This window comes from Leifsonia virtsii, assembly GCF_030433675.1.
Classification (GTDB): Bacteria; Actinomycetota; Actinomycetes; order Actinomycetales; family Microbacteriaceae; genus Leifsonia; species Leifsonia virtsii.
On record NZ_JAROCB010000004.1, the window covers coordinates 337,903 to 392,496 of the forward strand.

Genomic DNA, 54,594 nt, shown 5'->3' on the forward strand with positions numbered 1-54,594 from the left:
TCTTCCGCGGGCTGTTCCCGCTCGCGGGCGGCCTGATGCTGCTGGCGGTGTTCTGTTACGGCGTCTACAACTTCGCTCAGCCCGACTGGCTGACCGACGACGCCGGCAAGAACGTGACCATCTTCGGCATTGGCGCGGAGGCGGTGGTCGGCGTCGGAGGGCTGCTCCTGGGGGTTATCCTCCTGGTGATCTGGCGGATCGTCCGGCCGGACTTCTTCCGCGGCCGCACACTGCCGCGGCGCTCCGACGACCTGGTGCTGACCGCGCAGGGCACCGAGGCGGTGTTCGGCCTCCCCGACTCCCGTACCCCCGCGACGGTGATCGCGCCCGACCTGTCCAACCTGCCGCCGGGGCAGCAGGCGCTCAACGCGGAGACGGGGGAGCCGGTTGCCGAGCCCGCGGAGCTGCCGCCGGCCGACACCGAGCTGCCGCGGGACCCGCGGGACTGACCGTCCGGTCGGCGGATCAGGGTGTGGGGACGATGATGCTGCCGTCGTCCGCGCCGCCGACCTGGAGGGTGCCGTCGTTGCGCACGAGCACCGCCCGGCTCCACTGGTCGGGGAACGGGCAGGGGCCTCCGGGCCTGCCGGGGATCCGCACCAGGGCGATGCGTTCGCTGCTCACGGTCGTGCCCGTCGCGTCCGTGATGGTGACGGCGAGGTCGTGTTTCCGGCCGTCGGCGTCGCCCCGCGGCACCACGATCTCGACGGTGTCCGTCGTGCCGTCCTCCCGATCGCAGGTGCCGTCGTAGCAGGCGTGGACGGTGCCCCCAGGATGCGCGTGATGCCAGCCCTGCGCATCCACACCGATGAGCGGCGGTCGCACGGCCGCTCCGGCGCAGAACGGCACGGGCGTGACGCAGCCGGCGAGCAGGATGCCGCTCGCGAGCAGCGCGACCACTGCGATCGCTCCGGTGAGGCGACGACGGGTCAGTCCCAAATGCTCGTCACCCCGGCGGCGAGCTCCCGCAGGCGGCCGCCGTCGAGGACCGCCCGGGTCTCGGGGATGCCCTGCTCCGGCCACTCCAGCACCACCTCCAGGGGACCCTCCGGCGGGAGCGGCCACAGCCAGAGGCCGTCGTAGGAACGGTAGTAGTCCGCAGAGCCCGAGCCGGTCTGGTCGGATTGGGTGAGTGAGCGCAACGGCGGCTCGTCGAAGGGGGAGCCGCCGCCGGGGAAGTCCAGCAGCACCTTCTCGCCGTCGCCCAGCGCGACGCCGTAGCGGAGGCGTCCCGGGTCACCCGGGCCGAGCGGACCGTGGAAGCCCCACTGCTCCAGCTGCCACTCCCGCTGCGTCAGGTCGCCCCGGCGGAAGTGCCGCTCGAGACGGAACTCCACGCCGCTGCGGAACACGCGAGCGCCGGTCAGCACCACGGCGACCCGCGGGGTGACCGCCATCCGCTCGCCGACGGACAGGAACACAGGCAGCTCGTCCTCCGGCGGCCGCCACCACGGCATCTGCTCCGTCGTGGGGAAGCCGCCGCTCTCGTCCGGTGGGGGATCCATGGGGAAGAAGTTCGACATCACGGCACCAGGCCACCACATCCGTCCGGCGCGCCGCAAGGACCGACGTGGCGCGCGAACGGCCCCGGCGCGGGGAGCGCCGGGGCCGTCGTCGTGCGCGAGGGTCAGTGCCCGGAGGCGAGAGCCTGCTCGGCCTGCTGCGCGAGCTGCTGGATGCCGTCGCCGTAGCCGCCCGCGAGCGCGGTGGCCGCGATCTTCTGCACGTCGCCCGTCCGCTCGGCGGCGGGCGCGGACGCCAGCTGACCGAGGTCGGTGCGCAGCGCATCCGGGAGCTTGGCCGCCAGCTGCGCGTCACCGGTCACGTCGACCGCGACCGCGGCGCCGGTGTCGCCCAGCTGCGGCGACGACAGGTCGCCCGAGCGCAGGTCGTCGAGAAGGCCCTTCACCCCGGAGAGGCCGGAGCGGTCGTCCCGTGCATCCTTCAGGTGCGTGGCCAGGTCCTTGATGGCGCTGCCGTACCCGCCGTCGAGTGCCGTGCGGACGATCTTCTTGGCGTCGGCCGTGCGATCCTTCGCCGCCGCCGTTGAGAGCGTCGTGACGTCGCGCTGGAGCGAGTCGGGCAGCAGGGCGAGCAGCGGCTTGTCGGCGATCACACGCTTGGCGAGCGCCTGGGCCTTCGCGCCGTTCAGGTGGCCGGCGAACAGGTCGTGGCCCGCATCCGTCGACACGTGCGCCTGCGCCGTCGCCGACGAGGACGAGCCGGAGCCGGAGGCACCGCCGTCGACCGTCGTCGCGAACGCGCCCTGAGCCCCCACCCCCACCAGGGCGGTCGCCGCGATGAGGGACGCTGCGCCGACGGCCGCCCGCTTGGCGGTGAAGGCGCTGCTCTTCCGAACGGAGGTGTTCTTCGTCTGAATCATGGGATCCTTTCCGTGCCCGCGCTGCGGCCGACCGGTGTGCCGGCCGCATCGGACCGCGGGCTCCGGCGACGATACGGACCCCGTCTGGACCGTTCGTGCGGACACCCTGCGAGGTCCCGAAGGGTGGTTGACCCGCCTCCCGGCGCGGTTTATCGGAGCGGATCCGTCAGGCCGTCCGCGCTCCCATCACCTGGCGGAGCGCCAGGCGCAGCTGCGCCTCGATGCGGCGCGCCTGCTCGCTGCTGACGCCGTCGTTGTCGTTGCGGCGCTCGGAGCCGCCGCAACGCTCGCCGTCGCGGGTGAAGTGGATGGCGAGCCGACCGTCGCCGAGAACCGGCTGCTGCTCGCCGCAGTGTGCGCATTCGGAGAAAGAGAACAGGCCCATGCTCAGACGTTACGCACCGCGTGTTTCCGCACGATTGCGGCGCGGAGACATCTCGATGACGGTTCAGCCCGCGGTCGGCGGGAGCCCGGACGGCTCGGCCGGCTGCGCCGGGCAGGTGGAGAGGATACGCGCGATCGCGTCATGCTCCGGGGGCGTGACCCACAGGCCGTAGACCGCCTTGACGGAGACCTGCCGGGCCACGTACTCGCAGCGGAACGCCTTGTTCGCCGGGAGCCACGTGGCGGCGTCCCCGGCGGACTTGCTCTGGTTGGCAGCGCCGTCCACCGCCAGCAGGTTGAGCGGGTCGTTGGCCAGGCGGACGCGCTGCTCGCGGCTCAACCGCTGCGCGCCGGTGACCCACGCGTTCTGCAGGGGGACCAGGTGGTCGATCTGCACGAGCGCGGAGGTCTTCTCGCCGCGCACGAAGTGGATGGTGCGCCCGGTGTACGGGTCGGCCAGCGTCCCGGAGAGCACGCGGCAGCCGCCCTGCCGGGCGGCGCCCGTGAGGTCGCGGGAGAGGATGTCGTCGCGGGTGTCGCAGCCGTTGCGGTCCACGTCCAGCCACGCCGCCCCGAAGTCCTCCGTGCGCTGGTACCCGGACGCGGGCGCCCTGCCCTTGACCGGCAGCGTCGCGAGCAGCGCGAGGGCCGTGCCGGCCGGGGCCGGAGCGGCGGTGGCGCTCGGAGCGGCGGTGGTGCTCGGGTCGGCCCCGCCGGTCGCGAGCGGGAGATCGCGGAGCGCCGTCGCGGCACCCGCGCAGCCCGTGGTGAGCAGCGAAGCGGCGAGGACGACGGCGGCGGCGAGCGTGCGGCGGGCGGGGGAGCGGCGGGGCGTGTTTCTCATCTGATTCGAAGGTAGCGGGCACGGCCGACACCTTCCGCCAGCCGTTCTAACGATATATCGTTAGATATCGCTGACGATCGGAGGATCATCATGTCCACCTCATTCCCCACCGGCGGCTTCGGCGCCCGCATGGACCCGGACGCCATGTGGCAGGCGTTCGAGCAGCTGCGGTCGACGTTCGAGAAGAAGGTCGGCTCCCGGATGGGACGCGGCGACGTCCGCGCCGCCGTGCTCTCCCTGCTGAGCGAGAAGCCGATGCACGGCTACCAGATCATCCGTGAGATCGAGGAGCGCAGCGGCGGCTCGTGGAAGCCGAGCGCCGGTTCCGTCTACCCGACCCTGCAGCTGCTCGCCGACGAGGGCCTCATCACTGCGGAGGAGTCGAACGGCCGCAAGACCTACGCGCTCACCGAGGAGGGCCGGGAGGTCGCCGCGAGCGAGGGAAGCGCGCCGTGGCTCGACGGCGGCGACACCGCCGACGGCACGGGAAGCCAGCGTCGCACGGCCGGTCCTGGCGCCCTGCCGAAGGCAGGGATGGAGCTGGCGCAGGCGGTCGCGCAGGTGCACCGCACGGGCACGCCCGACCAGGTGCAGGAGGCCGTGGCCGTGCTGGAGGAGGCACGCCGCAAGCTGTACTCGATCCTCGCCCAGGGCTGACCCGGGTGTCGGACCAGGCGCCGGCCGCGACGGGAGCGCCCGCGGCGACGCCGGCGACGCGTGCGCGCTACCGCCGCATCCTGCGCTTCGCCGGCTGGAACCTCACCGTCACCTGGTGGTACGAGCTGTTCCTGCCGCGCATCGGGCTCGCGTCGGTCGCCGCCCGCACCCGATCGCGCCGGATGCGGCGGTTCGCGCAGCGCTTCCACGCTCTCGCGGTCGACCTCGGCGGCCTGATGATCAAGGTCGGGCAGTTCATGTCCTCCCGGCTCGACGTGCTGCCGCCGGAGATCACCAGCGAGCTCGAGGGTCTGCAGGACGAGGTGCCGGCCGTGCCGTTCCCGGCCATCCGGGCGCTCGCGGAGGCCGAGCTCGGGATGCCGCTGGACCGCGCGTTCGCGTCCGTCGACGAGGTGCCGGTGGCCGCGGCCTCCCTCGGGCAGGCCCACCGCGGACGGCTGCTCCCGGAGCTCGCGGCCGACATCGGGCTGGACGCGGTGGTGCTGAAGGTGCAGCGTCCGGGCATCGACGCGATCGTGGACGTCGACCTCGCCGCCCTGCGCCGCGTCGGCCGCTGGCTGAGCCACGTGCGCCTGGTCTCCGACCGGGTCGACGCTCCCGCGCTGGTGGAGGAGTTCGCACGCACCAGCCTGGAGGAGATCGACTACCTGCATGAGGCGGCGAACTCCGAGCGCTTCGCCGAGGAGTTCGACGGCGACGCCCGCGTGGCGGTGCCCGCCGTCGTCTGGGAGCGGACGACCACGCGCGTGCTGACCCTGCAGGACGTGACCGCCATCAAGATCACCGATGCCGACGGGCTGCGCGCCGCCGGCATCGACCCGGCCGAGGTCGCGCCGGTGTTCGCCGAGGTGATGTTCGACCAGCTGTTCACGAACGGGTTCTTCCACGCCGACCCGCACCCCGGCAACATCTTCGTGACGCCGCTGCCCGAGGCGGCGGGGGAGCGGCCGTGGCGGCTCACCTTCGTCGACTTCGGGATGATGGGCGAGGTGCCGCCGGGCACCCGCAGCGGCCTCCGCAAGCTGCTGATCGCGGCGGCGTCCCGGGACGGCAAAGGTCTGGTGGACGCCATCCGCGACGTCGGCGTGCTGCTCCCGACCGCCGACACGGCCGAGCTGGAGCGGGCGATGACCCACCTGTTCGCCCGGTTCGGCGGCATGGGGTTCGCCGAGCTGCGCGAGGTCGACCCGCGCGAGTTCCGGGAGTTCGCCGTCGAGTTCGGCGACGTGGTGCGGTCCCTGCCGTTCCAGCTGCCGGAGAACTTCCTGCTCATCATCCGGGCCATGTCCCTCACCTCCGGCGTGTGCAGCGCGCTCGACCCGTCGTTCAACCTGTGGGACTCGGTCGAGCCGTACGCGGCGCAGCTGCTGCGCGACGAGCGCGGCAACCTCGGGCAGGACATCGCCAAGCAGGCGCTCGACAACCTGACCATCGCGTGGCGGCTGCCGAAGCGGCTGGACGACCTCGTCACGCGCATCGACGACGGCTCGATCGCGGTGAACGCGCCGCGCCTCGAGCAACGGGTCGGCCGGCTCGAGCGGGCGGCACGGCGACTGGTGGCGGGCGTGGTCTTCGGCGGCGTCGTGATCGCCGGGGCGATCATCCACACCACGGACCAGGTGCTCGGGGCGGTGTTCCTCGCCGCCTCGGTCGTGCCGCTGGCGTTCACCGTCTTCACAGGCCGCCGGGGAGGGTGAGCGGAATACCGCCTGGTCCGCCGGTGTTTCACCACACATGGCAACCACCGAGATCACCTCGACCAACCACGACCAGACCGTCGCCGACGGCATCGTGCTGCTCGACTTCTGGGCCGACTGGTGCGGCCCGTGTCACATGTTCGCCCCCGTCTTCGAGAAGGCGTCCGAGAAGCACTCCGACATCACCTTCGGGAAGATCGACACCGAGGCGCAGCAGGCGCTGGCGGCGTCGTACGGCATCCAGTCCATCCCGACGCTGATCGCGTACCGCGACGGCATCCCCCTGTTCTCGCAGGCCGGCGCCCTTCCGGGCGAGGCCGTCGAGGACCTCATCCAGCAGATCCGCGGCCTTGACATGACCGAGGTGCGGAAGCAGTACGAGGAGCTGAAGGCGAAGGCCGAGCGGCAGCAGAGCTGAGCCGAGCGCTCCCTCCGGAAGGCGCGGCCCCGTCGCGAGACGGGTGCCGCGCCTTTCCTGTTCCCGCGATCAGGCGAGGTCGCGCAGGCGCTGCTCCAGCGCCTCGGTCTCGATCGCGAGGAGGTCCTGCGGGCCGATCCGGAGTCGGCGGAGCTGCAGGTTGTAGACCGCCTGCGCGGCGTCGTCGGTGATGTGGAGCAGCTCCGCGATCCGAGCGAGTGCCGCTTGATCGTCGCGCGCGTCGCGGATGGCGTCGACGAGCTCCGGGAAGCGATCGCGCGCCGCGCGGTAGGCATGGAGGATGCGGAGGCGGTCCTCGGTCGCCTGGCGTTCATGGCCCGCGGGCGGCGGCGCCCGATGCGGCGACGGTCGGTGAGCGGCGATGAGCTCGGGGGTCAGCTCGATGCGCAGCGGCTCGGCGGTCGTCAGCCGCAGCGTCGGGGTGAACGCGTGGATGAGGTAGGGCCCAGGTTGCGCGTCCCGCCACTGCGAGGAGTCGATGCGGGCGTGGACGCGCAGGTAGTCGCCCGGATCGAGCGGGAGCGGGCGATCCTGCCCTGATGCCCAGGCGAAGAAGAAGCCGCCGCCGCTCGAGCCGCCGGCGGGGACGAGGGACGCGGTGGCGTAGAAGGAGTCGTCATCCGGGAACCAGCGCTCTGCGCCCTCGTTGACGATGTCGACGGCGAGCGCGTCCACGTCGAGCAGCTCCCGCGTGATCGCCGGCCAGCGGATGGCCAGCCCGGCCCGGCGCTCGGCGACGCTCCGACGGAGCGGCTGCGGGTCGGGCTGGACGGTGACGCGGGCGGGTTCCGTGCCGCTGACGTGCGCGAGGTGCCAGAGGCTGCGAGCAGGGTCGGCGGGGTGGCCGAGCAGGAGCGAACCCTCGCCGGTCGGCGCCTCCGCGAGCACGCGCCAGCCGTCGTCCGGTGTGGCGGGGGGCAGGGTCTCGGTCGGTGCGCCGATCCTCGTCAGGAGCGCTTGAAGCCGCTCGCCGTCGAGCGCGAGTGCCGACCGTTCGACGTCGTACGGTCCGATCTGCGGGGCGGTGTCATCCCTCACGCGGCTCCCCTTCGCCCCCTTGCTCCCCGGTGGACGCGGCATCCCGGATGCCGTGGGCGACCGCGCGGCGGACCGTCCAGTACAGCGCGTACAGGGCGGCCGCGGAGAGCGTCACCGACAGCGCGAGGCTGCTGAGCGGGTCCGATGTCACTGCTCGTCCAGCGCGGTCTCGGTCTCCGGTTCGCGGGCCGCGAGCAGCCGGCCGACGTACGCCATCACGACGGACGCGCCGATCAGTGCGACGCCGAGCGGCGTCAGCAGGTCGCCGACGATGCGGATGACGAGGCTGAGCAGCACCAGGAAGCCCTGGTCGACGCCTGTGGCCGAGCTGGGGTCCGGCATGAGCGAGTAGGAGAGTTGCGGCAGCAGCAATGTCAGCAGCACTCCGGCGAGCGCGAGTCCGATGCCCCACCACAGCACGACCTTCGGTCGCAGCTTCGATTCCATGACGTCCCCCTCCGTCGCAGTTGCAGCCGATCCTAGCGGCCCAGCGGCCCGCGGCGTCTGCTGCGAACGACTCCGTGCCTCCGCTTCGGTCGGAGATTCGGAGCTGGCAGCTTCGGATCTCCGCCGTAAGTCAGCCCGGACGGAGATTCGGATCGATTCGACGCTCAGCGGCGCGGCGCGGTGCGGCGCGTCAGCCGGCGCTGCTCTCGCGGACGACGAGTTCCGGCTGGTAGAGCACGTGGCGGGGCTGCAGCTCGGGGTCCTCCGCCTCCTGCAGCAGGATCTCGACGCCGGTCCGGCCGATCAGGGCGCTCGGCTGGCGCACCGAGGTGAGCGGGACGACGGAGGCGCTGGCGAACTGGATGTCGTCGTAGCCGACCAGGGCGATCTCCTGCGGGATGGCGAGCCGGCCGTTGATGAACAGCGACTGGAGCAGGCCGATCGCGAGCAGGTCGTTGGCGGCGAAGACGGCGTCGGGCCGGTCGGAGACCGGTCGTGAGGCGATGACGGCTCCGGCCGCGCGACCCTCCTGCACGGTGAGGGCTCCCACGTCGACCACCTCGAGCGTGACACCCGGGTGCTTCGCCACCTCCTGCCGCGCGCCGGCGAGGCGGTCGCGCACCTGGCGGATCTCGATCGGTCCGCCGACGTAGGCCAGCCGGCGGCGGCCGGACCCGATGAGGTGGGCCGCTGCGAGCGCACCGCCGGCGACGTCATCCACGGAGACCGAGCTGAAGGAGCTGTCGGTGCTGACCGTGTCCACGAGCACGGCGGAGATGCCGCGGTCGCGCATGCGGCGCAGCCGTGCAGCCGGGTCGCCGACGGGGGAGAGCAGCACTCCGCGCACGCGGAGCTCCTCGAACAGGCTCAGGTAGCCCGCCTCGCGGTCCTTGCGGTCGTTGCTGTTGCCGACGATGACCGAGAACCCGGCGTCGGCCGCAGCGTCCTCGGCCGCGGTGGCCAGGTCGGTGAAGAACGGGTTGCCGCCGCTGAGGGTGATCAGCCCAAGCGCCTGACTGTGGCCGAGGCGCAGCTGGCGGGCGGCCTCGTTGCGCACGTAGGAGAGCTTCTCCATGGCCTGCGTCACGCGTTCCACGGTCTCCGGCGCCACGAGCTCCGGCCGGTTGAGGACGTTGGAGACGGTCCCGACCGACACGCGGGCCAGCGCGGCGACGTCTTTCACGCTTGCCGAGGCCATCCGGTCCCCCTTCCGCTCGAATCCTATGCGATTTCGCCGTTGAATCGACGCAATGACGCGAGTGCGATGTCGGCGAAGTCTATCCACGCCGCCGCGGCGGATGCAACGAGGATTCAAGGGATTGAATCGTTACGAAAAACTTCTTGACGTCATCGCATCCCTGCCCCTATGGTTCGATGAAGCGTTTCAAAACCCGCCGCAACACACACCCGAGGCGAGGCGGCGCTTCAAAATACAAGGAGGTATTTGGATGTTCACTCGGAGGACGGCGACGAGGGTCGCCGCCATTCTCGGCGGGGCCGCGCTGCTCGGTGCAGCGCTCGCCGGCTGCTCGTCCAGCGGTGGCTCCGGCGGATCCACCACGATCTCGCTGCTCGCGGGCGGCAACGACCCCGTGAACACGCAGTTCGCGAACGATCTCGCCAAGGCGTTCCACAAGGCCAACCCCAGCATCACCGTCAAGGTCGAGACCCGCCCGGCCGGCACCGACGGCGACAACCTGATCAAGACGCGCCTCTCCACGGGCGAGATGAACGACGTCTTCCTCTACAACTCGGGCTCGCTCTTCCAGGCGCTGCGCCCGGACTCCCAGCTCCAGCCGCTCACCGACGAGGCCTGGACGAAGGACCTGACCAGCGACTTCAAGAAGACCGTCAGCACCGACAAGGGCCTGTACGGAGCGCCGTGGGGCACCACCTTCGACGGCGGCATCCTCTACAACAAGAAGGTCTACGAGAAGCTCGGCCTCAGCGTCCCGACCACCTGGGACGAGTTCATCAGCAACAGCGAGAAGATCAAGGCCGCAGGCATCGCGCCGGTCATCCAGTCGTACGGCGACACCTGGACCAGCCAGCTGCTCGTCCTCGCCGACTTCGCGAACGTGAGCGCCAAGGACCCGAACTGGGCCAAGGACTACACGGCCAACAAGTCGAACGCGAAGTACGCGAAGGAGCCGGCGCTGGCGGGCTTCACCCACACGCAGGAGATCTTCGACAAGGGGCTGATGAACAAGGACTTCGCGTCCCTGACCAACGTCAACGCCCTGAAGATGCTCGCCACCGGCGAGGGCGCGCAGTACCCGATGCTCTCCGCGGTCATCGGCAACGTCGTCCAGTCGAACCCCGACCAGGTCGATGACATCGGCTACTTCGCCGTGCCGCCGGACTCGGGTGAGCCCCACGCGACGGTGTGGGAGTCGAACGGCGCGTACATCCCGAAGTCGACCACCGGCGACAAGCTGACCGCGGCGAAGAAGCTCGTGGCGTTCATCAACTCGCCCACCGGCTGCGACCTGCAGAACAAGGTCGGCACGCCGGGCGGTCCGTTCGCGACGAGCGCCTGCACCCTTCCGTCCAACGCGCCCGCGCTGGTCAAGGATGTGCTGAAGTACCAGGACGACAAGAAGACCGGCCTGGCGCTGGAGTTCCTGTCGCCGATCAAGGGCCCGAACCTGGAGAAGATCCTGATCCAGGTGGGCTCGGGCATCTCGACCGCGCAGCAGGGCGCCGCCCTGTACGACCAGGATGTGAAGGCTCAGGCCCAGCAGCTGGGCATCAAGGGCTGGTGAGACCCCTCCGGACCGGCGATCCCCCCTCGCCGGTCCGGACGGCCACCCGCCGGACGACCACCGGCGTCCGACCACCACCGGCGGACTGAAGACTCGACGAGGAGCAGACACATGTCGACGGCCACCCCGGCGACCGCAGTGCAAGCGGCCGACATCATCACGGAGGGCAGGAGCCCCGGGCCCGTGAAGCCACGGAAGTCCCGCATCCGATCCGCGTATCCGACGTGGTTCTTCATCCCCGCGATCGCGCTCTACGTCATCTTCTTCGCGATCCCGACGTTCTCCTCGTTCTACTTCTCGCTCACCCGCTGGTCGCTGTTCGACTCGCAGTTCATCGGGTTCGCGAACTACGTGCAGTTCTTCCAGGACCCGCAGCTCTACACGAGCTTCATCCACACCTTCATCTACGCTTTCCTGACCTCGGCGGCGAAGGTGGTGATCGGCTTCCTGCTGGCCCTGCTGCTGACCGGGCCGGTCGTCGGCCGCGGCTACCTCCGGGCCATCGTCTTCTTCCCGGTGCTGCTGTCGACCATCGGCGTCGGCATCCTCTGGAAGTCGCTGCTCGACCCCTTCCACGGGATGGTGAACGCGGTGCTCGGGTTCTTCGGGCTCCCGCAGCCGGGCTGGTTCACCGACCCCAACCTCGCGCTCTACTCCATCGCCGGTGTCGACATCTGGAAGGGCGTCGGCATCGCGACGCTGATCTTCATGGCCGGCATCGTCGCCATCCCGAGCGAGTACTTCGAGGCGGCCCGCATCGACGGCGCCTCCTCGTGGCAGATCCTGCGACGCATCACCATCCCGCTCAGCCGGGGCGCGACCGCGACCGTCATCATCCTGTCGCTGATCGGCGGACTGCGCTCCTTCGACATCATCTGGGCCACCACCGGCGGCGGTCCCGGGTTCACCAGCGACGTGCTCGCGTCGGTCATCTACAAGCAGTACCAGGCCGGTTTCTACGGCCTCTCGACCGCCGGCAACGTCATCCTCTTCCTCGTCGTGACGGTGATCATGGTCCCGCTCTCGTACTTCCTCAACAGAAAGCAGGTGGAGCTGTGAAGCAGGCTCGCATCCGCTCCTGGAGCGTCGGCGTCATCGCCATCCTCGTCTCCGTCGTCGTCTTCCTCGTCCCGCTGGCGTTCATCGTCCTGCAGGCCGCCAAGTCGCCGGACGACGCCTCCACCCTCGCCTTCACCTGGCCGAAGGAGTGGCACTTCTTCGACAACCTCATCGCGGTGCTGGAGAGCAACGACGGCCTGATCTGGCGCGCCTTCCTCAACTCGTTCGTGCTGACCGTCGGGTCGGTCGCCCTCATGGTGATCCTGGCGGCCATGGCCGGGTACGTGCTCGCCCGCAAGCGCAGCAAGTGGGGCCCGGTCGTGAACTTCTTCGTCCTCGCCGGCCTGATCGTGCCGCCCGCCGTGGTCCCGACGATCTGGGTGCTGCAGGGGACCGGGCTGTACAAGACCATCCCGGGCATGATCCTGATCGAGACGACCTTCGGGCTCTCCTTCTGCATCCTCCTCTTCCGGGCGTTCTTCAACACCGTGCCGAAGGAGCTCGACGAGGCCGCGGTGCTCGACGGCGCCGGGAGGGTCCGGCTGTTCTTCCAGGTCATCCTGCCGCTGCTGAGGCCCGTGATCGTGACGGTGATCGTCGTGCAGTCGGTCTTCGTCTTCAACGACTTCCAGGGTCCGCTGTACTTCCTCCCCGGATCGGACAACGCGACCGTGCAGACCACGCTCTACACGTTCTCCGGCCAGAACCTGAGCTTCTACAACCTGCTCTTCATGGACATCCTGCTCATCACCATCCCGCCGCTGGTCGCCTACATCTTCTTCAACCGGCAGATCATCGCGGGAATGACGAGCGGGGCGGTGAAGGGCTGACATGACCATCCACGACGACACGACGACGACCGCACACGAAACAGGAGCGCTTTCACCGATGAACTGGCACGCCCGACTGATCGCACCCGCACAGGAGCTCGACTCGGCGCCGCTGCTGCGCAGGGAGTTCCGCGTCGAGGAGGGCCACGGCGCCCTCACCCGCGCGACCCTCACCCTGACCGCGCAGGGCGTGGTCGAGGCCTGGCTGAACGGCCGGCCGGTGTCGGAGGACCTGCTCACCCCCGGCTGGAGCGCCTACGAGTGGAGGCTGCGCTACGCCAGCTACGACGTCACCGACCTGGTCGACGAGACCAGCGTGCTCGGCATCGCGCTGGGCCGCGGCTGGTTCGGCGGGCGCCTCGGCTGGACCGGCGGCGAAGCCTGGTACGGCGACGGCCTCGGCGCGTTCGCCCAGCTGGAGCTGGAGTTCGCCGACGGCACGACCCAGCTCGTGGTGACGGACGAGGAGTGGACCGCCGGCCCGAGCGAGATCCTCGCCAACGACCTGTACGACGGCGAGACGATCGACGCCCGCCGCCGCGACGACTCGTGGAAGCGGCCCGGGTTCGCGGGCGACGGCTGGGCGGGCGTGCGCACGGTCGAGTTCGACACCTCCCGTCTCACCCCCTATATCGGGCCGGCGGTCACCCGCTGGGCCGCGTTGCCGGTGCAGGAAATCTCCACGTCGCCCTCCGGTGCCACGCTGGTCGACTTCGGGCAGAACCTGGTCGGCTGGATCAAGGTCCGTGTGCAGGGCCCTGCCGGGACCGAGGTCGTCATCCGCCACGCCGAGGTGCTGGAGCACGGCGAGCTGGGCGTGCGGCCGCTGCGCTCGGCGAAGGCGACCGACCGCTACATCCTCTCCGGCGGGGTCGACGAGTTCGAGCCGACCTTCACCTTCCACGGTTTCCGCTACGCCGAAATCACGGGCTGGCCGGGCGAGCTTCGCGCGGAGGACCTGACCGCCGTCGCGATCGGCTCGGAGCTGACCCGCATCGGCGAGTTCCACACCTCCGACCCGCTGCTCAACCAGTTCCACGAGAACGTCGTCTGGGGGATGCGCGGCAACTTCGTCGACGTGCCGACGGACTGCCCGCAGCGCGACGAGCGGCTCGGCTGGACGGGCGACATCGCGGCCTTCGCGCCGACCGCCGCGTTCCTCTACGACGTCGATGCGTTCCTCTCCGACTGGCTGGTCGACCTCGACCTGGAGCAGCGCCACAACGACGGTATCGTCGGCTTCGTCATCCCGGACGTGCTGAAGTACATGCCGCACCCCGCCGACTTCGGGAAGCCCGACAGCACCGCCATCTGGAGCGACGCGGCGGTCTGGGTGCCGTGGGACCTCTACCAGGCGTATGGCGACACCGCCGTGCTGGAGCGCCAGTTCGACTCGATGGCATTGCACGTGCGCCGGGTGAAGTCGCTGCTCTCGCCCTCCGGCGTGTGGGACGGCAACTTCCAGTTCGGCGACTGGCTCGACCCGGACGCCCCGCCGGAGAACCCGGCGAAGGCGAAGGCCGACACGGGAGTCGTCGCGACGGCCTGCGCCTACTGGTCGGCGAAGATCGTCTCCGACACCGCCGGCGTGCTCGGGCGCTCCGCGGAGCAGGCCGAGTTCGCCGCCCACGCCGAGGCGCTGCGCGCGGCGTTCGACCGGGAGTACGTGAACGGCGGCATCGTGAAGAGCGACTGCACCACGGTGTATGCCCTCGCGATCGTCTTCGGCCTGCTGTCCGAGGCCGACGAGGCGGTCGCGGGCGACCGGCTCGCGGAGCTCGCCGCCGAGGCCGGCTACCGCATCTCGACCGGTTTCGCCGGCACGCCGTTCATCGCCGACGCGCTCACCCGCACCGGGCACACCGACGTCGCCTACCGTCTCCTGCTGGAGAAGGAGTGCCCGTCCTGGCTCTACCCGGTGACCATGGGCGCGACCACGGTGTGGGAGCGCTGGGACTCGATGCTGCCGGACGGCACCATCAACCCGGGTGAGATGACGAGCTTCAACCACTACGCCCTCGGCGCGGTCGCCGACTGGATGCACCGGGTCGTCGGCGGTCTGTCGGCACTCGAGCCGGGCTACGCCCGCGTGCTGATCGCGCCGCAGCCGGGAGGCGGCCTCACCGAGGCGGCGACCTCGCTCGAGACCCCGCACGGACGCGTCTCCGTCCGCTGGAGCGTCGACGGCGACGGTGTCTTCACCGTCGAGGCGGACCTCCCGGAGGGCGTCGACGGCGTCCTGCGGCTGCCCGGCGGCGAGGAGCGGCCGATCGGCGCGGGGCAGGTCACCGCCTCCGCCGAGCTGCCGGCCGCCGTGAGCGTCCGCTGAACGAGAACCACCAGATCCACCGCTGGAGAGAAAGCGATTCCCATGAGTCTCACTGACCGCATCCGTTCGGAGCTCGCGCTGCAGGCGATCGAGCTGCCGAGTTGGGCGTTCGGCAATTCGGGCACCCGGTTCCGGGTGTTCGGAACCCCCGGTACCGCGCGCGACCCGTTCGAGAAGGTCTCGGACGCCGCGCAGGTGCACAAGCACACGGGGCTCGCGCCGACGGTCGCGCTGCACATCCCGTGGGACCGGGTGGAGTCGTACGCGGACCTCGCCAAGCACGCCGAGGACAACGGGGTGCGGCTGGGCACGATCAACTCGAACACGTTCCAGGACGACGACTACAAGTTCGGGTCGGTGACGCATTCGGACCCGCGGATCCGGCAGAAGGCGATCGACCACCACTTCGAGTGCATCGACGTGATGAACGAGACCGGGTCGCGCGACCTGAAGATCTGGCTGGCCGACGGCACGAACTACCCGGGTCAGGATTCGATGCGCGCCCGGCAGGACCGCCTCGCCGACTCGCTGCAGAAGATCTATGAGCGGATCGGCGAGGGCCAGCGGCTGGTGCTGGAGTACAAGTTCTTCGAGCCGGCGTTCTATCACACGGATGTTCCGGACTGGGGCACGAGCTACGTCCAGACCGCCGCGCTCGGCGAGCGGGCATTCGTGTGCCTGGACACCGGGCATCACGCTCCGGGGACGAACATCGAGTTCATCGTGATGCAGCTGCTGCGGCTCGGGAAGCTGGGCTCGTTCGACTTCAACAGCCGCTTCTACGCGGATGACGACCTGATCGTGGGCGCGGCGGACCCGTTCCAGCTGTTCCGGATCGTCTTCGAGGTGATCCAGGGCGGCGGCTACGGCAACCCCGAGGTCGCGTTCATGCTCGACCAGTGCCACAACCTGGAGGCGAAGATCCCGGGCCAGATCCGCTCGGTGCTGAACGTGCAGGAGGCGACGGCCAAGGCGCTGCTGGTGGATGTCGAGGCGCTCGACGCTGCGCAGCGCGCGAACGACGTGCTGGCAGCCAACACCGTCTTCATGGATGCGTTCAACACCGACGTGCGCGCCGACCTGGCCGCGTGGCGGGAGTCGCGCGGTCTGCCCGCGGACCCGATGGCGGCGTACAAGGCGTCCGGGTACCAGGAGAAGATCGAGGCCGACCGCGTCGGCGGCACCCAGGCCGGGTGGGGCGCGTGAGCATGACCAACGAGACCGTCGCGGCGCTGATCGCCCGCTCCAACCGCCTCGGGTCCGACCCGAAGAACACGAACTATGCCGGCGGCAACACCTCCGCCAAGGGCACCGAGACCGACCCGGTGACGGGTGAGCCGGTCGAGCTGCTGTGGGTGAAGGGCTCCGGGGGAGACCTCGGCACCCTCACCGAGCAGGGCCTCGCGGTGCTGCGCCTCGACCGCCTGCGTGCCCTGCAGAACGTCTATCCGGGCGTCGAGCGCGAGGACGAGATGGTGGCTGCCTTCGACTACACCCTCCACGGGAAGGGCGGTGCGGCGCCGTCGATCGACACGGCAATGCACGGCCTGGTGGATGCGGCACACGTCGACCACCTGCATCCGGACTCCGGTATCGCGATCGCGACCGCGGCCGACGGGGAGGAGCTGACGAAGACGATCTTCGGCGGCCGCGTCGTCTGGGTGCCGTGGCGGCGTCCCGGGTTCCAGCTGGGGCTGGACATCGCCGCGATCAAACAGGCCAACCCGGACGCGATCGGCACCATCCTCGGCGGTCACGGCATCACGGCGTGGGGAGACACGAGCGAGGAGGCGGAGGCCAACTCGCTGTGGCTCATCCAGACCGCGGCCGACTACATCGCCGAGCACGGGCGTCCGGAGCCGTTCGGCGCGCGCATCCCGGCGAACGAGCCGCTGGATCCGGCTGAGCGCCGGGCGAAGGCGGCGGCCCTCGCGCCGACCCTTCGCGGGCTGGCGTCGACGGACAAGCCGCAGGTCGGCTCGTTCACTGACGCGGAGGTCGTGCTCGACTTCCTCGCGTCGGAGGAGCACGTGCGCCTGGGCGCGCTGGGCACCTCGTGCCCGGATCACTTCCTGCGGACGAAGGTGAAACCGCTCATCCTCGACCTCCCGGCCGACGCGTCCATCGAGGACTCGATCGCCCGGCTGACGGAACTGCACGAGCAGTACCGCGCCGAGTACACCGCCTACTACGAGAAGTACGCGACCCCGGAGTCGCCCGCGATGCGCGGCGCCGACCCGGCGATCGTGCTCATCCCCGGCGTCGGGATGTTCTCCTACGGCAAGGACAAGCAGACCGCCCGCGTGGCAGGCGAGTTCTACATCAACGCGATCAACGTCATGCGCGGCGCCGAGGCGATCTCCTCGTACGCGCCGATCCCGGAGTCGGAGAAGTTCCGGATCGAGTACTGGGCGCTGGAGGAGGCCAAGTTGCAGCGCCTCCCGAAGCCGAAATCCCACGCCGGTCGCATCGCGCTCGTCACGGGCGCTGCCTCGGGCATCGGTAAGGCGATCGCGACCCGCCTCGCGGCGGAGGGCGCGTGCGTCGTGATCGCCGACCTCGACCTCGGGAAGGCGCGGGCCGCAGCGGCGCAACTCGGCGGAACGGACGTGGCGATCGGGGTGGCGGCGAACGTCACCAGCGAGTCCGACATCCAGGCGGGCATCCAGGAGGCGCTGCTGCAGTTCGGCGGCCTCGACCTGATCGTCAACAACGCGGGCCTGTCCATCTCGAAGCCGCTGCTGGAGACCACCGAGGCGGATTGGGACCTGCAGCACGACGTCATGGCCAAGGGCTCGTTCCTGGTCTCGAAGGCCGCGGCGAAGGTCCTCATCGAGCAGGGCCTCGGCGGCGACATCGTCTACATCTCTTCGAAGAACTCCGTCTTCGCCGGCCCGAACAACATCGCCTACTCGGCGACGAAGGCCGACCAGGCACACCAGGTGCGGCTGCTCGCGGCCGAGCTCGGCGACCACGGGGTGAAGGTCAACGGCATCAACCCCGACGGCGTCGTGCGCGGGTCCGGCATCTTCGCCGGCGGCTGGGGCGCCAAGCGCGCCGCGGTCTACGGCGTGCCGGAGGAGGAGCTGGGCAAGTACTACGCCCAGCGCACGCTGCTCAAGCGCGAGGTGCTGCCCGAGAACGTCGCCAACGCGGTCGCGGTGCTGACCTCGGCGGACCTCGACCACACGACGGGTCTGCATATCCCGGTCGACGCCGGAGTCGCGGCGGCCTTCCTGCGATGAGCGGCACGACCGGCACCGTCGCCGCGGTCGACCTGGGCGCCACCAGCGGCCGGGTGATGCACGCCCGGGTCGGCGCCGACACGCTGGAGCTGACCGAGGCCGCGCGCTTCCTCAACACGCCCGTGCGGGTGTGGGAGGGGGAGCGGGCCGCACTGCACTGGGATGTCATGGGACTGTTCTCGAGCGTGCTGGAGGGTCTCGGAACGGTCGCCCGGTCGGATGCCGCCCTCGCCTCCATCGGCGTGGACGCGTGGGCCGTCGACTACGGTCTGCTGCGGGGCGGCCGTCTGCTCGGCGAGCCGTACCACTACCGCGACGAGCGCACCGCGCGCGGGGTCGACCTCGTGCACGCGGCGGTGCCCCCGGCCGAGCTGTACCGGGAGGGCGGGCTGCAGTTCCTGCCGTTCAACTCGCTGTACCAGCTCGCGCTGGATGCGGCCGACGGCGCGCTGGCCGCTGCCGACCGGTTCCTGCTGATCCCGGACCTGATCGCGTACTGGCTGACCGGCAGCCAGCACGCCGAGCGCACCAACGCGTCCACCACCGGCCTGCTGACCGCCGACGGCGCGTGGAACAACGCGCTGATCGAGCGGCTCGGCCTGCCGCGCACGGCCTTCCCGGAACTCGTCGACGCAGGCACACCGGTCGGACGGCTGCTTCCCTCGCTCGGGCACGACCTGCCGTTCGCCGGCGCCGGCCCGACGGTCACCGCGGTCGGCTCGCACGACACCGCGTCCGCCGTCGTCGCGGTGCCGATGGACGCGTCCCGCGCCGCCTACATCTCGTGCGGCACCTGGGGCCTGGTCGGCGTCGAGCTCGAGCAGCGGGTCCTCTCCGAGGAGGGACGCGCCGCGAACTTCACCAACGAGGGCGGCGTCGACGGCCGCATCCGCTACCTGCACAACGTCATGGGGCTGTGGCTGCTCAGCGAGTCCATCCGCGAGTGGCAGCGCCGCGGACTCCACGTCGACCTGCCCGGGCTGCTCGCGGAGGCCGCCGAACTGCCGCGGCCGGCCGAGGTGTTCGACGCGGAGGACCCGCGCTTCCTGGCCCCGGGCGACATGCCCGCGCGGATCACCGGCTGGTTCGAGGAACGCGGGCTGCGCGCCCCGGCCTCGCCGGCCGGGATGGTCCGCGTCATCGTGGAGAGCCTGGCCGCCGCATTCGCCGCCACCGTGCAGCAGGCGGCGGCGCTCACCGGCGTGCCCGTCGAGGCCATCCACATCGTCGGCGGGGGAGCGCGCAACGCCCTCCTCTGCCAGGCGACCGCCGACCGCGCGGGCCTCCCCGTGCTCGCAGGACCCGTGGAGGCGACCGCCATCGGCAACGTCCTCGTCCAGGCCCGCGCCGCGGGACTCCTCAGCGGTGACCTGGAGACCCTCCGCGCCCTGGTCGCCCGCACCACCCCGATCGTCCGCTACACCCCCGATAGGATCCTCGTCCATGGTTGATCGTCAGTTTCCGCGTCCGGCGGAGTTGCTGGAACTCATGCAGTTCAAGAAGCCGGAGCTCGATCTGAAGAAGCGTCGTCTGGAGTCGGCGTTGACGATCGAGGACCTGCGGCGGATCGCTCGCCGTAGGACGCCGAAGGCGGCGTTCGATTACACCGAGGGTGCCGCGGAGGGGGAGCTGTCGTTGGCGAGGGCCAGGCAGGCGTTCCAGGATGTGGAGTTCCACCCCTCGATCCTGAAGGACGTGTCGACGGTGGACACCTCGTGTCAGATCTGGGGTGGGCCGTCGGCGTTGCCGTTCGGGATCGCGCCGACCGGGTTCACCCGGTTGATGCAGACCGAGGGCGAGACCGCCGGCGCGGGGGCTGCCGGGGCGGCCGGGATCCCGTTCACGCTGTCGACGTTGGGGACGACGTCGATCGAGGGGGTGAAGGCGGCGAACCCGACCGGGCGGAACTGGTTCCAGTTGTATGTGATGCGGCAGAAGGAGATCAGCTACGGGCTGGTCGAGCGGGCCGCGCAGGCGGGGTTCGACACCCTGTTCTTCACCGTGGACACCCCGGTGGCGGGGGCGCGGTTGCGGGACAAGCGCAACGGGTTCTCCATCCCACCCCAGCTGACCCTGGGCACGATCGTGAACGCGATCCCCAGGCCGTGGTGGTGGTACGACTTCCTGACCACCCCGAAACTGGAGTTCGCGTCCCTGTCCGCGACCGGCGGCACCGTCGGCGACCTCCTCAACGCCGCCATGGACCCCTCCATCGACTACGACGACCTCGCCGAGATCCGGGCGCTCTGGCCCGGGAAACTCGTCATCAAAGGCGTGCAGACCCTGGAGGACGCGAAGACGCTCACCGACCACGGCGTCGACGGCATCGTGCTCTCCAACCACGGCGGACGGCAACTGGACCGAGCCCCCATCCCCTTCCACCTCCTCCCGGACGTGGCCCGCGAAGTCGGCCACCACACGGAGATCGCGGTCGACACCGGGATCATGAACGGCGCCGACATCATCGCCGCCTACGCCCTCGGCGCCAAATTCACCCTCATCGGCCGCGCCTACCTCTACGGGCTCATGGCCGGCGGCCGCGCCGGCGTCGACCGCACCATCCACATCCTCGCCGACCAACTCGTGCGCACCATGAAACTCCTCCAAGTCCGCACCCTCGACGAACTCACCCCCGCCCACGTCACCCAACTCACCCGACTCCACCCCCTCCACCACACGACCACCCCCATCGACGCGTAACCACTCGTGCCGAATGAGCGGTATTCGTCACGAATACCGCTCATTCGGCACGAATCACGGAGAGGTCAGCGGGGCTCGAACTCGTAGACGACGGCCGACCAGTGGTCGTCGCCGAGCTCGTCCCACGACTCGGGACCGTGGTAGGCGAGCCGGTACTGCGCGGCGAGGATCGGGCCGAGCAGGTCGAGCACGTCCGGTCGGAACGGCGTCCCGGGCGGGAAGCCCAGGCCGAAGCTGTGGATGATGCTGTCGTCTGCCGCCCGCAGCCACACGCCCCAGCCCTGCGAGACGGGCATCGCGACCACGCGGAAGACGTGCGCGGGATCGTAGTCGGAGGGGAGGGCGTCCGGCGGCTGCGTCATGCAGCCAACGCTACAAGCGCAGGCGAGCGCGTGGGAACAATCCGCGCCCGGCGATGGTTGATTGACGTGTCAGCTACTTCAGAAGGATGACATGCCCCCCACTGCGACGTCCGAACGCCTCACCGAGCGCGAGCTCACGGTCTGGCGCTCCCTGCTCGACACGACGACCGACCTGCGGCGGCTGCTGGCCGCCGAACTGCAGCAGGTCGAGCTGTCGCCGGGCGACTACGCGGTGCTGCTCGCGCTCACCGAGGCCGACGAGCGCACCCTCCGCTCCTCCGAGCTGGCCGACGCGATCGACTGGGAGCGCAGCCGCCTCTCGCACCACCTGGGGCGCATGGAGCGGCGCGGCCTGATCCGCCGCACCGACTGCCCCGGCGACAATCGCGGCGCGCTGGTCCTCCTCACCGAGGACGGGTTCGAGGCCATCCGGCGTGCGTCCGGCCCGCACCTGCGCGCCGTGAAGCGGCTCTTCGCCGACGCTCTCGACCCGCAGCAGCTCGACGCGCTCGCGGCCGTGCTCGGCAGCATCCGCACCCACCTCGACGCCACCCACCTCGACAGCACCGACCAGGAAGGAGACCGCGCATGACCACCATCACGGAGCGGCCGCGCGTCGCCATCCTCGGCGTCGGGCACGTCGGCTCGGCCCTCGCCCGCATCCTGATCGACGCCGGCTACCCGGTGGATGTGGCGGCCTCGGGCGACCCGCAGCGCATCCAGCTGATCGCGTCCGTCGTCATGCCCGGCGCCCGTCCGCGCTGGGCGGCGGAGGCCGTCGCCGACGCCGACATCGTCATCCTGGCCATCCCGCTGCACCGGTTCGCCGGACTTCACCGGGGGATGCTCGACGGCAAGCTGGTGGTCGACTCCATGAACTATTGGGCGCCGACCGACGGCGTGCAGCCGCTGTTCGAGGACGACGAGTCCACCAGCAGCGAGGTCGTCCAGCGCGAGCTGGCCGGCGCTTCGGTCGTCAAGACCTTCAACCACATCGGCTACCACGAGATGGAGGAGGACCGCCGGCCCGCCGGCGATGCCGACCGTCGCGCGCTCGGCATCGCCTCCGACGATCCCGAAGCGGCCGCGCGCATCGCCGCCCTCGTCGACGACGCGGGCTACGACGCCGTGCTCGTGGAGTCGCTCCGCGACGGCGTCGCCTTCGAGCCGGGCGGTCCCGTCTTCGGGGCGCGGCTCGGCGCCGCCGACTTCCGCGCGGCCGTCGCCGGCGAGCTGCTGCCGGTCGAGACCGCGGCGTAACGGCGGACGGAATCGGTTCGAATCTCCGACCGAAGGGCCCTACTCGGCCGACGGTCGGGCCAGCACCAGGAAGCGGGCCCCGTAGGCGGGGATGCTGAGCGGGAAGCTGGCCAGGTCGTCCACCGTCCCCACCTCGCGGCCGTCCGCCGCATCCGTCACCGTCGCCCGGTGCGGGAGCGCCTCCGAGCGGACCGTGCCGTCGACCGCGCTGTCCGTCATGTTGAGCACCGTCAGCTGCACCACCGGCAGGCCCTGCTCGTCGAGCGCCTCCAGCTCGTGCACCATGACCAGCATCCCGGGGTGGGCGACGTCGGGCACGTCCACCTGGCGCGCGGTCGCGATGCCGAACCGGTTCCGGATGCGCAGCAGCTCGCGCAGCCGGCTCGCGAACGAGGTCTTCCGCTTCAGCTGCTCCGGCAGCGTGCCGTAGAGGGCGCGCGCCCGCGGCATCCCGGACGCCGACCGCTCTGCCTCCGGGGCGACGCCGAGCAGGTCGTGCGCCCCGCGCTCCACCCAGCGGGTGTCGCCGTCCGCGATCAGGTCGGCGACCTCGTCCCGGGGGAGCGTCAGGGCGCCGAGCAGATCCCAGCCGGAGAGGGCGAACACGCCGGGCTGCCACGCGTTGAAGGCCGCGAGCAGCAGGTGGGCGTCGCGGATCGCCGGGACGTCGCCGTCCCCGATCGAGTCGAGCGTCGCGTGCCCCCGGGTCGCCGCGATGAGGGATGCAGTGGTGCAGGCGATCCCGTTCGTCGTGAACACGAGGTTGTAGTCGGCCGCAGGCTCCGTGATGGCCTCGACGAGGTCCTGCCGGATGCGCTGGGCCAGCTCGCCGCCGGTGATCTCTTCGCCGCGGAACGTGTACACGTCGTTCTGGTGCAGCGTCGCCCAGTGCACCAGCTCGTAGGTGAGCTCATCGTGGTTCTGCATCCCGTGGACGAGGCTGACGGGTTCGACGCCGAGCTGCAGCGAGGTGCGCAGCGTGAGCCGCAGGAACTCGGTGTCGCCGGTGGCGAGGGCGTGGTGGTACGCGGGTCGGTTGATGAAGTCGTACGACAGGTCCGCCCCGACCGCGCCGGTGTCGCGGATGTCCTCGACCGTCAGGTTGAGCTCCTGGAACGTGAAGCCGCCGACCTTGCGCACCATCCCGGCGATGATGTGGTTGGCCGCGTGCGACAGCGGGTGACCCTCCGACCAGGCCGGCATCCCTTCCGCGCTCTTCTCCACGCCGAGGAAGCCGTTGGCATCGAGGCGCAGGGCGCTGGTGCCGAGGTCGCCGAGGGAGTGCAGCGCGTCGCCGATCACCAGCCGCATGCCGGAGAACGTCGGGTCGAGCCAGTTGACCGACGGCTGGCCCTCCTTGAAGTAGTGCAGGTACACCCAGCGGCGGGTGACGCCGTCGACCCCGATGACCGGCGCCGTGACGCTCCAGTTCGTCTCCTTGACGCCCGGGGCGAAGAAGATGACGCGCTGCAGCTCGCCGATGATGTAGCCGCGGTCGGCGAGGGAGGCCTCGGTCGCGGCGTCCAGGTTGACCGAGTCGCGGCCCTCCGGGACCTCGGGCAGCAGGTGCCACTCGTCCGGCGGGATCTCGACCATATGGTAAATGCCGGGGTAGTCCTTGAACGCCATCTCGGCGAGACGGAAGTCGGCGCCCTTTCCGGTGTGACCCGGCACGATGTCGTCGATGACGATGCCGCCGTGCTCCTCGGCGACGTCGGTCATGCGGCGGAAAGTCTCCTCGTCGCCGAAGGCCGGGTCGATCTGGGTGCCGATGCGGTCGAAATGGCCGTCGACGCTGGGGGTCTCCTGCCAGCCGCGGATGCCGCCCGCGCGCTTGACGGGGCCGGTGTGGACGCCGTTGATGCCGATCCGCTCGAACGCCGTCCACAGCTCCGGGTCGGCGAGGGCGGTGAGGAACGACTCGCCGGCGCGGGTGATGAGCGAGATCGGGTACGCGGTGAACCAGACGTCCGAGGTCGAGACGGCCCGCCGCGCGTCCGGGCGGGCATACGGGTTGCGCCACATGCTCGGGGAGCCGGAGAGCTGCCTGCTGAGCACGTCCGCGTCCTTGAGCATCGACTGGCGCACCAGCCACTCGACGTAGGCCGGGTTCTGGCCGTTCGCGGCGCGCGGGTCGGAGAACGTGCGGCGGATGCTGCCGCCGCGGAGGTTCGCCCGCGGTCGCAGCCGGCGCGGCCGGGCGGGATACAGCTGCTCGTCGTAGGTGATCTCCTCCGGCGGCGCCTCCACCTCCTCGACACCCTCATCCGCAGTGCCGTCGGTCTGCGCCGGCTGCTCGTCCTGCTCGGTCACCTCGGGTGCCTCGTCGTCCACTCGGTCTCCTTCCGTGACTGCCACCGTAGCCCCGTCGCCGGTCACTCGCTGAGGCGTTCGATCAGCTGACCCTTCGTCAGCTTCGAGACGTTGCGCAGGCCCCTGGCGCGGGCGACATCGCGGAGCGCCTGCACGGTCAGCCCGTCGAGCTCCGGGTCGTGCGGCGCTGACGTGGCGGCCGAGCCGGCGAACTCCGCGGCGTCCTCGACCGTGTCGTCGTGCACGGAGGGGAGCGGAGGGGTGAGGTCGACCGGGGCCGACTCCGGCGCGCCAGGGTCGGCGGCATCGCGGGTGTCCCGCCCGACCAGCTCCGCCAGCTCCCGCTCGAGCTTCCGCGCCCGCTTCTCCGCCTTCTTGGAGTCGAGCTTCGCGGCGGCCTTCCTGGCCGCCCCCACCGCCTCCTCGGCGCGTGCGAACGCCTTCTCCGCCGCCTTCTCCAGCTTCTTCCGCTTCGCCATGCCCGCTCCTTCCTCGGCTTCACCCAGCACGGTGCCACGGGCAGCGGACGAGGGCAAGGCGGCGGCAGGCAACGCGCCTTGAGCGGGTTTGTCAAGCGGCTGCGCCCGGGTTTCTCGCGCCTACCGTCGCGCGCATGAAGCACGTGACGTATTCGGAGAAGTCCCTGCTGATCGGCGACGAGGCGGCCGATCTGCTGATGAGCTACGCCACCGTGCTCGGGCGGACCGACGGCACCGACTCGGTGACCATCTCCGCGATCGGCGCGGATGGGAACGACGTGCAGGCGACCTTCCTGCTGAACCCGTCGATCGTGCTGATCGATCGTGCTGATGATCGAAACGGCCAACACGGATGCGTCCGAGCCGGACAACGAGACCGCGGTGGACTACATGCGTCGGCGCGTGCAGTCGTTGACCCAGCCGTTCGAGCTGGAGACCGACGGCGAGCCGTTCGAGCACTGACGTTGCGCCGCCTGTGCACCGAAGGAGGGTGTGGCGTGGGAAAGCTGCTGTACGGGTCGATGACCGTCCACTTCGACGACAGGGTGCTGTCGCACCTGCAGATCGTCATCGTCAACAAGCTGCGCCGCAACGAGTCCTTCGCCATGTCGTGGAGGGACTCCACCGCGGTCGGAGACCGTGCGCAGCGCGATCTGGATCGATCCCTCCATCCCGCTCTATTTCAAGTTCGACGGCTCCCGCGTCCCGGACATCGACCGCGAGTGGCTGGCGCGCCTGTCGGCGTCGGCGGACAGCTCGCTCGGCCTCATCGTCACGGACGAGGAGGGAGGGCCGGTGGGCGCGCTGCCCGATCTGGCGGCCGCAGGGGGTCCGGGCAAGGCGCGGGCGACCCGCGCGCCGCGCGAGCACTGAGCGGGCGGCCCGGCCGCAACCCGCACAGCGCTGCAGGCGCCGCGTGACCGCGGGCGCGTAGCTCGCTAGAGTTGCGCCCGTGACCATCCCGTTGACCGTCATCCAGCGCTCTCCCGACCCCGAGGAGGCCGGGCAGTCGCGCGAGCGCCGGCCGAGCCTCACCGAGCGGTTCCGCTCGATGGGGCGCAGCCGTCTCGGCGCGCTGCTGCTGGTGGCGGCCACGCTGGTCGCGATCGTGTGGGCGAACATCTCGTTCGCCGGGTACGAGCAGTTCTGGGACACCCACCTCGTCGTCGGCGTCGGCGACCTGCAGCTCGACTTCACCCTCCACGCGCTGGTCAACGACGCCCTGATGGCGATCTTCTTCTTCACGGTCGGCCTGGAGGTGCGGCGGGAGTTCGCGATCGGCGAGCTGACCAGCTGGTCTCGTGCTGTCGTGCCGGTCGTCGCGGCCGTGTTCGGGCTGGCGGTGCCCGCGCTCATCTACGTGATGTTCACGCTCGGGACGGGCATGGAGCACGCCTGGGGCGTCGTGATCTCGACGGACACCGCGTTCCTGGTGGGCGCGCTCGCCCTCATCGGTCCGCGCGCGACGGGACGGCTGCGCGTGTTCCTGCTCGCGCTGGCCGTTGTCGACGACATCGGCGCGCTGAGCATCATCGCGCTCGTCTACACCAAGGACTTCACCCCGCTGCCCCTGATCGTGGCCGCGGTCGGACTGGCCGGCGTGTACTTCACGCGCTACCTGCGCGGCGGCCGCGGGCCGGTGTACGCGACGCTTGCGGTCATCGTCTGGCTGGCCTTCCTCGCCTCGGGCGTGCACCCGACGCTCGCGGGCGTCGCGATCGCCCTGCTCATCCCCGTCTACCGCCCCAACCGGCGGGATGTGGAGCACGCGCTCGACCTGGCACGCACCTTCCGGCAGTCTCCGAACACCGAGTACGCGCGGGCGGCGGCGAACAGCCTCCGCGAGTCCATCTCCATCAACGAGCGGCTGCAGTCCGCCTGGGGGCCGTACGTCGCCTACGTCGTGCTGCCGCTGTTCGCGCTCGCCAACGCCGGCGTCCGCCTGAACGGCGACATCCTGCTGGGCGCGCTCGTCTCGCCGATCGCCTGGGGCGTGCTCGCCGGCCTCGTCGTCGGCAAGTTCGTCGGCGTCTTCGGCTCGACCGCGCTGCTGCGGGTGCTCAAGATCGGCGACTTCGGGCCGGGCCTCACGATCGACCGTCTGGCCGGGGGAGCGGCGCTGTGCGGGATCGGGTTCACGATCTCCCTCTTCATCGTCGATCTCGCGATCCCGGATGAGACGGCGCAGAACGCGGCCCGTGTCGGCGTGCTCGCCGCGACGGTCGTGGCCTTCGTCGTCGCGACGATCGTGTTCCGCATCTCCGACGCGCGCCGGCCGAAAGAGGAGGCGGGCCTCCGCCTGATGCGCCCGGTCGACCCGGCACGCGACCACATCTTCGGGTCGCTGGACGCCCCGTTCGAGATCGTCGAGTACGGCGACTTCCAGTGCGGCTTCTGCCTGAAGGCCACCGGTTCGGTGGTGGAGGTGCAGCGCGAGCTGGGCGACAACCTCCGGTACGTCTGGCGTCACGCTCCGCTCACCCGGTTCCACCCGAACGCGCTCGCCGCGGCGGAGGCGTCGGAGGCGGCCGCTCGGCAGGGCAAGTTCTTCGAGTTCGAGCGCAGCCTGTTCGCCGACCAGGAGCACCAGCTGCCCTCCGACATCATGCGCCGGGCGGAGGAGCTCGGGCTCGACCTCGACCGGTTCGAGGCCGACCTCAGCTCGCCGGAGGTGGCGACGCGGGTGCGCGACGACATGCTCGATGCCGAGGCGATGGACATCTCGGCCGTGCCCACCTTCTTCATCAACGGCCGCCGGCACATGGGCCCGTACGACGCGCAGTCGCTGATCCGGGCCATGCAGGCGACAGTCGACGAGCGCGGGGCCGAGCAGCCGCATCCCGACGCCGTCTAGGGGCAGCGGCCACCGCGCCTACGGCCGTCGGAGGTCGCCCGTAGGATCGCGGCATGGATCCCACCGAGCACCTCATCGTCCCTGACCGGGCCGCGTGGCGCGCGTGGCTGGATGCGAACGAGAGCGTGTCGGACGGCGTCTGGCTGGTGCTCGCGAAGAAGGGTGTCACCGACCCGACCTCGCTCGGCTACCAGGAGGCGCTGGCCGAGGCGCTCTGCAGCGGGTGGATCGACGGCCAGCGGCGCTCGCGCGACGCAGCGACGTTCGTTCAGCGCTACACGCCGCGGCGCAAGGCGTCGCTGTGGTCCCAGCGCAACATCTCGCTGGTCGCCGCGCTCATCGAGGAGGGGCGCATGCGGCAGGCCGGTCACGCCGAGATCGAGCGGGCGAAGGCGGACGGGCGGTGGGAGCGCGCGTACGCGGGCGCGGGCTCCATCGAGGTGCCCGAAGATCTGCGGGCCGCGCTCGACGCCTCCCCGGCGGCGAGCGCTGCTTTCGCCGAGCTGAAGGGCCAGAACCGGTACGCGGTGCTCTGGCGGGTGACCACGGCGCCGAGTGCGACCAGTCGCGCCGCCCGGCTCGAGAAGCTGATCGCGATGCTCGAGCGCGGCGAGACGCCCTTCCCGCAGTGACCCTTGTCCCGTGCGTGCTCCCTTCCCTAGCGTGGCGGTGACGCCTCCATCCGAAGGGAATCGCATGCCGCACACCTCCCCGCACGTCGCCTCGCTCGTCGACTCCGCCGACACCTATGAGAGCGACTTCGGCCGCATCTCGCAGCTGACCGCCGACGACTTCCCGATCCTGAAGCGGATGTCGCTCAAGCGCATCGTGCTCGAGCCGGGCGGGGTGCGCGAGCCGCAGTGGAACGTCAACGCCAACCAGATCGCCTACGTCGTGCGCGGCACCGTGCTGGTGTCGATGCTCGCGAACGCCGACGAGTTCGCGTCGTTCGTCGTGCAGCCGGGTCAGATGTACCACGTCGCTTCCGGAGCGATCTACCACATCGAGAACGTCGGGGAGGGGACGGCGGAGATCATCGCCTCCCTCCGCACGGCACGGCCCGCGCACTTCTCGCTGCAGAACAGCTTCAACGCGATGACGGACGCCGTGCTCGGCAACACCTACGACCTCCCGGCCTCCGCGTTCGCCGCGTTCGACCGGCACGACGCGCAGCAGATCGTCCGACGGGAGGGCCCGGCGCGCATCCCGGACACCGCCGGTCTGCCGAACGCGCACCTGTTCGACCTGGCGGGCCAGAACCCTCCGCTCTCGTACGCCTACGGCAGCGCCCGTCTCGGCCGCAAGCAGTTCTGGGCCGCCCTCGACGACCTGTCGATGTACTCGCTGGAGATCGCGGACACCGGCATGCGCGAGCCGCACTGGCATCCGGTGACGGCCGAGCTCGGCTACGTGCAGAGCGGCCACGCGCGCATGACCGTGCTCGACCCCGACGGGACCCTCGACACGTACGAGCTGGAGCCGGGCAACGCCTACTTCATCCCGCGCGCCTACCCGCACCACATCGAGGCACTTGGCGAGGAGGGCATCCACTTCCTCATCTTCTTCGACCAGCCGACGCCGGGCGACATCGGCTACCGTGCGACGGCCTCCGCGTTCTCGCGCGAGGTGCTGTCGTCGGCGTTCGGCGTCCCCGAGGCGCAACTGCCGCGGTTCCCGTTCACGCCGGTCGACCCGCTGATCGTCGGGCGGGCGAACCCCGTCGACCCGGTGGAGTGATCGCGGCTCAGGTGAGTGCGCCGCGCAGGAAGGCGGCGAGGATGCGGTGCAGCCGCGGTTCGAGGTCGATGAGCGCGTGGCCGAGGCGGGGATCGGAGCGGTAGAGCTCCGCGACCTCGGGTGTGGGGGTCGAGATCTGCCAGAAGGTGCCGGCGAGCGAGGTGGCCGCGGCGACCAGGTCGCGGGCGGCGTCGGCGGAGACGCCCGGGAGCGCCGCCTGCACGGCATCCGCGATCCGGGCGAGGCTCTCGCCGGTGGTGAGTTTGAACGCGCGCACCGCCTCCACCGAGACGTTGCGCTCGAGGTTGAGCGGTGCCTGCGCCAGGAGGTCGCAGAACGGACCGCGTGCGGCGAGGGTGGAGGCGAAGGCGCTCGCCACGTCGTCGGGGGTGGATGCGGCGGCGAGACGGTCGCACAGCACCGGCGTCCACTCCCGCCAGCCCTCGGCGGTGAGCCGGAGGAAGATCTCCTCGCGCGTCTCGAAGTAGCGCAGCATCGCCGACTTGTGCATGCCGACGGCCTCGGCAACGTCGGTGAGGGTCACGGCGCGGGTGCCCCGGTCGCGCCCGAGCCCGCGGGCGGCGTCGAGGATCGCCCGCTCCCGAGCGGCCTTCGCCTCGGGGGAGCGGGCGCGCAGGAACGCCGTGTCGTGGTCGCCGGTCGCCGTCATACCGACAGCTTATCGCAACGGAGTTGCATTAGTTAAAGAAACGGTGTTTCATTAACGTCATGCAGAAGACATGGTTCATCACCGGATCCACCCGCGGCTTCGGCCGCGCCCTCACCGTCGCCGCGCTCGAAGCGGGCGACCGCGTCGCGGCCACTGCGCGCCGCCCGGAGCAGCTCGACGACCTCGCCGCACGGTACGGCGACCGCATCCTGCCGCTCCGGCTCGACGTCACGGACCCCGTGCGCGCCTCCGAGGCGCTGCGGGAGGCGCACGAGCGCTTCGGGCGGCTCGACGTCATCGTCAACAATGCCGGCTACGCCAACGTCTCGCCGATCGAGACCACGACCGACGACGACTTCCGCACCCAGTTCGAGACCAACTTCTGGGGCGTCTACCACGTGAGCAAGGCGGCGATCCCGCTGCTGAGGGAGCAGGGCGGCGGCCTCGTGATCCAGTTCTCGTCGGTCGGCGGACGCGTCGGCGGCTCGCCGGGGATCGCCTCGTACCAGGCCGCGAAGTTCGCCATCGACGGCTTCAGCCGCGTGCTGCGCGCCGAGACGGCGCCGTTCGGCATCCGGGTGCTGGTCGTCGAGCCGAGCGGCTTCCGGACCGACTGGGCGGGCGCTTCCATGGAAGTGGGCGACATCCCGGCCGAGTACGACAGCACCGTCGGGCGGATGAACCGGCGCGTGCGGCAGAGCGACCAGGGGCCGGCGGGCGACCCCGTGCGCGCCGCCGAGATCCTCGTCGCGCTCTCCCGCCGCGATGACCTGCCGACCAACCTCCCGCTCGGCGCCACCGCCGCGGAGATGAGCGTCGCGCAGGACCGCCGCCTCCTCGACTCGGACCTCGCCTGGGCGCCCGTCTCCCGCTCCGCCGACGCCGACCAGCCCTACCCCGCCTCCTTCCCGCCCGCCACCTGACCCCGCCACGGCCGCCCACCATCGAGTCCACGAAAACTGCACGCCCGCACGGCGTGTCGCGTGCAGTTCGTGTGGACTCGACGGTGGGCGGAAGGTGACGAGATGGTGAACGTGCGAAGTGGGGGAGGGTCGCGGGGCGATTCGGCGGCTATGCTCCGGCCGTAGGTGCATGCAGAGGGGGATCGGTCATGCAAGGACTGTCATCGGCGGGGGCCTTCGCCGCCGCCATAGCGTTGGCGGCGATCGTGCTGCTTCTCGTCCCGCTGGGCGAGACCGTGGCGCCTGCCGTTCAGGCGATCGACCTGGCCGTCGCCGCGGTCGCGGGGGTGGCCGCGGCGACCTGTCTGGGCATCGCGGGAGGGGCCAGGCACCGTCGCCGGAGGGCGCGCTAGCGCCACACCCCGGGTTTGCGCAAGGGGTCCCCCGAAAAGTTGACAACGCGTCGCCGCGTGGGAATCATCACGAAGGTGACGTTGGTGGACGGGACCCAAGAGGACTTCGCCCGCGATCTCCAGATCGCGCTGGCGCAGCGCCAGGTCGTCGCCGCTTATCAGCCCCAGGTCTACGTGGCCGACGGGACCGTCGTCGGGGTCGAGGCGCTCGCGCGGTGGAAGCACCCGAAGCGGGGTGACATCGCGCCGGACGTGTTCGTCGACGTCGCACAGAAGACCGGTCTCCTGCCTCTGCTGACCGCGCGCATCCTCTCCGACGTGACCGCCGAGTACATCCCCGGCTGCACGATCGAGGTGGCTGTGAACGTCTCGGCGACCCAGCTCGAGGACCCGTCGCTCTACGACCTGTTCGACGGCGCCTTCGCCTCGGGCCGGTGCGACCCCAACTCCCTCATCGTCGAGGTCACCGAGAGTCACAGCATCGACCATCCGGAGCGTGTGGCCGCCCCCCTGGAGGCGCTCGCCGCCGCCGGGGTCACCATCTCGGTCGACGACTTCGGTACCGGCCACTCGTCGTTCGCCCGCGTGGAGTCGCTCCATGCGCGGGAGCTGAAGCTCGACCGCAGCCTCGTGCAGGCAGACGACCGCGCGCGCGAGGTCGCGCAGATCATCACGGAGGCGCACAAGCGCGGGATGCGCGTCGTCGGCGAGGGTGTGGAGAACCGCGCCCAGTTCGACCGGCTCGCGGGCGCCGGCTGCGACCGTGCTCAGGGCTTCTGGATCGCGAAGCCCCAGCCGGCGAAGTCCCTGCTCTCCTGGTACCGCACGAGGCGGTCGGGCGGCTGAGAAGCAGAACGCGCGCGGCCCCGACCGGGACCGCGCGCGTCAGCGTGCCTGTGTGCGTTCGCTGAGCGAACTCAGAGCGCGTCGAAGGAATCCAGGTCGACGCGCGGCTCCTCGGGGCGCGCGGCGGGCGGGTCGACCTCGATCTGCGCCCAGGTGACCGGCATGCCGGGGGAGAACAGGACGACGATCCCGGGGCCGCCACGCAGCGGCGGGATGGTGACGTAGCCGCCTCCGGCGCGAACCGCTTCGAGGATCTTGCCTTGCAGCTCGTCCACCGGATCCGGGAGGAAGTAGTCCTTCCCGTCGACCGTGAGGCGGTGAACGATCATGCTGCGATCCTTTCGGTGGGTGTGATGCAAGAGACTATCGCGCCGTCACGATACACCTGTATTTCGGGCGGGTATGCTCGCTGAGGCGACGACCGACCGCCACTGACCAGAGGAAAGGCCTCCGTGGGCACACTCCGATACGACGGTGAGAGCTACGAGCTCGACGACCGCCTCCTTTTCCACATGCAGATCGCGATCAGCACCAAGCTGCGCCGCGGCGAGAACTTCTTCCTCACCTGGCCGGTGCCCGCCGAGCTCGGCAGCGGACGGCACACCATCTGGGTCGACAACGGCGTCCCCCTGCACATCTTCTACTCGGGGTCGAAGGTCCCGACGCTCAACAAGGACTGGATCGAGGCCATGATCCAGACCGGCAGCCGTGCCTCCGGCATGGTCGTCATGGAGGAGTCGGAGATGCGGGCGGCCGCCTCCCGGTGACGCTGGGCCACCGCTTATAGCGGACCCTCCAGCTCAAAGCAAGGCCCCCTCGTTTTCTTGCCTGTTCCGCGCTGTCGTCCGATCATCTGATTAGACCTTCGATCGGACCCACGACGGAAGAGAAGTAAGGAAGAACCATGGCCGAGCAGCTCGCCGACATCATCGATCTCCCCACCGAGTACGTCTCCTGGCACTCGCCGGCCGCGGCCCTCTGGGTGGCCTCCACGCCGACCGCCTACGTGGGGATGGTCGACCGCAACCACGACGGCTTCGTCGCCACCGACTGCACCGGGCGCGAGCTCGGCGTCTACGGCACGCTGGAGTCGGCCCGCGTCGCCGTGTACGGCGCCTGGGTCGCCCCGGCGCCGGCGGACGAGCCGTCCGACCAGCAGGCCGACCACGCGCTCATCGCCTGAGCCCACAGACCGTCTCGGCCGGCGTTTCGGGTGCGCCCACCGGGATGTGGCGGAACCCCGGCACCGTTCTGGTGCCGGGGTTCCCTTGTCTCTGCGTGTCGCCGTCCGGGCGGGTCAGTTGATGGCCGGCTCCGCGAGCGCCTCGGCGACGGCCTGCTCCACCGTCAGCTCGCGGCCCTCCGCGACGGCGGCGGCGAGCCGTCCGGCGGGAGCCGCGGCGGCCAGCCGGTCGAGGTAGCGCTGGTGGAAGGTGAATGTCGGCCCGTTGTGCGTGCCCGAGCGCTCGCGCAGTGCGTGCGCGGCGCCCGCCAGCCGTCCCGCGCGGTCCACGTCGCCGGCGAGCGCGGCCACCGCGGCCAACCCCTCCAGACCGTAGGCGATCCCCTCGATGTGGCCGAGCGACGTGGACAGGGTCACGCTCAGGGCGAAGTCTGTCCTGGCCTCCTCGGGTGAGCCCAGCAGCAGATGCGCCCAGCCCAGGTGGTAGGCGGCGATCCGGCCGCCGACCGCGTCGCCGCTGCGCTGCGTGAGCGCGAGCGACTGGTCGAACCGCTCGTAGGCCACGCGCAGCCGCTGTTCCAGCAGTGCGACGCGGCCGAGCAGCACCAGGGCCATCGACTCGCCCCACACGTCGCCGGTCTCGCGGAACAGCTGGAGGCTGCGCTCCATCACCTCCGCTGCCCGCGCCGTGTCCGGCTTCTCTCCGGCGAGCAGTGCCAGGGCGAGCGAGATGTACGCCATCGCCTCGCCGGAGGTGTCGCCGGAGCGGCGGAAGATGTCGGCGGCCTCCGCCAGGTCGGCGGCGACCCGGCCGTCCGGGTCCTTCCAGAAGCGGATGGTGCGGGTGAAGTAGAGCGCGATGGCCCTGGTCCGGTCGTGCAGGGTGTCGCCGGATTCGAGCGGCTCGTCCATCCAGGTGCGCACCTCGCCGAGCAGGCCGGTCACCCAGAAGTACAGGAACAGGTTGAAGGCGAGCTGCGCCGCCCTGTCCCAGTCGCGCGCGTCGAGCAGGTACCGTTCCGCCGCCCGCAGGTTGTCGCGCTCGTCGCCGAGGCGCAGCATCCACTCGCGCTGGCCCCCGGCCTTCAGCGGCAGCCGGGCCCGGGCGCCGAGGTCGATGAAGTAACGCGCATGCGCGTCGCGCGCCCGCTCCAGCTCGCCGTCCCCGTGCAGCTGCTCGCGGGCGTACTCGCGCACGATCGCCTGCATGGTGAACCGCGGCCGGTCGTCGCTGTCGTGTTGCGACACCAGGCTGGAGTCGACCAGCACCGCCAGGTCGCTCAGCACGTCGGCGCGGTCGTCGTCGTCCGCCCCGACCGCCTCGGCGGCCTCCAGCGTGAAGCCGCCCTCGAAGACGCCCAGCCGGGAGAGAAGGCGGCGCTGCTCCGGGGCGAGCAGCTGCGTGCTCCACTCGATGGTCCGCCGGATGGTCTGCTGCCGCTCGGGCAGGTCGCGCGAGCCGCCGACGAGCACGGACAGCCGCCGGTCGAGCCGGTCGAGCAGCTCGGCGGGGGAGAGCACGCGGATGCGCGCCGCGGCCAGCTCGATGGCGAGCGGGACGCCGTCGAGGGCCGTGCACACCCGCGCCACCGCCTGGGCGTTCTCCGGCGTGATCTCGAAGTCCGGCTTGACCGCGTGCGCGCGCTCGACGAACAGGCTCACCGACGAGTCCTCGGCGAGGGGCCCGACCTCGTAGCTCTGCTCGGCGCTCACCCGGAGGAGCGACCGGCTGGTCACGAGCAGCGAGAGGCCGGGCGACGCGGCGAGCAGCTCCGTGAGCATGGGCGCCGCATCCAGCACCTGCTCGAAGTTGTCGAGCAACAGCAGGATGCGCCGGTCGCGTAGGGCGGTGACCAGGTTGTCCAGGATGGGCGCGTCACCGGTGTCGCGCACGCCGAGGGCCTGCGCGATGCGGTTCGGGACGCGCTTCGGGTCGTGCACCGCCGAGAGGTCGACGAAGACGGCGCCGTCCTCGAAGTCCTGCGCAGCCGCGCGGGCGGCGGCGATGGCCAGGCGGCTCTTCCCGATGCCGCCCGGGCCGGCGAGCGTGACGAAGCGGGTGCCGTGCTCCACCCGGTCCACGATCGCCGCGATGTCGTCGTCGCGCCCGACCAGCCCGGTGAGCGGCACGGGGAGTCGGACCGGCTCGACGACGCGGTCGGCGTCGCTCGCCACGTCGGCGGTGACAAGCGCCCTGCTCTGGTCGAAGCGCTCGGCGAGCAGCGTGGCGAGGTCGTTCTCGAGCAGCTGCGCCAGCTCCTTGGGCGTCTCGAAGTACTTGTACGCGGCGCGGTCGTCGTCGCGGATCCGGGCGAGCAGGGTGGTGAGCCGCGGCTCGCGGTTCTCGGCGGGACCTTTCACGTAGAGCAGGCGCGGCAGCTCGGGAGGACACAGGTTGTACTCGTCCTCGAGCCCGGAGACCTCCTCCTCCGGCGCTACCCAGCCGTAGCGCTCCCAGTAGAGGCCGACGAAGACGTCGCTCTGCTCCAGGTAGGCCCGGTACAGCTCCCGCGGTGGATGCGGCCGCGCGCCCAGCTCGAACATCACGGGTGCGAGGTGGAGTCGTTCGATGGCCGTCCGCGCCGCGCGGCGCTCGGCGGCGAGCTCCTGCAGCGTCGACGAGACGAAGATCCGCAGCCGCTGGTCCGGCGTGCGGATGACGTGAGAGACCCTCATGTAACGTCATTGTGTTGCGTCCATGAGGGAATGTACAGAGGGAGGTCGGCGCGGCCGCCCTCTAACACGCAGGCGACGTATCGCGCAAGCCTCTATCGCCGCTTCTCACGCCGCAGTTAGCTAGGTATGTGAAAGAAGTCGCGTGGTACCTGCTGGGGTTCTCGGCCGCTGTGTCGGCCGTGGCATTCGGCCTGCTCCTGGCTCCGGACGCGGCCGACGCCACCGAGGGGTCCTTAGGGCTGCTGCAGCACCTCACCCCCACCGAGTGGGCCGACCTCGTCGTGGGCCTCGTGTTCGCCACGGTGGCCTTCGTGAGCGGGAGCTTCCTCTCCGCTCGCGCCGCCGCCGAGGCGGATGACACCGAGCTGTCGGTGGAGCTCATCGGCGCCGCGGAGTCGACCGTCTGAGCCCCACCGGCGCAGGTCACCTGTCGCGGTAGCGCTTCGCCGCCGCCAGCGCGTCGCGGAGGGCCGCGACGTCGAGCCGCGGGCCGTAGGCGGGGGTGTCCCGCTGTGCCCGCCACCCTTCCGCCAGTTCACCGATGTCGACCGCGTCGAAGCCGAACTCATCGATCAGCGCGGCGACGCGTGCGCGGGCATCGGCGTCGTCGCCGGCCACGATCAGAGCGCGGCGGTCCGGGGCGCCTGTGGGCAGGCTGTGCCGGGTGAGGTCGGCAGCGCCGATGTGGTTGAACGCCTTCACGACGTGGGAGGTCGGCAGCGCCTTCTGCAGGCGCTCGGCGACGGTCGTCGACTCGTCGTCGAGTTCCGCGATGTGCCCGTCGCGCTGCGGGTAGTAGTTGTTGGTGTCGATCACGATCTTGCCCGCGAGCTGCTCGACCGGCAGCGTCGCCTCCGCCGCGAGCGGGGTGGTCACCACGACGATCTCGCCGGCGGCAGCGGCCTCCGCCGGCGTCGCCGCGCGGGCGTGCTCGCCGAGCTCCGCCACGAGGGTCTGGAGCGTCTCCGGCCCGCGGGAGTTGCTGAGCACCACGTCGTAGCCGCGTGCGACGGCGAGGCGGGCGAGCTGGGAGCCGATGTGTCCTGATCCGATGAATCCGATGGTCGTCATGCCCGGGACAACGGCGCGCGGCGCGGGATGATTCCTAGCCGCAGAGCCCGACGCCGGCGGAGGTCAGGATGACGGACCGGTTCTGCTCGGCCAGTGCGTCCGAGTAGCGGCCGCTTGCGTCCGTCTCTGGGCGGAAGCCGCACCAGTCGAACCCGACACCCGCGGTCTGGAGCAGCGAGGACGGGACCCCGAGCGAGACCAGCGCCGCCTTCACGGCATCCGCCCGCCGCAGCGAGAGGGCCGTGTCGGCGGTGTTGTCGGTCGCCTGATCCTTGGAGGCGGTGCCGGTGACGGTGACGACCTTGCCGTTCTGCTCGATCGTCGGCACCAGCTGCGCCAGCACCTTCTGGGCCGCGGCCGGATCGGCGAAGTCGGCGGTGTCCTTCGTGAACAGCAGCTCGCTGTTGCGGATGACCACGGGCCGCGACCAGTCCGTCTTGGTGGCGACGGCCTCCACCGCGACCGGGGTCACGGCGGGGAGGCCCGACGGCGCGCTGCCCGAGGCGGGCTCCGGCAGAAGTGAGAGCGTTCCGCCCGCGGCCGTGACGACGGCCGACCAGATCGCCTCCAGGTTGCTGCGGGCGGGCACGGTCAGCGGCTGCTGAGCGCCGGCCGTGTCGCCCATCCCGGACCAGTACACCGTGACGCCCTTGAGGTCCTTCGGCAGCAGATTGCGGGAGCTGAGGTCGGAGACCACCTGCGCCGGGTCGGCGTAGAGCAGGCCGGTGCCGGCGAAGTTCAGCGGGTCCGTGGTCTGCAGGCCGCTACCGATGACGACGACGCCCATCGGCTTCGAGCCGAGGTCGCGCGCGGCCTGGTCGATGGCGCCGAGGAAGTCGACCTCCGGCGCGGTCGCCTTGAGCCCGTCGATGTACGAGGTTATCTGGGTGAGCTTGGTGCGCTGGTCGTTCTGGCAGACGATCGCGTCCTGGGCGGAGGAGCCCAGCGCGGTGGTGCCCATGACCTGCGGGGTGCCGGAGGGGACCACGACCGTCACCGAGCCGTTGGTCTTCCCCGCGGCCTCCAGCGTCGCGGAGGCGGAGGCGGGGAGCGTGACGGCGGGGGCGTTCGCGGTGCTGCCGGCGACGACGCCCAGGTTGCGCTTGGCCGACTGGTCGCACGCCTGACCGGACGCAGTGGCCGACGTGCACGCGGTCAGGCCGGCGCACAGGGCGACGACGGCCGCGGCGGCGGCGAGGAGCTTCGGGCGGGACACGGCGCGGCTCACGGGGCGACCTCCGGTCCTGCGCCCGTTGCGGCCGGGCCACCCGACGTCAGCGGAGGCGTCACATCCGCCGCCTCCACGACGCGATGCGACCGCAGCTCGCGGATGATCTGGCTGGTGCTCTCCGGGTCGCGCTCGCGCTGCGCCAGGCGGGTGGCGAGCTGGGCGCGCACCACGTCCATCCGGGAATGGAAGGTGACGCGCGCGCCGGTGTACCGCACGGCGTCGTGGGTGTCGAGCAGCATCGCCGAGCGGGTGCGCTCCTGCGCCGCGACGGCCTCGCCGAGCAGGCGGTCGCGGTGCAGCCGCAGCCGGGCGACGTGCGCGTGCGCCTTCTCGGCCGCGGTCAGCAGCGGCTTGGTGGTCAGCCAGGCGACGACGAAGCTCAGGGCCCCGGAGGTGGTGAGCACGCCGAGCATGAGGAACGCCATGATCGTGTCCGGCGCCGACCAGGAGAACCCGCTCGGCTGCGCGGTCTGGGAGCCGCCGACGAGGCCGGTGAGGCCGCCGGCGTTCTGCGCGTCGATGCCCGCCTTGATCCGGGCGATGGTGATGGCGGCCAGGATCGCGGCCCAGACCAGGGCCAGCACGATCGCGGTCACGATCCAGCGGCGGGACATGACGCCCGCCTGCACGCGCCGGAGCAGCACGGCGACGACGTGCGGCAGCGTCACGACGGCGAGCGAGATCCCGAAGGTGATCACGTACATCTGCACGCCGATCGAGCCGTACTGGCTGTCGTTGCGCAGCAGAAGGGTGAGCGCCTGGGCGAGCAGGATGTAGTCGACCGCGATCATGGCGGCGAGCAGCACGTAGACCATCACGTGCGCGAAGGGGGAGACGTGGCCGACGCGCGGGCGCAGGCGCGGCGGGCGGGTGACGATGTCGCGTGCCATGGCGTCCTCTCAGGCGTAGGTGTGGAAGTCGGGGTCGTGTCCGGCGAGTTTGGCGTCCAGCCGCTCCGCGTCCAGCTCGGCCCGGCGGATGTCGTCGTCGGCCCGCTCCAGCGCGCGGCGGATCAGCTCCTCCCGGGTCTGGGCCTCGGCGACGCGGGCCGAGGCGGCGGCGACGTTGCGCGTCCTCTGCCGCTCCAGGTCGGCGACGCCGGCGCGCTCGAAGGCCGAGAGCTCGTGCTCGAAGACCTCCAGCGTCTCCACATCGACCGCGTGTCGCATGCGGCGCAGCCGCCAGAGCAGCCGGCGGCGCAGGCCGCCCGTGCGCGGGACCCGGTAGTCCTTCAGTCGTTCACGCCTGGGCATCGGTCCTCCTCGGATCGCGGTCGTCGTACGCGGCAGGCACACGGCCGGCGGTGCGCACACTGAGGTCGTCCCCGGGGGCGGGATGCAGCGGATCGACGGCCGTGCCGCGCGAGCTCAGCCACCCGGTGCGCCGCAGCGCGGGAGGCTGCGGCGCGACCCGGCCGGAGGTCGCCTGACGCAGGGCGCCCCAGTAGACGGCGGCCTTCTCGTCGGAGCGGTCGAACATGCGGGCGGCGCGCAGCTGGGCGGCCGTGAAGCGGGTGTTGATGCGGGCGCTCAGCTCGCTCGCGCGGCGGTGGGTCCGGCGGATGCGGCGCTCGAGTCTGCGCAGCTCTTCGAACGCGGGGCCCTGGCCCTCGGCGACGCGCGCCCGTTCGGCGTCCGGGACGCGGTCGACCCGCTCCTCATAGGCGTCGAGGTCGGTCCGCAGCGCCGAGGCGAGCATCCGGTGCTCGGTGAGCTCGCGCCGCATCCCGCGGAAGAACCGCTCCTCCTCGCGCCGGGCGTAGGCGTCGGCCCGCGCCTGGAGCGTCGCGACGGTCGGCGTCGTGGTCTGCTCGCGCTGGGCGTCCGTGTCGTGCACGGCCGCAGCGTCTTGGCGCGCCAGCCGGGCGAGCCGGCGGCGCGCCAAGGGGCCCAGTCGGAGCGGCTGAGGCGTCATAACCGCTGAGAGTAGGGAGTCGGCCTGTGCGTCCCCTAGGTGAACGTCGAAGGAAGGCCGAGCGTCAGGCCGCCGCTTCGCTGACCTCCTGGTTGCGGAAGTGGCCCGCGAGCATCGCGATCACGCCGACCGCCGCCCAGCCGAGCAGGACCAGCCAGGGGAACAGCGCGTCGGCGGCGGGGAAGTAGGAGAGGTCGCGCAGCAGGGTCACCGATGCGCCCGGCACGAACCACTGGCCGATCGCCCCCCAGGGCGCCGCGACGAACTGCAGCGGCTGGGCCGCGGAGGAGAGCGGGTTGCCGATGAGCACCGTGACCACGGCTCCGACGGCGAGCCCGGCGCGGCCGAGCAGCGCGTTCATCCCGACGATGAAGGCGGAAGTGGCGAGCATCGAGAGGGACACGGCCAGCCAGTTCGCCCAGAACCCGCCCTGCAGGATGCCGAACCAGCCCTGCATGATCGCGGTCACTGCGAGTCCGCCTGCCGCCGCATAGACGACGACCGCGGTCAGTCGTCGCCAGCTGCCCGCGACCAGGATCGAGATGAGGACGCCGCCGATCATCCCGCCCAGGACGAGCGGGAACGACGAGGCGGTGAGCCCGAGCCCCCGGGCGTCGGTGGAGGCGAGCGGCACGACGTCCGTCACCGCGACCGTGATCTTCGGTGCGACCGTGCCGGCCGGTGCCTTGCCGGCCGCGACGGCCTGCTGCACGGCCGCATCGGCCTGCTGCTGCGCCTGCGCCTGCAGCTTCGCGGCCAGCTGGCCGAGCAGCTGGCTCACGGCGGCGCCGTTGGCCGAGGCGGTGAGCACCTCCGGATGCTCGCCGAGCACGATGGCGCCGTCGACCGTGCGGTTCTCGATGAGCTTCACGGCGTCGGCCCGGGAGGAGGCGGTCGTCAGGGCGAGTGCCCCCTCCGCGCTCTTGTCCAGCTGCGCGGTGACCGCCGAGACGGCGGCGGGGGAGCCGGTCACCGCGATGGGGAGGTCTTTCACCGACGAGGTCACCGTCGGCCAGAGGAAGGCCAGCAGGATGACGACGACGGCGAGACCGGCGCCGAGTGCGAGGGCGACGGTGCGGCGCCAGGGCGTGTGCACGGGTGCGGCCGCGGGCGGCGTGCCGAGCGCCTCGGGCTCGGGGCGAGGGCGGTGGGTGCGGACATGATTCCTCCAAAAACGAATGCTCGTTCTTTATAGTGACCCCCCGCATCCGGTAGTGTCAAGAACGATCATTCTTTTTGTGGAGGACGCATGCCGAAGGTCACCGAGGAGCACCGGCAGGCCCGCCGCCGCCAGATCGCGCAGGCGGCGCTCCGCTGCTTCGCGCGCAGCGGCTTCCAGCAGACCTCGATGGCCGACATCATCGCCGAGTCCGGGCTCTCCGCCGGTGCCATCTACGGCCACTACAAGAGCAAGGAGGAGCTGGTCGAACTCGCGGTCTCCATCGTGCTCGACGACCGCTTCGTCGAGGTGGCCGACGCCGGCAGCCGCGACCCGCTCCCGACCCCGGGGGAGATGGTCCGGCTCCTGCTCCACGGCATCGAGTCGCAGATCCCCGACCTCGGCCTGCTGGTGCAGGTGTGGGGCCAGATGCCGATCAACCCGCGCCTGGGCGAGATCGCCGAACGCGTCGGCGCCCGGATCCGGCGCCTGCTCACCGACTACCTCGTGGTCTGGTTCGAGCGCCGGGGCGGGTTCCCTCCCGCGGAGGCCGCCGCCCGCGCCGCGCAGGACGCCACGCTCTATATGGGCATCGTGCAGGGGTACGTCACCCAGAAGACGATCTTCGCCGACTTCGACCCGGAGACCTACCTCGCCGCCGTCGACCGGGTGGGCGCCGACCTCCACCGTTAAGGTGGATCGGTGACCTCGCACGACACCGTCCTCGAACTCCACGACGTCACGTCCCGGCGCGACGGCACGCAGATCCTCGACGGGATCGACCTCACGGTCCGCGCGGGCGAGCACTGGGCCCTGCTCGGACCGAACGGAGCGGGCAAGTCCACCGTCCTCGGCTTCTGCGGTGCACTCACCTTCCCGACCTCCGGCACCGTCGACGTGCTCGGCCGGCGCCTCGGCCGTGTCGAGCTGCAGGAGCTGCGCCGCCACATCGGCCACGTGAACCCGCGGCACCCGGTGCGCTCGCCGCTGACCGTCACGGAAGTGGTGCTCACGGGCGTCACCGGGACGCTGGAGCCCCCGATGCGGTGGGAGCCGGAGGCGGAGGAGGTGCGCAGGACGCGGGAGCTCATCCACTCGGTCGGACTCGACGAGCGGCGCGACGCCCGTTGGCCGACGCTCTCGCAGGGGGAGCGCGGGCGAGCGCTCATCGCCCGTGCGCTCGTCTCCGAGCCGCGGCTGCTGCTCCTCGACGAGCCGACGACCGGCCTCGACGTCGCCGCGCGCGAGCAGCTGCTGGAGACCATCGACGGCCTCTCGCACAGCGCCCCCGAGCTCGCCTCCGTGCTGGTCACCCACCACCTGGAGGAGCTTCCGGAGACGACGACCCACGCCCTGCTGATCGCGCACGGCCGCACGGTCTCCGTCGGCGGCATCGACGACGCGGTCACCACCGAGACAGTGACACGAGCGTTCGAGCACGCCATCCGCGTCGAGAAGGCCGACGGCCGGTGGAGCGCGCGGGCCCTGCGCGAGCGCGTCGGCGGTCTCCCGTAACGTCTGCGGCTGCGCGCGCGCCCGCAGAGGTTACGGGAGGGCGCAGTCGCGTCAGCCGACGCGGAACGCGCCGTCCTGCGCGGCCGTGACGAACTCCGCGTAGTCGGCCTCGGCCTGGTCGGCGTACCGCACCGCCCACTCGGCCACGGCGGGGGCGAACGCGCGGCCGGAGCCGAGGTAGCCCGCGATGAAGGGGGCCTTCGGCGAGCGCGCGTGGGCGCGGGCGAGCACGACGGCGCAGACCCGGGCGTAGTCGAGGAACTGCGCCCGGTTCATCGCGGCGATCTCGAACGACGCGTTCCTGTTGCGGAACTGGCGCATGTAGAAGGCGAACCGCTCCACCCGCAGGAAGCCGAGGAACGGGTCCGAGACGGCCTGCAGGATGCGCTGGCACGCCACCACGCGGTAGCCCTGCTCCTCCGGCAGCAGCGTGAGGTCGAGGTAGCCGGGAAGCGGCTGCACCCCGCCGAACCGCTCGACGACCGAGACGTCCGCTTCCTTCAGCTGCAGGATGACCGGCTCGTCCGTCGGCCCGCGCAGCGCGATGATGAAGCAGCGCGTCCCGACGCTCCCGACGCCGACCACGCGGCGGGCGACGTCGTCGAGCCGCAGCTGCGACGCGAGCAGCGCCGTGTTCGGCGGGAGGGTCTTCCTGTAGCGCTCGTACGCGTCCTGGGCGAGCGCCTGCACCTCGGGCTCCGCCCGGAGCAGGATCGGCGGCCGCTCGACGAACCGCAGCCGGCCGTGCTCGTCCGTCTCGAGCGTGCGACGTGCGGTGCGCTCCGTCGTGCGCTTCTTGGACTCCTTGGTGACCTGCCGGACCAGCCGCTGCATGTCCGGGCTCAGCAGGTCGCGGCCGGAGCCCACCGCGGTCGGCGTGAAGTACCGAGCGGTCAGCGGCGTCGCGAGCGCCGTCCGCAACCAGTTCCGGTACGCGACGCCGGCGTCCTCCGCGGCCTGGCGCACCTGCTCGGCGGGGAAGCCGAGCGACCGCCCGGCGAGCACCACACTGCACAGCAGCCGTCTCAGGTCCCACTCCCACGGGCCGACGGTCGCCTCGTCGAAGTCGTTGATGTCGAAGACCATCGAGTTCTCGGGCGAGCGGTACATCCCGAAGTTGCTCAGGTGCGCGTCGCCGCAGATCACCACCTCGGCCCCGGTCGTGGGCGCCTCCGCCAGGTCTGCGGCCTGGATGGCCGCCGTGCCGCGGTAGAACGCGAACGCGTCGGCGCTCATCCGCTGCACCCGCAGGTCCACCAGGTTCTGCAGCCGGTCCTCATGCTGCCGGCGCAGGATGCCGATCGGGTCGCGGCCGGGCGGCGGAACGTACTCCGCGGCGGCCGACCGTGGCAGCACCTCGCGCGCGGCACGTCCCGCCTCGTACAGCTCGTCGGGCGAGAGCGGGCTCTCCGCGCGCTCGCCGGCTTCTGCGACATCCAGGCTCATGTCCGCACCTCCTCCGGGGCGATGCGGCCGCGGTCCCGCGGGCGCATCCGGCCGGACGCGCTCATCATAGGTCCGTCGATGCCGCTACGGTAAGCAGGATGTGGGAGGCGATCGAACACCGTCGTGAGGATGGGGAGCGGGTCGGCTGGCTGCGCCCGGAGGGCGAGGGTTTCGTGCCCATCGACCTGCTGGGCCGGGAGCTCGCCGGGCCGGTGGACTGGCTCACGGGCGAGGAGTTGCTGGAGGCGACCGGGATCGGCTACCTCGCCGACCCGTACGAGCTGCGGCTCGACGACGGCCGGTGGCTGCGGGTGCGCCTGACCGAGGTGTCCACCGAACGGATCGTCGTGAAGAAGGACGACTACGGCGCGATCGACGCCCCGCAGCGGATCTACACGCTCGCCTTCCCCATCCCGGAGTCGCTGCGGCCGCTGTGACCGCGACCGATCCGGTCTGTCCGCGGGGACGGCGGTGGCGCTAGCATCGGCGCCACACGGCCCGCGAGCAGGAGGAGGGGCGGATGATCCCCCTGACCATCGGTACCACGGTCGAGGCGCCGGAGCGCCCGGCCGTCATCGACGGCTCCCGGTTCAACCGGCACACCTTCTGGTGCGGCCAGAGCGGCTCGGGGAAGACCTACGCGCTCGGCGTCGTGCTGGAGCAGCTGCTGCTCCGCACCGCGCTTCCGATGCTGGTCCTCGATCCGAACGCCGACTTCGTCGCGCTCGACACCCTCCGCGACGACGCCGCCCCGGCCGACGCCGCGCAGTGGGCCGACCTTGACATCCGGGTGCTGCACTCCAGCACGCGGCAGGAGCCGCAGCTGCACATCCGGTTCGTCGACCTCAGCGTGCCGGCCAAGGGCGCCGTCGGCCGACTCGATCCGATCGCCGACGACGAGGAGTACAACGCGCTGCTGCACCTGCAGGCGGAGCCGGAGCACTTCGACGCCGACCGGTTCCTCTCTGCGCTGCTGGAGTCGGAGGACCCGGCCCGGCGCCGGCTCGGGCTGCGGATCGACAACCTCGAGATCCTGAAGTGGCCGCTCTGGGCGCTCGGCGCGTCGGGGGCGACCGAGGTCGTCACCTCCCGGCCGCGCGTGGTCGTGCTCGACGTCGGCGGCTTCACACACCCGGGCGAGCCGCAGGCCGCGGCGCTCGGCGTGCTCGAAGACCTGTGGAACCGGAGGATGGAGCGCCGGCCGATCCTCATCGTCATCGACGAGGCGCACAACTTCTGCCCGCCGGTGCCGCGCACGAGTGTGGAGGCGAAGCTCACCGAGCAGCTCATCCAGATCGCCGCGGAGGGCCGCAAGTTCGGGCTGTGGCTGTTCCTGTCGACGCAGCGGCCGACCAAGATCCACCCGAACGTGCTGTCGCAGTGCGACAACCTGGGGCTGATGCGGATGAACTCGCCGCGCGACCTGGCGGAGCTCGCCGAGGTGTTCGGCTTCGTGCCCGCTCACCTGCTGGAGCAGTCGCCCTCGTTCCGCAAGGGCGAGGCGCTCTTCGCGGGCGCGTTCACCGACGAGCCGCAGCTGGTCCGGATCGGCCGCCGCCTGACCGTGGAGGGCGGAAGCGACCTGGCGGTGGCGAACCGCGCCTAGAGAGTCAGGGCCTCACCCACGGCCGCTCCGATCCTCGTGGGCCTGCCGCCGTTCGGCGCGCCGCTCGTCCGACTCGTGCTTCATCACCTCACGCGTGTGGGTGAGGTCGCCGATGATCGGCCGCCACAGCCGGGAGCGCGGGTCGGCATCCACCAGCACGGCGCGCACGAGGAGGGTGATCGGCACGGCCAGGATCGCACCGATCGGCCCGAGCACTACCGCCCACAGCAGCACGGAGAAGAAGGTGAGCGTCTGGCTCAGCGCGACCGCGTTGCCGACGACCTTCGGCTGGACCACCGACTGCACGATCGCGTTGATCACGCCGTAGACGATGATCACCGCCACGACCGTCCCCCAGCCCCCGGTGAGGTAGCCGAAGACGAGCGGCGGCACCAGTGCGATGAAGTAGCCGACGTTCGGGATGAAGCTGCACAGGAACGAAAGGATCGCCCAGAGCAGGGCAGCGGGGACGCCGAGCAGCCACAGGGCCACACCATTGATGACGCCCTGCACGATGCCGAGCAGCGTCGTCACCACCATGTACCGCCGCACCGAGTGGGCGAAGCCGGTCACCGCGAACACCAGGTTCGGCCGCATCGGCTTCAGTTCGCGCAGCAGTGTCGGCGTGTAGGCAGCGTCCGCCGGCATCAGGATGAGCATCGTCAGCACGATGACGAGCAGCGTGATCAGCCCGAATGCGTTGCCCAGCAGGCCGCTGAAGAACGACAGCATCGTGCTGGGGTTGAAACCCGCTTCGATCTGCTGCACCTGCTGGGGCCCGACGCCGATGCTCTGCAGCCACGACGCGACCTGGTCGCCCAGAGCCTGCAGCTGCGGCTGGTACTGCGGCAGCATCCCGACGAACTGCGCCACGGCCACCCACAGCACGCCGATGAACGCGGCGAGCAGCGCGAACACGGTCAGCCCGACCGCGCCGGTGGCGAGCCCCTGCGGTGTCCCGTGCCGCTCCAGCCACACCCGGACGGGCTGCGCGCAGATGGTCAGCACCAGGGCGAGCAGTGTCGGGGCGAGGATCCCGCCGATGGCCGCCATCCCGAAGGCGATGACGACGCCGGCAGCGAGGCCGAGCAGGATGCGCAGCCCGCGGCCCACACCGCCCGCGCCGTCCTCGGCGTCCGGGTCGACAGGGGCGTCGGGCGCGGCCGGGCGGGGGCGGCGGCCCCGGAACGGCCAGCGGCGGCGGTTCTCCTGCGCCGGCGCTGTCGGCGGGGGAGCGTCCGGGGTGAGGTCATCGTCGGTCATGCGCGGCTCCCTCCGGGCTGAGGGCGGCGATCGCGGCCCTGTTGGTGTCGAAGAAGCGGACGCCGTCCAGCTGGCCGAGCCGCTCCAGCCGCTCCCGGATGCCCGGGCGGACCCGCGTCAGGGATAGGTCGGCGCCGTTCGCCGCCACGTACGACTGGACGCCGGTCCACGCGTCGGCGCCGGTCACGTCCACGTCGGTCACGGCCTCCAGATCGAGAACGAGGTGGGCCGGATGCGACGCCTCCACCGCGCGGCGCACGGCCGTGCCGAAGGCGCCGCTGTTGGCGAAGAAGAGCGGGGCGGCCAGGCGCACGACGACGACACCCGGAGCGGTCTCGACGCCGTCCGGCGCCGCGTCCAGCAGGGAGGTGTGCGGGTCGCCGTCGGCCTCCAGCACGTCGATGGGCGGGTTCGCCGCCCGTCGCACCACGTTCACCACGGCCAGCACAAAGGCGATGCCGATGCCCGCGATCGGGCCGATCAGTACGGCGCCGAGGAAGCAGACCGCGGCCACGGCGAACTCGAACCGGTCCTGCCGCCAGAGCGCGACCAGCTTCGGGATGCCGAGCAGCGGGAACACCGCGACCGCCACGATCGCGCCGATGGCGGGCGACGGGATGTCCTCCAGCAGCGCGGTGCCGAAGACCAGCAGGAGCAGGGTGCCGGCGGCGGCGACGAGCATCGGCAGCTGCGTCCGGGAGCCCGCCTGGTCCATCGCGGCGGTGCGCGAGGTGGAGGAGCCGACCGCGAAGCCGCCGCTGACGCCCGCGCCCAGATTGGCGAGGCCGAAGGCCAGCAGGTCGCGGTTCGCGTCCGTCCGGTAGCCGTGCTTCTCGCCGTACGACCGGGAGACGAGCAGGCCCTCGCCCATGGCCACCACGGTGAGGGCGATCGCCGACGGGATGAGCTGAAGCCACTGCGTCCACCCGATGACGGGCCAGGTGAGCGCGGGCGGGCCGGCCTCCACCGGTCCGAGCACCGAGACGCCGAGCCGGGCGGGGCCGACGAGCACCACGACGACCGTCGCGACGACGAGGACCACCAGCGCCCAGGGGAGTGCGGCGGCGATCCGCCGGCCGACCAGGAGGATGATCAGGGCTCCGGCGGCGATGAGCACCGACCACACGTTGGTCGTGCCGAGGCCGGCGACGAGGTCGCGCACCTGCTGGACGAACTCGTCGCCCGCGCCGATCTTCACGCCGAGCATCTTCGCCAGCTGCGAGACCAGGATGTCGAGGGCCAGACCGCCGACGAAGCCGACCAGGATGGGCTTCGACAGGAAGTCGGCGAGGAAGCCGAGCCGGAACACGGCGGCGAGCAGGAAGACGATCCCGCTGATGATCGCCTGCGCCAGGGCGAGGGCGATGTAGTCCTCGCCGCCCGCGACGGCGAGACCGCCGAGCGAGGCGGCGAGGAGGGCCGCGGCAGCCGCGTCGGGCGACGCCACCACCTGCCGGGACGAGACGGTCAGCGCGTACAGGATCGACGGGAGCACCAGGGCGTAGAGCCCGGCCGTGGCCGGCAGTCCCGCGATCTGCGCGTACCCGATGTTCAGCGGGACGGCGATGGCGAGCAGGGTGACCCCGGCCAGCAGCTCCCGCACCAGGTTGCCGCCGTTCAGCCCTGCGAGAGGGCGCAGTGGAGTGTGCCGCGGCGGCGGCCCCCGGGGGGGGGGGGGGGGCGCGGGGGGGGGGGGGGGTAGGGGCCGGCCGCCCCCCCCGCCCCCCCCGGGGGGCCCGCTGGCCCCCCGGGGGGGGGGGGGCGGGGGGGGGGCCGCGCCCCCCCCGGGGGGGGGGGGGCGCCCCGCCGCGGGGGTCGTTCCGGTCACGACGGACGCTCGTCCGGTCGTGGGATCAGACGGTCGGCGCTGCGGGCGGCGGCGTCGCCGGTGCGGCGGGCGCCGCGGGTGCGGGCGCTGCCGCCGCGGGAGCCGCAGCCGGGGCTGCCGCCGCCGGCTGGCCGGAGAGGGCGTGCGCCTTCAGGTGCGCGAACTCCTCCGGCGTGATGGCGCCGCTGTCGAGCAGAGCCTTCGCCTTGCTGATCTCGTCGGCCGGGCTCGACCCGGCGACCTGACGGATGTAGGCGTCGGTGGCCGACTGGTACTGACGTGCCTCCCTCTGGCTGCGCTGCGCCATCCCGGGTCCGCGCGCGATCAGGTAGACCAGCGCGGTCAGGAACGGCACGAAGATCAGGAAGATGATCCAGAGCGCTTTCCACCAGCCGTTGAGCTTGTGGTCACGGAACAGATCGCTGATGATCGCGAACAGCGCGAACAGATACGCCACGAAGGCGAAGCTCCAGAAGAAGAGCCAGATGACGCTCCAGAAGTTGCTCCAGTCCATGTTCGTTTTCCCCTCTCGGTCCACGCTCGCCACGAGCCTGGATGTGCGCTGAGAGTAACGCCACGGATGTTCGCGCGGCTAGACGGTGTTTCGCCGCCGGCCGCGCGTCAGGAGAGGGCGGTCAGCTCCGCGGTGAGCCGGTCGACGATCTCGGACGCCAGGAAGCCGAGCGGTCCGGCCTGCCGGGCCAGCGACTCCCCGGCGGCGGCGTGCAGGTACGTGCCCCAGACCGCCGCCTGCACCGGGTCGGCGCCCCGGGCCGCGAGCCCCGTGATCGCGCCGGCCAGGGCGTCCCCGCTCCCGGAGGTGCCGAGCCCCGGACCGCCCTCGCCGACGGTGAAGAGGCGTCCGTCGGCGGCGGCGATGCGCCCGAAGCAGGAGACGGTCGCGCGGTAGCGGCGGGCGAGCTCGCGCGTGTCGGCGTCCAGGTTGCGCACCTCGCGCCCGAGCAGGCGGCCGGCCTCCTCGGTGTTCGGCGTCAGGATGCGTGGGCCGGAGCCGGCGAGCCGCGGGTGCCCGGCCAGCGCCCCGAGGGCGTAGGCGTCGAGCACGAGCACGGTGTCGCGGTCGGCGGCGCGCGCCGCACGGGGCAGCATCCTGGCCGTCTCCTCCGCGTCGTCGAGCCCCGGGCCGAGGAGGACGGCGTCCGCTGCCGCGAGATCGACCGACGCCGACCGGATGCCGGCCCCGCGCAGGCTCCCGGACGAGGTCTCGGGGAGCGGCACGACACCGCTCTCCGGAAGGGCGACGGCGACGGCGGCTGCCACCGACGAGCCGATCGCGAGCGTCAGCCGGCCGGCGCCGACCCGCAGCGCGGCGCGGCCGGCCAGCATCGCGGCGCCGGGGGAGCGCAGCGCGCCGCCCACCACGAGCACCTGGCCGCGCGACCGCTTCGAGCCGGACGGCTCCGGCAGCGGCCAGGCGCGCAGCAGCTCGGGGGTGACGGTCTTCGGCATCGCCGGGCGCGTGTCACGCATCGGCACGCGCCTGGCCCGGGTGCTCGGTCGCGGGAAGGCCTGCGGCGGCGAGGTGCTCGTCGTCGGCGAAGGCCTGCAGCGTCCACCCCGACCCGTCGAAGGTCAGCTCGGTGACGGAGGCGTTCGCGACCGGATGCGTCAGCAGGTGCTCCGCGAGCTGCGCCTCGGACATGCGCAGCAGCACGTACAGGAACAGGCTCACCACGGCGTCGTGCGCGAACACGACGACCGTCCCGCGGTCGGCGGGGAGGTCGCGGAGGAACGAGCGGATGCGCAGGGCGACATCCGTCCACGCCTCGCCGCCCGGCGGCCGGTAGTAGAACTTGCCCGCCCAGCGCCGGCGCTCCGCCTCCAGCGGCAGGCGGCGTTCAACGCCGAGCGCGGTGAGACGGTCGAGGATGCCGAGCTCGCGGTCGCGCAGGCGCTCGTCGAGCAGCAGCGGCACCTCCTCGCCGAGGGCGAACCGGGCCGTCTGCACGGCCCTGCGGTACGGCGAGCTGAACAGGACGGCGTCGGCCGGGAGAGCGGCGCGGAGCCGGGCGCCGAGAGCGCCGGCCTGCAGCTCGCCCAGCGGGGAGAGCGACACGTCGGGGTCGCGGGCCTCGACGGCGATCACCTCGGCGCCCGCGGCCTCCGCCGCTGCGGCGGCGACGTTCGCGGTGCTCTCGCCGTGACGGATCAGGAGCAGGGTGCGAGCGGTCATGGAGTGGACTGTACGCCCGCCCAGTCGAGCACCCGGAGAGCGCGGAGGGTGTTCCACCTGCTCGGCTCGCCGACGGTCTCGAACGCGACGGCGGGACGGCCGGGGAGGGGCGAGTCGAGCTTCCAGCGGCCGTCGGCGCCGCGCTGCCGCGCGATGACCTCGACCGCCTCCGCCGCCCGCTCGTCGTAAGGGAGGCCCGCCGACCGCAGATGGTCGAGCCCGCGCAGCACGTCGTAGCGCCAGTAGTAGGGGAACGCGGCGGTGAGCCAGCCCTCGTCGATGAGCTCGCCCGTGCTCCTCCGGCGCATCATCCGGCGCTCCAGCAGGTACTCCTGGCCCCGGTGGAGCGGGAGGTCTACATCCGTCGGGCCGCCGGCGTCACGGTAGGCCGCCAGCGCCTCGACGACGCAGACGGTGCTGTGGAAGGAGCCGGGATCGTCCCGGGTCTCGGCGTAGCAGTTCCAGCCGCCGTCGGCCTGCTGGGTGTCGAGCAGCTTGCCCAGCATCGTCTCGGTGGCGTGTCCGTAGGGTGCTCCGGCGGTCAGGACGCGGCCGTTGATGCAGGGCTCGACCTCGCCGTCGAAGAAGGCGCTGCGCCCCCACTCCTCGCCCCAGTCGACGCCCGCCGCGGTGCGGTCGAGCGCGGCGCGTGTCCTGTCGCCCTCCGCGCCGAGGAGGGCGAGCAGCAGGACCACGCTGTCGGTCGCGTCCCGGTCCTCCGGCTTCCAGACGGTGCCGCCCCAGGTGCCCGAGTCGTCCTGCAGCCCGAGCAGGCGCGCTCCCCAGCCTTCGTTCTCGACCCTGGCGCGCTCGGCCCGGACCTCGTCCTCCGGTGCTCCGACCAGATCGCGCAGCGTCTGCCAGCGGATCGCCGGATCGCCCCCGAGCAGCCACTGCACCACCGGATCGTCGCGACTCCACCGTCCCGCATCCACCCCGCTCACCCCGCTCACGCTACGACCTCCCCCGCCCCCGGCCAAGAGCTCCTGAGTTGTTCGAGCGAATCGCCGCGAAAACCTCGAAGAACTCAGGAGCTCTTGGCTGGGGCGGAGGGGGAGGCGGAGGGGGCGAAGGACTGGGTGCCGAGCACGCCGAGGAGGGCGAGCTTCTCGGCGGCCTCGGTGCGCGGGGCCGCGGTCAGCACGAGCAGGCACTGCGACTGGTCCTCGGTGAACAGCGCCTGGCAGTCCAGCTCGATGGCGCCGAGCTCGGGATGGAGCAGCGTCTTGTGGTCCTCGAACCGGCGGGCCACCTCGTGCCGCTCCCACAGTGCGGCGAACTCGGGACTCTCGGCCAGCAGCGCCCGCACCAGCTCGCCCGCGCGCGACCGCGGACCCATGGCCCCGTACGCGTCGCGCAGCGAGGCGACCTGCGCTCGGCTCTGCCGCTCGCGGTCCCCCTCGGGGTACTGGGCGCGGGCGGTCTCCGGGTCGGTGAACCAGCGGTAGTACTCGCTGCGCGCGAGTCCCGTGTACCCGGACCGGTCGCCCAGCAGGGCGACGGCCATCCGGTTCTGCACCAGTGTCTCGCCGAGGGAGGAGAGGACGAGCGCCGGGGTGTCCTCCAGCCGGTCGAGCACCCGGTGCAGCGCGGGGGAGATGTGGTCGCCTGCCGAGATCCGGTCGGGGGTGTTGTGGCCCGCGACGCGGTAGAGGTAGTCCCGTTCGTCGGCGGTCAGCCGGAGGGCTCGGGCGAGGGAGGCGAGCATCTGGTCGCTCGGCTGCGGCCCGCGCCGCTGCTCCAGCCGGGTGTAGTAGTCGGTCGACATCGCCGCGAGGAGGGCGACCTCCTCCCGCCGCAGCCCGGGAGCGCGGCGGCGGGCGCCCGGCGGCAGGCCGACGTCCTCCGGGCGCAGCGTCTCGCGGTGGCGCCGCAGGAAGTCGGCGAGGGCGGAACGATCCATGTCTCCATGATGGCGGCCAGGCCCGTCGCGAACCAGGGACCGCCGATCCCTGGACGACCGCTCCGCTTCCTCCGCCCCCAGGACCCGCGCACGCTGGGGTCATGGACATCACAGGGAACACCGTCTTCATCCCCGGCGCCACCAGCGGCATCGGGCTCGCCCTCGCCGTCGCGCTGCACGAGCGCGGCAACACCGTCGTCGTCGGAGGACGGCGCACCGAGCTGCTCGAGCGGATCGCCGCGGAGCACCCCGGCATCGGCACCGTGCGCATCGACACCGCGGACCCGGAGAGCATCCGGTCGGCCGCGGCCGAGGTGCTCGCCGCCCACCCCGACCTCAACGTGCTGATCGCTATGGCGGGCATCATGCGGGCCGAGGACTGGCACACGCCCGCCGGCTTCCTCGATTCCGCCGAGGCGACCGTCACGACCAACGTCCTCGGGCCGATCCGGCTCATCGCCGCGTTCGTCGAGCACTTGCAGACCCGGCCGGACGCCACCATCGTCACCGTCTCTTCCGGGCTCGCCTTCGCGCCGCTGAAGGTCACGCCCAGCTACAACGCGAGCAAGGCGGCCATCCACATGCTCAGCGAGAGCATCCGCCTGCAGTTGGCCGACACGAGCGTGAAGGTCGTGGAGCTGGAGCCGCCGTCGGTCGCGACGGACCTCATGCCCGGTCAGCGCGAGAGCTCCTTCGCGATGCCGCTCGACGAGTTCGTCGCCGAGGTCATGCAGCTCATCGAGTCGCAGCCGGACGCGAAGGAGGTGCAGGTCGAGCGCGTCAAGTTCCTCCGTTACGGGGAGGCGCGCGGCGACTACGACCGGGTCGTCGAGGTGCTCAACGCATCCGACCCGCACGGCAAGGACGCGGCCTAGCGCCTGGCGCGCTCCACCTCGACGCCCAGCCACTCCGCGAGCCCCTCGATCGCCTG

Annotated in this window: 60 protein-coding genes and 1 pseudogene (2 of these 61 cut by a window edge); 31 read left to right on the forward strand and 30 right to left on the reverse strand. The window is 71.5% G+C overall.

The window, feature by feature from the left end:
• A protein-coding gene (locus P5G59_RS15690; RefSeq protein WP_301219928.1) for an APC family permease crosses the window boundary here: on the forward strand, positions 1-449 show its final stretch. It extends 1,318 nt beyond the left edge of the window; only the last 449 of its 1,767 coding nucleotides appear in the window; its start codon lies beyond the left edge, outside the window; it ends in the stop codon at positions 447-449.
• A 16-nt stretch (positions 450-465) separates the two neighbouring features.
• Here the strand turns inward: P5G59_RS15690 and P5G59_RS15695 are convergent, their stop codons facing one another.
• From P5G59_RS15695 to P5G59_RS15715, 5 genes are all read right to left on the reverse strand, one after another.
• Positions 466-939, reverse strand: coding sequence for a hypothetical protein (locus P5G59_RS15695; protein WP_301219929.1), 474 nt, complete (start codon positions 937-939; stop codon positions 466-468).
• Positions 930-1,505, reverse strand: coding sequence for a hypothetical protein (locus P5G59_RS15700; RefSeq protein ID WP_301219930.1), 576 nt, complete (start codon positions 1,503-1,505; stop codon positions 930-932). Before P5G59_RS15700 ends, P5G59_RS15695 begins: the two co-directional genes overlap by 10 nt.
• A 122-nt stretch (positions 1,506-1,627) precedes the next feature.
• Entirely contained in the window at positions 1,628-2,383 is a 756-nt protein-coding gene (locus P5G59_RS15705; protein WP_301219932.1) for a hypothetical protein, read from the reverse strand.
• Positions 2,384-2,549: 166 nt separating this feature from the next.
• Positions 2,550-2,768: a hypothetical protein gene (locus P5G59_RS15710; RefSeq protein ID WP_301219933.1), complete on the reverse strand. Its 219-nt coding sequence runs from the start codon at positions 2,766-2,768 to the stop codon at positions 2,550-2,552.
• A 63-nt stretch (positions 2,769-2,831) separates the two neighbouring features.
• On the reverse strand, positions 2,832-3,611 hold the full coding sequence (locus P5G59_RS15715; protein ID WP_301219935.1) for an HNH endonuclease family protein: 780 nt from the start codon (positions 3,609-3,611) through the stop codon (positions 2,832-2,834).
• Between the two features lie 90 nt (positions 3,612-3,701).
• Here P5G59_RS15715 and P5G59_RS15720 point away from each other — a divergent pair, with 90 nt between their 5' ends.
• From P5G59_RS15720 to trxA, 3 genes are read left to right on the forward strand one after another with little or no spacing between them, the layout of a single operon-like run.
• Positions 3,702-4,268, forward strand: a complete 567-nt coding sequence (locus tag P5G59_RS15720; protein WP_301219936.1) for a PadR family transcriptional regulator — start codon at positions 3,702-3,704, stop codon at positions 4,266-4,268.
• 5 nt (positions 4,269-4,273) lie between these two features.
• A complete protein-coding gene (locus P5G59_RS15725; protein ID WP_301219937.1) occupies positions 4,274-5,986 on the forward strand; it encodes an ABC1 kinase family protein in 1,713 nt (570 codons plus the stop codon).
• A gap of 37 nt (positions 5,987-6,023) precedes the next feature.
• Positions 6,024-6,404 (forward strand): thioredoxin, encoded by a 381-nt coding sequence (gene trxA, locus P5G59_RS15730; protein WP_301219938.1) that lies wholly within the window; start codon positions 6,024-6,026, stop codon positions 6,402-6,404.
• 69 nt (positions 6,405-6,473) lie between these two features.
• Here the strand turns inward: trxA and P5G59_RS15735 are convergent, their stop codons facing one another.
• The 4 genes from P5G59_RS15735 to P5G59_RS15750 form a co-directional block, all read right to left on the reverse strand.
• A complete protein-coding gene (locus P5G59_RS15735) occupies positions 6,474-7,463 on the reverse strand; it encodes a hypothetical protein (protein WP_301219939.1) in 990 nt (329 codons plus the stop codon).
• Positions 7,453-7,614 carry a hypothetical protein gene (locus P5G59_RS15740; protein WP_301219940.1) on the reverse strand — a complete coding sequence of 54 codons (162 nt, stop codon included), beginning with the start codon at positions 7,612-7,614 and terminating at the stop codon, positions 7,453-7,455. Before P5G59_RS15740 ends, P5G59_RS15735 begins: the two co-directional genes overlap by 11 nt.
• Positions 7,611-7,910, reverse strand: a complete 300-nt coding sequence (locus tag P5G59_RS15745) for a hypothetical protein (protein WP_301219941.1) — start codon at positions 7,908-7,910, stop codon at positions 7,611-7,613. The genes P5G59_RS15740 and P5G59_RS15745 overlap by 4 nt, the downstream gene beginning before the upstream one ends.
• Positions 7,911-8,100: 190 nt before the next feature.
• On the reverse strand, positions 8,101-9,108 hold the full coding sequence (locus P5G59_RS15750; RefSeq protein ID WP_301219942.1) for a LacI family DNA-binding transcriptional regulator: 1,008 nt from the start codon (positions 9,106-9,108) through the stop codon (positions 8,101-8,103).
• A gap of 250 nt (positions 9,109-9,358) precedes the next feature.
• On the opposite strand from P5G59_RS15750, the gene P5G59_RS15755 reads away from it, so the two are divergent.
• The 8 genes from P5G59_RS15755 (at position 9,359) to P5G59_RS15790 (ending at position 20,838) form a co-directional block, all read left to right on the forward strand.
• Positions 9,359-10,675: an ABC transporter substrate-binding protein gene (locus P5G59_RS15755; protein WP_301219943.1), complete on the forward strand. Its 1,317-nt coding sequence runs from the start codon at positions 9,359-9,361 to the stop codon at positions 10,673-10,675.
• A 111-nt stretch (positions 10,676-10,786) separates the two neighbouring features.
• The gene (locus tag P5G59_RS15760) at positions 10,787-11,734 is read left to right on the forward strand and encodes a carbohydrate ABC transporter permease (protein WP_301219944.1); all 948 of its coding nucleotides are present in this window, start codon (positions 10,787-10,789) and stop codon (positions 11,732-11,734) included.
• Positions 11,731-12,564 carry a carbohydrate ABC transporter permease gene (locus P5G59_RS15765; protein WP_301219946.1) on the forward strand — a complete coding sequence of 278 codons (834 nt, stop codon included), beginning with the start codon at positions 11,731-11,733 and terminating at the stop codon, positions 12,562-12,564. Before P5G59_RS15760 ends, P5G59_RS15765 begins: the two co-directional genes overlap by 4 nt.
• A gap of 58 nt (positions 12,565-12,622) precedes the next feature.
• Positions 12,623-14,893, forward strand: coding sequence for an alpha-L-rhamnosidase (locus P5G59_RS15770; protein ID WP_301219947.1), 2,271 nt, complete (start codon positions 12,623-12,625; stop codon positions 14,891-14,893).
• Positions 14,894-14,935: 42 nt separating this feature from the next.
• A complete protein-coding gene (gene rhaI, locus P5G59_RS15775) occupies positions 14,936-16,099 on the forward strand; it encodes an L-rhamnose isomerase (protein WP_301219948.1) in 1,164 nt (387 codons plus the stop codon).
• A gap of 2 nt (positions 16,100-16,101) precedes the next feature.
• Positions 16,102-18,138, forward strand: a complete 2,037-nt coding sequence (locus P5G59_RS15780) for a bifunctional aldolase/short-chain dehydrogenase (protein ID WP_301219949.1) — start codon at positions 16,102-16,104, stop codon at positions 18,136-18,138.
• On the forward strand, positions 18,135-19,589 hold the full coding sequence (locus tag P5G59_RS15785; protein WP_301219950.1) for a rhamnulokinase: 1,455 nt from the start codon (positions 18,135-18,137) through the stop codon (positions 19,587-19,589). The genes P5G59_RS15780 and P5G59_RS15785 overlap by 4 nt, the downstream gene beginning before the upstream one ends.
• Entirely contained in the window at positions 19,582-20,838 is a 1,257-nt protein-coding gene (locus P5G59_RS15790) for an alpha-hydroxy acid oxidase (RefSeq protein WP_301219951.1), read from the forward strand. The genes P5G59_RS15785 and P5G59_RS15790 overlap by 8 nt, the downstream gene beginning before the upstream one ends.
• 65 nt (positions 20,839-20,903) lie before the next feature.
• On the opposite strand, the gene P5G59_RS15795 is transcribed toward P5G59_RS15790, so the two are convergent.
• A complete protein-coding gene (locus P5G59_RS15795; protein WP_301219952.1) occupies positions 20,904-21,200 on the reverse strand; it encodes a hypothetical protein in 297 nt (98 codons plus the stop codon).
• Between the two features lie 91 nt (positions 21,201-21,291).
• Here P5G59_RS15795 and P5G59_RS15800 point away from each other — a divergent pair, with 91 nt between their 5' ends.
• Both P5G59_RS15800 and P5G59_RS15805 read left to right on the forward strand, forming a co-directional pair.
• The gene (locus tag P5G59_RS15800; RefSeq protein WP_301219953.1) at positions 21,292-21,792 is read left to right on the forward strand and encodes a MarR family winged helix-turn-helix transcriptional regulator; all 501 of its coding nucleotides are present in this window, start codon (positions 21,292-21,294) and stop codon (positions 21,790-21,792) included.
• On the forward strand, positions 21,789-22,460 hold the full coding sequence (locus tag P5G59_RS15805) for an NADPH-dependent F420 reductase (RefSeq protein WP_301219954.1): 672 nt from the start codon (positions 21,789-21,791) through the stop codon (positions 22,458-22,460). Before P5G59_RS15800 ends, P5G59_RS15805 begins: the two co-directional genes overlap by 4 nt.
• Before the next feature lie 39 nt (positions 22,461-22,499).
• Here the strand turns inward: P5G59_RS15805 and treS are convergent, their stop codons facing one another.
• Both treS and P5G59_RS15815 read right to left on the reverse strand, forming a co-directional pair.
• Complete coding sequence (treS, locus tag P5G59_RS15810; RefSeq protein WP_301219955.1) at positions 22,500-24,794, reverse strand: maltose alpha-D-glucosyltransferase; 2,295 nt, start codon at positions 24,792-24,794, stop codon at positions 22,500-22,502.
• A 41-nt stretch (positions 24,795-24,835) separates the two neighbouring features.
• Entirely contained in the window at positions 24,836-25,252 is a 417-nt protein-coding gene (locus P5G59_RS15815; protein WP_301219957.1) for a Rho termination factor N-terminal domain-containing protein, read from the reverse strand.
• A gap of 330 nt (positions 25,253-25,582) precedes the next feature.
• Here P5G59_RS15815 and P5G59_RS15820 point away from each other — a divergent pair, with 330 nt between their 5' ends.
• The 6 genes and pseudogenes from P5G59_RS15820 (at position 25,583) to P5G59_RS15840 (ending at position 29,843) form a co-directional block, all read left to right on the forward strand.
• Positions 25,583-25,714, forward strand: coding sequence for a hypothetical protein (locus P5G59_RS15820; RefSeq protein ID WP_301219958.1), 132 nt, complete (start codon positions 25,583-25,585; stop codon positions 25,712-25,714).
• Positions 25,715-25,773: 59 nt separating this feature from the next.
• A pseudogene (locus P5G59_RS20835) lies at positions 25,774-25,818 on the forward strand (hypothetical protein); the annotation flags it as partial.
• Between the two features lie 73 nt (positions 25,819-25,891).
• The gene (locus tag P5G59_RS15825; protein WP_301219959.1) at positions 25,892-26,125 is read left to right on the forward strand and encodes a DUF7882 family protein; all 234 of its coding nucleotides are present in this window, start codon (positions 25,892-25,894) and stop codon (positions 26,123-26,125) included.
• Positions 26,126-26,204: 79 nt separating this feature from the next.
• The gene (nhaA, locus tag P5G59_RS15830) at positions 26,205-28,106 is read left to right on the forward strand and encodes a Na+/H+ antiporter NhaA (protein ID WP_301219961.1); all 1,902 of its coding nucleotides are present in this window, start codon (positions 26,205-26,207) and stop codon (positions 28,104-28,106) included.
• Between the two features lie 53 nt (positions 28,107-28,159).
• Complete coding sequence (locus tag P5G59_RS15835; RefSeq protein ID WP_301219962.1) at positions 28,160-28,738, forward strand: YdeI/OmpD-associated family protein; 579 nt, start codon at positions 28,160-28,162, stop codon at positions 28,736-28,738.
• Positions 28,739-28,802: 64 nt separating this feature from the next.
• Positions 28,803-29,843, forward strand: coding sequence for a cupin domain-containing protein (locus P5G59_RS15840; RefSeq protein ID WP_301219964.1), 1,041 nt, complete (start codon positions 28,803-28,805; stop codon positions 29,841-29,843).
• A gap of 7 nt (positions 29,844-29,850) precedes the next feature.
• Here P5G59_RS15840 and P5G59_RS15845 read toward each other — a convergent pair whose 3' ends face one another.
• Positions 29,851-30,513, reverse strand: coding sequence for a TetR/AcrR family transcriptional regulator (locus tag P5G59_RS15845; protein WP_301219966.1), 663 nt, complete (start codon positions 30,511-30,513; stop codon positions 29,851-29,853).
• 59 nt (positions 30,514-30,572) lie between these two features.
• On the opposite strand from P5G59_RS15845, the gene P5G59_RS15850 reads away from it, so the two are divergent.
• From P5G59_RS15850 to P5G59_RS15860, 3 genes are all read left to right on the forward strand, one after another.
• Positions 30,573-31,436 carry an SDR family NAD(P)-dependent oxidoreductase gene (locus P5G59_RS15850; protein WP_301219967.1) on the forward strand — a complete coding sequence of 288 codons (864 nt, stop codon included), beginning with the start codon at positions 30,573-30,575 and terminating at the stop codon, positions 31,434-31,436.
• Between the two features lie 188 nt (positions 31,437-31,624).
• On the forward strand, positions 31,625-31,828 hold the full coding sequence (locus P5G59_RS15855) for a hypothetical protein (RefSeq protein ID WP_301219968.1): 204 nt from the start codon (positions 31,625-31,627) through the stop codon (positions 31,826-31,828).
• 84 nt (positions 31,829-31,912) lie between these two features.
• Positions 31,913-32,674: an EAL domain-containing protein gene (locus tag P5G59_RS15860; RefSeq protein ID WP_301219970.1), complete on the forward strand. Its 762-nt coding sequence runs from the start codon at positions 31,913-31,915 to the stop codon at positions 32,672-32,674.
• Between the two features lie 71 nt (positions 32,675-32,745).
• On the opposite strand, the gene P5G59_RS15865 is transcribed toward P5G59_RS15860, so the two are convergent.
• Entirely contained in the window at positions 32,746-33,003 is a 258-nt protein-coding gene (locus P5G59_RS15865) for a hypothetical protein (RefSeq protein ID WP_301219971.1), read from the reverse strand.
• Between the two features lie 123 nt (positions 33,004-33,126).
• Between P5G59_RS15865 and P5G59_RS15870 the strand changes: the two genes are divergently transcribed.
• Both P5G59_RS15870 and P5G59_RS15875 read left to right on the forward strand, forming a co-directional pair.
• Positions 33,127-33,441, forward strand: coding sequence for a DUF7882 family protein (locus P5G59_RS15870; protein ID WP_301219973.1), 315 nt, complete (start codon positions 33,127-33,129; stop codon positions 33,439-33,441).
• A gap of 137 nt (positions 33,442-33,578) precedes the next feature.
• On the forward strand, positions 33,579-33,857 hold the full coding sequence (locus P5G59_RS15875; RefSeq protein ID WP_301219974.1) for a hypothetical protein: 279 nt from the start codon (positions 33,579-33,581) through the stop codon (positions 33,855-33,857).
• Positions 33,858-33,971: 114 nt separating this feature from the next.
• On the opposite strand, the gene P5G59_RS15880 is transcribed toward P5G59_RS15875, so the two are convergent.
• Positions 33,972-36,533, reverse strand: coding sequence for a DUF4062 domain-containing protein (locus tag P5G59_RS15880; protein WP_301219975.1), 2,562 nt, complete (start codon positions 36,531-36,533; stop codon positions 33,972-33,974).
• 128 nt (positions 36,534-36,661) lie between these two features.
• Here P5G59_RS15880 and P5G59_RS15885 point away from each other — a divergent pair, with 128 nt between their 5' ends.
• Complete coding sequence (locus tag P5G59_RS15885; protein WP_301219977.1) at positions 36,662-36,940, forward strand: hypothetical protein; 279 nt, start codon at positions 36,662-36,664, stop codon at positions 36,938-36,940.
• Positions 36,941-36,956: 16 nt separating this feature from the next.
• Here the strand turns inward: P5G59_RS15885 and P5G59_RS15890 are convergent, their stop codons facing one another.
• From P5G59_RS15890 to P5G59_RS15915, 6 genes are all read right to left on the reverse strand, one after another.
• The gene (locus P5G59_RS15890) at positions 36,957-37,604 is read right to left on the reverse strand and encodes an NADPH-dependent F420 reductase (protein ID WP_301219978.1); all 648 of its coding nucleotides are present in this window, start codon (positions 37,602-37,604) and stop codon (positions 36,957-36,959) included.
• Between the two features lie 34 nt (positions 37,605-37,638).
• On the reverse strand, positions 37,639-38,832 hold the full coding sequence (locus tag P5G59_RS15895; RefSeq protein WP_301219980.1) for an OmpA family protein: 1,194 nt from the start codon (positions 38,830-38,832) through the stop codon (positions 37,639-37,641).
• Entirely contained in the window at positions 38,829-39,725 is an 897-nt protein-coding gene (locus tag P5G59_RS15900; protein WP_301219981.1) for a hypothetical protein, read from the reverse strand. The genes P5G59_RS15895 and P5G59_RS15900 overlap by 4 nt, the downstream gene beginning before the upstream one ends.
• A 9-nt stretch (positions 39,726-39,734) precedes the next feature.
• Complete coding sequence (locus P5G59_RS15905) at positions 39,735-40,088, reverse strand: hypothetical protein (RefSeq protein WP_301219983.1); 354 nt, start codon at positions 40,086-40,088, stop codon at positions 39,735-39,737.
• The gene (locus tag P5G59_RS15910) at positions 40,075-40,671 is read right to left on the reverse strand and encodes a hypothetical protein (protein WP_301219984.1); all 597 of its coding nucleotides are present in this window, start codon (positions 40,669-40,671) and stop codon (positions 40,075-40,077) included. The genes P5G59_RS15905 and P5G59_RS15910 overlap by 14 nt, the downstream gene beginning before the upstream one ends.
• A 142-nt stretch (positions 40,672-40,813) precedes the next feature.
• Positions 40,814-41,845 carry an ABC transporter permease gene (locus P5G59_RS15915; protein ID WP_301219985.1) on the reverse strand — a complete coding sequence of 344 codons (1,032 nt, stop codon included), beginning with the start codon at positions 41,843-41,845 and terminating at the stop codon, positions 40,814-40,816.
• A gap of 153 nt (positions 41,846-41,998) precedes the next feature.
• Between P5G59_RS15915 and P5G59_RS15920 the strand changes: the two genes are divergently transcribed.
• Both P5G59_RS15920 and P5G59_RS15925 read left to right on the forward strand, forming a co-directional pair.
• A complete protein-coding gene (locus tag P5G59_RS15920; RefSeq protein WP_301219986.1) occupies positions 41,999-42,601 on the forward strand; it encodes a TetR/AcrR family transcriptional regulator in 603 nt (200 codons plus the stop codon).
• 9 nt (positions 42,602-42,610) lie between these two features.
• Positions 42,611-43,423 (forward strand): ABC transporter ATP-binding protein, encoded by an 813-nt coding sequence (locus P5G59_RS15925; RefSeq protein WP_301219987.1) that lies wholly within the window; start codon positions 42,611-42,613, stop codon positions 43,421-43,423.
• A gap of 51 nt (positions 43,424-43,474) precedes the next feature.
• On the opposite strand, the gene P5G59_RS15930 is transcribed toward P5G59_RS15925, so the two are convergent.
• Positions 43,475-44,869: a DUF2252 domain-containing protein gene (locus tag P5G59_RS15930; RefSeq protein ID WP_301219988.1), complete on the reverse strand. Its 1,395-nt coding sequence runs from the start codon at positions 44,867-44,869 to the stop codon at positions 43,475-43,477.
• Between the two features lie 98 nt (positions 44,870-44,967).
• Between P5G59_RS15930 and P5G59_RS15935 the strand changes: the two genes are divergently transcribed.
• On the forward strand, positions 44,968-45,306 hold the full coding sequence (locus P5G59_RS15935; RefSeq protein ID WP_175336555.1) for a hypothetical protein: 339 nt from the start codon (positions 44,968-44,970) through the stop codon (positions 45,304-45,306).
• Positions 45,307-45,389: 83 nt separating this feature from the next.
• Positions 45,390-46,475, forward strand: a complete 1,086-nt coding sequence (locus tag P5G59_RS15940; protein ID WP_301219989.1) for an ATP-binding protein — start codon at positions 45,390-45,392, stop codon at positions 46,473-46,475.
• Positions 46,476-46,487: 12 nt separating this feature from the next.
• Here P5G59_RS15940 and P5G59_RS15945 read toward each other — a convergent pair whose 3' ends face one another.
• From P5G59_RS15945 to P5G59_RS15975, 7 genes are all read right to left on the reverse strand, one after another.
• On the reverse strand, positions 46,488-47,738 hold the full coding sequence (locus P5G59_RS15945) for an AI-2E family transporter (RefSeq protein WP_301219990.1): 1,251 nt from the start codon (positions 47,736-47,738) through the stop codon (positions 46,488-46,490).
• Positions 47,725-49,341: a SulP family inorganic anion transporter gene (locus P5G59_RS15950; protein WP_301219991.1), complete on the reverse strand. Its 1,617-nt coding sequence runs from the start codon at positions 49,339-49,341 to the stop codon at positions 47,725-47,727. Before P5G59_RS15950 ends, P5G59_RS15945 begins: the two co-directional genes overlap by 14 nt.
• 250 nt (positions 49,342-49,591) lie before the next feature.
• On the reverse strand, positions 49,592-50,080 hold the full coding sequence (locus P5G59_RS15955; RefSeq protein WP_363324696.1) for an SHOCT domain-containing protein: 489 nt from the start codon (positions 50,078-50,080) through the stop codon (positions 49,592-49,594).
• Between the two features lie 107 nt (positions 50,081-50,187).
• The gene (locus P5G59_RS15960) at positions 50,188-51,057 is read right to left on the reverse strand and encodes an NAD(P)H-hydrate dehydratase (protein WP_301219992.1); all 870 of its coding nucleotides are present in this window, start codon (positions 51,055-51,057) and stop codon (positions 50,188-50,190) included.
• Complete coding sequence (locus P5G59_RS15965) at positions 51,050-51,760, reverse strand: histidine phosphatase family protein (protein WP_301219993.1); 711 nt, start codon at positions 51,758-51,760, stop codon at positions 51,050-51,052. Before P5G59_RS15965 ends, P5G59_RS15960 begins: the two co-directional genes overlap by 8 nt.
• A complete protein-coding gene (locus P5G59_RS15970) occupies positions 51,757-52,713 on the reverse strand; it encodes a hypothetical protein (protein ID WP_301219994.1) in 957 nt (318 codons plus the stop codon). The genes P5G59_RS15965 and P5G59_RS15970 overlap by 4 nt, the downstream gene beginning before the upstream one ends.
• 74 nt (positions 52,714-52,787) lie before the next feature.
• Entirely contained in the window at positions 52,788-53,663 is an 876-nt protein-coding gene (locus P5G59_RS15975; protein WP_301219995.1) for a helix-turn-helix transcriptional regulator, read from the reverse strand.
• A gap of 101 nt (positions 53,664-53,764) precedes the next feature.
• Between P5G59_RS15975 and P5G59_RS15980 the strand changes: the two genes are divergently transcribed.
• A complete protein-coding gene (locus P5G59_RS15980) occupies positions 53,765-54,538 on the forward strand; it encodes an SDR family oxidoreductase (RefSeq protein WP_301219996.1) in 774 nt (257 codons plus the stop codon).
• Here the strand turns inward: P5G59_RS15980 and P5G59_RS15985 are convergent.
• A protein-coding gene (locus P5G59_RS15985; RefSeq protein ID WP_301219997.1) for a DNA glycosylase AlkZ-like family protein crosses the window boundary here: on the reverse strand, positions 54,535-54,594 show its 3' end. Its footprint extends 1,032 nt past the window's final position; the window shows 60 of its 1,092 coding nt (coding positions 1,033-1,092); its start codon lies beyond the right edge, outside the window — the gene reads right to left on this strand; its stop codon occupies positions 54,535-54,537. The genes P5G59_RS15980 and P5G59_RS15985 overlap by 4 nt on opposite strands.

Bases quoted from the DNA above. Each gene is read 5' to 3' on its own strand.
- P5G59_RS15700 (WP_301219930.1), bottom strand. From the start codon at position 1,505: ATGGATCCCCCACCGGACGAGAGCGGCGGCTTCCCCACGACGGAGCAG.
- P5G59_RS15705 (WP_301219932.1), bottom strand. From the start codon at position 2,383: ATGATTCAGACGAAGAACACCTCCGTTCGGAAGAGCAGCGCCTTCACC.
- P5G59_RS15710 (WP_301219933.1), bottom strand. From the start codon at position 2,768: ATGGGCCTGTTCTCTTTCTCCGAATGCGCACACTGCGGCGAGCAGCAG.
- P5G59_RS15715 (WP_301219935.1), bottom strand. From the start codon at position 3,611: ATGAGAAACACGCCCCGCCGCTCCCCCGCCCGCCGCACGCTCGCCGCC.
- P5G59_RS15720 (WP_301219936.1), top strand. From the start codon at position 3,702: ATGTCCACCTCATTCCCCACCGGCGGCTTCGGCGCCCGCATGGACCCG.
- trxA (WP_301219938.1), top strand. From the start codon at position 6,024: ATGGCAACCACCGAGATCACCTCGACCAACCACGACCAGACCGTCGCC.
- P5G59_RS15745 (WP_301219941.1), bottom strand. From the start codon at position 7,910: ATGGAATCGAAGCTGCGACCGAAGGTCGTGCTGTGGTGGGGCATCGGA.
- P5G59_RS15750 (WP_301219942.1), bottom strand. From the start codon at position 9,108: ATGGCCTCGGCAAGCGTGAAAGACGTCGCCGCGCTGGCCCGCGTGTCG.
- P5G59_RS15755 (WP_301219943.1), top strand. From the start codon at position 9,359: ATGTTCACTCGGAGGACGGCGACGAGGGTCGCCGCCATTCTCGGCGGG.
- P5G59_RS15760 (WP_301219944.1), top strand. From the start codon at position 10,787: ATGTCGACGGCCACCCCGGCGACCGCAGTGCAAGCGGCCGACATCATC.
- P5G59_RS15770 (WP_301219947.1), top strand. From the start codon at position 12,623: ATGAACTGGCACGCCCGACTGATCGCACCCGCACAGGAGCTCGACTCG.
- rhaI (WP_301219948.1), top strand. From the start codon at position 14,936: ATGAGTCTCACTGACCGCATCCGTTCGGAGCTCGCGCTGCAGGCGATC.
- P5G59_RS15780 (WP_301219949.1), top strand. From the start codon at position 16,102: ATGACCAACGAGACCGTCGCGGCGCTGATCGCCCGCTCCAACCGCCTC.
- P5G59_RS15785 (WP_301219950.1), top strand. From the start codon at position 18,135: ATGAGCGGCACGACCGGCACCGTCGCCGCGGTCGACCTGGGCGCCACC.
- P5G59_RS15790 (WP_301219951.1), top strand. From the start codon at position 19,582: ATGGTTGATCGTCAGTTTCCGCGTCCGGCGGAGTTGCTGGAACTCATG.
- P5G59_RS15795 (WP_301219952.1), bottom strand. From the start codon at position 21,200: ATGACGCAGCCGCCGGACGCCCTCCCCTCCGACTACGATCCCGCGCAC.
- P5G59_RS15800 (WP_301219953.1), top strand. From the start codon at position 21,292: ATGCCCCCCACTGCGACGTCCGAACGCCTCACCGAGCGCGAGCTCACG.
- P5G59_RS15805 (WP_301219954.1), top strand. From the start codon at position 21,789: ATGACCACCATCACGGAGCGGCCGCGCGTCGCCATCCTCGGCGTCGGG.
- P5G59_RS15815 (WP_301219957.1), bottom strand. From the start codon at position 25,252: ATGGCGAAGCGGAAGAAGCTGGAGAAGGCGGCGGAGAAGGCGTTCGCA.
- P5G59_RS15820 (WP_301219958.1), top strand. From the start codon at position 25,583: ATGATCGAAACGGCCAACACGGATGCGTCCGAGCCGGACAACGAGACC.
- P5G59_RS15835 (WP_301219962.1), top strand. From the start codon at position 28,160: ATGGATCCCACCGAGCACCTCATCGTCCCTGACCGGGCCGCGTGGCGC.
- P5G59_RS15840 (WP_301219964.1), top strand. From the start codon at position 28,803: ATGCCGCACACCTCCCCGCACGTCGCCTCGCTCGTCGACTCCGCCGAC.
- P5G59_RS15845 (WP_301219966.1), bottom strand. From the start codon at position 30,513: ATGACGGCGACCGGCGACCACGACACGGCGTTCCTGCGCGCCCGCTCC.
- P5G59_RS15850 (WP_301219967.1), top strand. From the start codon at position 30,573: ATGCAGAAGACATGGTTCATCACCGGATCCACCCGCGGCTTCGGCCGC.
- P5G59_RS15855 (WP_301219968.1), top strand. From the start codon at position 31,625: ATGCAAGGACTGTCATCGGCGGGGGCCTTCGCCGCCGCCATAGCGTTG.
- P5G59_RS15865 (WP_301219971.1), bottom strand. From the start codon at position 33,003: ATGATCGTTCACCGCCTCACGGTCGACGGGAAGGACTACTTCCTCCCG.
- P5G59_RS15875 (WP_301219974.1), top strand. From the start codon at position 33,579: ATGGCCGAGCAGCTCGCCGACATCATCGATCTCCCCACCGAGTACGTC.
- P5G59_RS15880 (WP_301219975.1), bottom strand. From the start codon at position 36,533: ATGAGGGTCTCTCACGTCATCCGCACGCCGGACCAGCGGCTGCGGATC.
- P5G59_RS15890 (WP_301219978.1), bottom strand. From the start codon at position 37,604: ATGACGACCATCGGATTCATCGGATCAGGACACATCGGCTCCCAGCTC.
- P5G59_RS15900 (WP_301219981.1), bottom strand. From the start codon at position 39,725: ATGGCACGCGACATCGTCACCCGCCCGCCGCGCCTGCGCCCGCGCGTC.
- P5G59_RS15905 (WP_301219983.1), bottom strand. From the start codon at position 40,088: ATGCCCAGGCGTGAACGACTGAAGGACTACCGGGTCCCGCGCACGGGC.
- P5G59_RS15920 (WP_301219986.1), top strand. From the start codon at position 41,999: ATGCCGAAGGTCACCGAGGAGCACCGGCAGGCCCGCCGCCGCCAGATC.
- P5G59_RS15930 (WP_301219988.1), bottom strand. From the start codon at position 44,869: ATGAGCCTGGATGTCGCAGAAGCCGGCGAGCGCGCGGAGAGCCCGCTC.
- P5G59_RS15935 (WP_175336555.1), top strand. From the start codon at position 44,968: ATGTGGGAGGCGATCGAACACCGTCGTGAGGATGGGGAGCGGGTCGGC.
- P5G59_RS15940 (WP_301219989.1), top strand. From the start codon at position 45,390: ATGATCCCCCTGACCATCGGTACCACGGTCGAGGCGCCGGAGCGCCCG.
- P5G59_RS15945 (WP_301219990.1), bottom strand. From the start codon at position 47,738: ATGACCGACGATGACCTCACCCCGGACGCTCCCCCGCCGACAGCGCCG.
- P5G59_RS15955 (WP_363324696.1), bottom strand. From the start codon at position 50,080: ATGGACTGGAGCAACTTCTGGAGCGTCATCTGGCTCTTCTTCTGGAGC.
- P5G59_RS15960 (WP_301219992.1), bottom strand. From the start codon at position 51,057: ATGCGTGACACGCGCCCGGCGATGCCGAAGACCGTCACCCCCGAGCTG.
- P5G59_RS15965 (WP_301219993.1), bottom strand. From the start codon at position 51,760: ATGACCGCTCGCACCCTGCTCCTGATCCGTCACGGCGAGAGCACCGCG.
- P5G59_RS15975 (WP_301219995.1), bottom strand. From the start codon at position 53,663: ATGGATCGTTCCGCCCTCGCCGACTTCCTGCGGCGCCACCGCGAGACG.
- P5G59_RS15980 (WP_301219996.1), top strand. From the start codon at position 53,765: ATGGACATCACAGGGAACACCGTCTTCATCCCCGGCGCCACCAGCGGC.